This window comes from Novosphingobium sp. HR1a, assembly GCF_015594425.1.
In the GTDB taxonomy this organism is placed as follows: Bacteria; Pseudomonadota; Alphaproteobacteria; order Sphingomonadales; family Sphingomonadaceae; genus Novosphingobium; species Novosphingobium resinovorum_A.
Window position 1 is genome coordinate 1 of the sequence record NZ_JABXWS010000064.1, and the last position, 57,671, is coordinate 57,671.

Genomic DNA, 57,671 nt, shown 5'->3' on the forward strand with positions numbered 1-57,671 from the left:
GGCGCAGCAGCAGCGCGGTGCCGTCGCCCACGGGCAGTGCACCCTTGAGGCGCGGCGCAGCCTCGCAGCCCAGCGCGAACCCGCGCGCCTCCGCCGGGGGACGCCCCTGCAGCGTGGCGATACGGTAGAGCGCGTTCAGCCGCTGCGCCTCGAAAGGCGCGACCGCCGCGCGCGACGATGCCGACAACGCGGTGACTTGCGAGACTTCCAGCGGCGAGACCTCGCCTGCGGCCAACTGCTCCTTCACCAGCGCCACCGAGCGATCCTGCGCGGCGGCGACCGACTTGGCCTCGGTAATGGCGCGGGAGGCAGCACAGAATTCGACATAGGCCTGTACGGTATCGGCAACCACCGCCACCCGCACGCCGTCGAGCGCAGCGGCCTGCGCTTCGGCATCGGCGCGCGCGGCGAGTGCCCCGGAGCGCAGGCGGCCAAACAGGTCGATGTCCCAGCTGGCGGTCGCGGCGATGTCCCAGTCGCTGGCGGAGACCGAGGCGGCGCTCGGCTGGTTGCTGGGATTGTCCAGCGTCAGCGCACTTTCCACCGTGGTCGTCGGCAAGCGCGCCGCCTGCGCCTGCCGCAAGGCCGCGCGGGCGCCGTCGAGGTTGGCGTAGGCGACGCGCAAGTCGGCGTTGGCGGCAAGGCTGGCCATGACGAGCGCGTCGAGCTGCGGGTCGTCGTAGAGCCGCCACCAGTCTTCCGGCACCGGCTCTATCGAGGCGACCGGAAGCGCCGCGAAAGCGCCGCCCGCAGCGGGCGGAACCACGGTCTTCGGAGGCGTCCCCGCACCCATGCAGGCCGACAGGGCAAGCGCCAGCAGCGGCGCGGCGAGCGAAATGCGGCGCGTCATGCCAGGACCTCCTGAGCCTGAGCGGGCGGCGTGCGCTTCTCCTCGCCGTAGCGCGCATAGAGCGCGGGCATCAGGAACAGGTTGAGCACGGTGGAGGACAGCAGGCCGCCGAGGATGACGATGGCCATCGGGTGCTCGATCTCGTGCCCCGGGGCATTCCCCGCGACGATCAGCGGCACCAGCGCCAGCCCAGCGCAGGCCGCCGTCATCAGGATGGGCACCAGCCGCTCCTCCGCCCCGCGCAGGACGAGGTCGCGGCCGAACGCCATCCCCTCTTCGCGTTCGAGATGGCGGTAGTGCGAGAGCAGCATGATCCCGTTGCGCGCGGCGATGCCGATCACAGTGACGAAGCCCACCAGCGAGCCGAGCGAGAGCACCCCGCCCGTCAGCGCCACCGCAACGACCCCGCCGACCAGCGCGAACGGCAGGCTCACGCCCACCAGCGCGGTGATCCGGCGCGAGCGGAACTCGATCCACACCAGCAGCAGCACGCCCATCAGGCACAGCGCCCCGGTGGTCCAGAGCCGCTGGCGCGACTCCTTTAGCGCGGCATATTCGCCCAGCACTTCGGGGTGATAACCGCTGGCGAAGCGCACTTTGGCGACGGCCGCCTCGACCCCGCGCGCCACCGTGCCGAGATCCGCACCCGACACGTTGAGCGTCACGTCGAGCCGGCGCTGGCCGTTCTCGCGCTTCACTTCGTTGGGCGCGGGCACCACTTCGACATCGGCGATGTCGGCGAGGCGTACCGGGGCACCGGCCGGCGACTGGATCATCAGATCGCGCAGGGCGTGGATATTGCCGCGCACTGCGGGCTCGCCCCATAGCGCGACGTCGAAGGCGCGCTGGTCGCGGTAGATCTCGCCGACCTTCTGCTGGGCCACCAGCGTCTGCGCCTGACGGCGCACTTCGCCCGCCGTCAGGCCGAACCGCCCCAGATCCTCGGGACGCGGGCGGATGCGCAGCTGGGCGACCAGCACCTGGCTCTCCAGCTTGAGGTCCGCCACGCCGGGAATACCCGAAACCGCATCGCGCACGCGCTGCCCGGCGGCGCGCAGTTCCTCCTGCTCGGGGCCGTAGATGCGCACCACCACGGTGGCACCGGCGCCGGTCAACACTTCCTTGATGCGTTCGCGCAAGTACGTCAGCACATCGCGGAACAGGCCGGGGTAGCCGTCGACCACTTCCTTGATCTTCGCGACCGAGCCGTCGTAGTCGGCCTTTTCGTCGAGGCTGATCCACAGTTCGGTGAAGTTCGGGCCGACGACCTCGTCCGCCTGCTCGGCGCGGCCGATGTGCGCGCCGAAATTGCGCACGCCGGGGATCGAGCGCAGTTCCTTCGACGCGCGGATGGTTATGCGGTCCATCGCCTCGATCGAGGTGCCCGGCTTCTCGACGAAGTGCATCAGGAAATCGGTTTCGCGAAAGTCGGGCAGGAACTGGTCCTTGAAGGTCATGTAACCCAGCCCTGAAAGCAGCAGGCCGCCCGCCACCACGCCGATCGCCGCCCTGGGGCGCACCACCGCGCGGGGCAGGATGCGGGCGTAGCGGCCCTTGAGCCAGCCGACGAAGCGGGTGTCGCGCTCCTCGGTCAACGGCGCGCGGGGCAGCAGCAACAGGCACATCGCGGGGGTCACCGTCAGCGCCACCAGCAGCGAGGCCCCGATCGCCAGCACGTAAGCGATCGCCAGCGGCTGGAAGAACGTCCCCGCCAGCCCGCCGAGGAAGAAGATCGGCAGGAACACCAGCATCACGATGAGCGAGGCAAAGACCACTGCCGAGCGCACTTCCAGCGAGGCGGCGAGGACCACCTCGAAAGCCGATTTCCGATGCTCCGCCTCGCGGTTGAGGCGCAGGCGGCGAGCGATGTTCTCGACGTCGATGATGGCATCGTCCACCACTTCGCCCAGCGCGATGACGAGGCCCGCGATCACCATGACGTTGATCGTCGCCCCGCTCCACAGCAGCACCAGACCGGCACCGAGCAGCGACAGGGGAATCGCCGTCAGGCTGATGACCGCCTGCCGCCAGTCGCGCGTGAACAGGAACAGCACCGCCGCCACCAGCGCGCAGCCGATCAGCAGGGCGCGGGTCAGGTTGTCGATCGAGCGCTCGATGAAGGTGGCCGGGCGGAAGATCGTGGTATCGATCTTCACGTCGGTCAGGCCCGGCTTCAGCTCGGCGATGGCGGCCTCGACCGCGCGGGTCATCTCGAGCGTGTTGGCGGTCGGCTGCTTCTCGACGATCAGCATGATGCCGGGCACGTCGTCGATGATCGCGTTGCCGATCGGCGGCGCATGGCCGTCGATCACGCGGGCGACGTCGGACAGGCGGACGGGAGCGTTGCCGGACTGCCTGACGATCGCCTGACCCAGCTGGGCGGCGTCCTGCACCATGCCCGCCTGCTGCACGGCGATGCGCTGGTTGGGGGTATCGACGAAGCCGCCCCCGCCCACCAGCACCGCATCGCCCGTAGCGGCGCGCACTTCGGTAAGGGTCACGCCCGAGGCGCGCAGGCGGTCGGGATCGACGAGCACCTGCAACTGCCGGTCGCGCTGGCCCCAGACCGCCACGTTGGCGACGCCGGGCACGGCCATCAGCCGGGGGCGGATCGTCCAGCGCACCAGTTCGGACAGCTTCATCTGGTCGAGTTTGGTGGAGGTCAGCCCGATCTTCATCGCGCGGCTGGTCGAGGACAGCGGCGGCATCAGCACCGGCTGGCGCGCGGCCAGCGGCAGGCGCGCCTGCACTTGCGCGATGCGCTCGCCGACGATCTGCCTTGCACGCATGACGTCGGTGCCGCGATCGAACAGGATCTGGACGGAGGACAGGCCGAGCACCGACTTGGAGCGCAGCGTCATCAGGTCCGGCACTCCGTTCACCGCCGTCTCGATCGGCACGGTGACGAGGCTTTCGACTTCCTCGGTGGACAGGCCGGGCGACTCGGTCTGGATCTCGACCATCGGCGGGGCGAACTCGGGGAACACGTCGAGCGGGACATCGCGCCCGGCGCGGATGCCGAGGACCACCAGCAGCGCCGCAAGGGCGAGCACGAGGACGCGCTGGACCAGCGCGAAGCGAACGAGACCGGCCAGCATCAGTGCGCCGCCCCGAACTCGGTGCCGAAGAGCTCCGCGGTGCCGACGGTCACGACCAGCGCCCCGGCCTTGAGCCCCCGCGCGAGCAGCGCCTGGCCGCCGCTTTCCGAGGCGACCTCCACGCGCTGGCGCACGAAAGCATCGGCACCGGTCTTCCGGTAGACCCATTCGCCGCCGTAGATGTCACGCACGATGGCCGAGGACGGGACCGATAGGCCCTGCGTGCGCCCGGCCAGAGGCAGTTCGACCGCGACGCGCTGACCGACGCGCAAGGCGCGGTCGCCGTTGTTCACGGCATAATAGAGATCGACGGTGCCCGCCACGCTGTCGGCGGAGGGCGGCGCCTGGACCGGGCGTGCACTCCTGCCTTCTCCGTTCCCGCCGAGCGGGTGGATCATGGCCTCGCTCCCGCGCAGCACCGCGCCAACGTCACTGGCGAAGACCGATGCGCGAACCCAGAGCGTCGATTGGGTGCCCAGCGTCGCGACCGCCGGGCCGAGCAGCCTGCGCTGCTGGCGCGCGGCGCCGAGCGCGGCCTGCGCGGCGGCATGGGCGGCAGCGGCCTCGTCACGGGCGCGCACGCTTCCGGCTTCCTCACGCACGAGGGCCTCGGCGCGGGTCAGGGCAATGCGGGCGAGCCGGGCCTGTGCCTCGGTGCGCGCCACTTCGCCGTCGGCCACCGCCTGCTGCGATCCGACCTGCTGCAGGTTGGTGAGCGAGTTGACGGGCACGCCGCCCGCGCTCGTCGGCGGCACCACGATCTCGCCGGTCACCTGCCGCGTCTGCGCGGCCGAACCGCCGCCCACCGTCGTGGTCTTGATGCCGAGGCGCTGCTGGGCCTTGGGCGTCAGGGTGAGTTTGAGCAGTTCGGCTTCGTTCGCGATCAGCTCCGCATGGGCGGGCGGCGTGGATGGCTTGGATGCCGTTTGACCGCAGGCGGACACGGCGAGCGGCAGGATCAGGAGAGCAAGATGGCGCATGCCCAAGGCGCTAGCAGACGCACATTGGGCGATTCTGGAGGCAACCATACAAAATCCCAATGTTCGAAAGGACGATGATCAAGGCTGGTCGCCGCTCCTCAGTGCAGATGATCCTGCGCGACTGTGGGCGCGGGCGCGTTCCTGCTGCGCCACGCACGCTTTCGCCGGGTCGAGCCGCCGGGAGATATCCGCGCGACGTTGCGATATTCGAGCCTGCCGCCATATCCGGCAAGACGCTCCGCCCCGCGTGCAAGATGGCGCAGCAGTTGCGGATCGAGATCCAGCGCCAATATCGCGCGCTGGCGCTGGAGCAGCGCCAGACAGCCGAGCAACGTCGCCTCGTCATCGCCCAGATAAGGGCAGTCGAGGGCGGAGATGACCATCCCCGCCCCCTTCGCCGCACGCGCAAGCCGGACGAAATCCCGGCAGTCGTCCGACCCGAGGCGTGCCGGTCGGCAGCCCCGGATCAGGTCGATCGCCAGTTTCTCGATCGGCGACAGTTTAGCGACGTGGATCATCGATCCAGACCGATCACGCTGCGGGCTCAGAAGCGCGCGTTGAGACCGACCTTGAACGCGGTCGGCGATCCCGGCGTCACGTTCGTGTTGCTGTGCGCGTAGATGAAGTAGCGCTTGTTGAAGACGTTCTCCACGTTGAGCTGGGCGCTGACCGTCTCGCTCAGGTTGTAATAGAGCGCGGCATCGACACGGGTATAGCCGGGCATCGAGACGAGGTTGTCGGTCGAGGCATAGCGCTTGCCCTGATAGATGACGCCGACGGCGGCGCCGAGTTGCTCGATCGGATCGAAACGGGTCCACAGCGAGGCGCTATGCTTGGGCATGTTGGGCAGGATGTTGCCGGCCTTCACCGTACCCGACACGTCATCGAGGAACGTGCCGTCCGAATAAGTATAGGCGCCTACCATGCTGACCTGCTTGGTGATGCTGCCTGCGACGGCGAGTTCCACACCCTTGGTGCGCTGGCGACCGACCGGCTCCTGGATGCCGTCGCCATCGACGTCGGCGAGCACATTGGTGCGGTCCAGCTGGAACACGGCGGCCGATACGTTGAAGGTGGGCAGGATGTCCCACTTCGCGCCCAGTTCGTAGTTCTGATACTTTTCCGGAGCGAGGTTCTGGTTGGTCGGCGACAGGCCGGTGAGCTGGTCACCGCCGCGCGGCAGGTACGTGCGTGAGTAGCTGGCGTAGATCGAGGCGTTCTCCACCGGCTTGAAGATCAGGCCCGCACGCGGCGACCACAGGTCGTCGGTGACCTTGAAGTCCTGGTTGTTGCGCAGGTTCGTGACCTTGGTGGTGAAGTGCTCGTAGCGCACGCCGACAACCACGTCGAACATCGGCGAGAGCGCGATCTGGTCCTGCACGTAGCCTGCGACGACTTCGGCGGTGCCGCGGTTCTGCGGGCTCGACGCGCTTTGCGCCCAGCGGATGTCGGGGCGGCTGATCGTGGGGTCGAGCAGCGTCGCATAGATCGTCGTCACGCCGCTGGCGTTGGACGCGGTGGGGAAGAAGGCTTCCTGACGCAGGTTCTCGGTCTTCTGGTGGCCGTATTCCGCCCCGACGAGCAGGGTGTGCTCGATCGCGCCGGTGGCGAACTGGGCGTTCAGGTCGGTCTGATTGATGAAATTCTTGCGATTGGTGAAGTTGTTGTAGCCCTGGATGCCGACGATGGTTCCTGCCGCATAGGTACCGGCGGGCAGGCCGGCCGGGTTGGTCATCGGCGCCGTGTTCACCGTCGTCGGGAAGACGTTCTGGTAGAACTTGTCGTAGTCGGCATAGCGGGTGCGGTTGCGGATCGAGACGGTATCGCTGAACTTGTGCTCGACGAACAGCGTCGCCGCGTCCGTATCGGTCCAGGTCGGGCTCTGGTCGGGGTCGCCGAAGAACTGGCCGCGCGGGGTGTGCAGCGGCTTGCCGAGGTAGGTGGAGACACCGCGGTCGGCAACGCGCTCATCCTTGAAGTGCTCGTAGCCGAGGGTCACGGTGGTGTCCGCGCCGAGCTTGAAGGTCGCCGTCGGGTTGAAGCCCCAGCGGTTGTAGTCGACACCGTCGCGGTAGCTCTCGCTGTTCTGGTACACGCCGGTCATGCGCACCGAAACCACCTCGCCCAGCGGCGTACCCAGGTCGAACTGGCCGCGCACGTGGTTGAAGCTGCCGCCCTCGACGCGGAACGAGCGGATGAGGTCGCCATTCGCGACCTTGGTGACGCGATTGATGACGCCGCCGACGCCGCCGCGCCCGAAGATCATCGCGTTGGAGCCCTTGAAGACCTCGAGCCGCTCGATGTTATAGAGATCGCGGTAGGTCTGGACGTCGTCGCGCACGCCATCGACGAAGAAGTCGCCGGTGGTGGAATTGCCGCGGATCACCAGCGTTTCGCGGTTGCCCTCGCCCTGCGCCGAGAAAATGCCCGGCACATAGCGGATGGCATCGCCGATGCTGTTCGAAGCCTGATCCTCGATCTGCTTCACCGAAACGACGTTGACCGTCTGCGGCACATCGATCAGCGGGGTATCGGTGCGCGTCGCGCTGGTCGAGCGGCTGACTTTGTAGGAAGTCTGCGCTTCCTTGTCGTCGATCGACGTCGCGGTGACGGTCGCGCCGCCGAGATTGGCCGGGGCTTCCTGCGCCTGCGCGGCCGCGCCGTGGCCGACGAGCGCAGCTGCCGTGGCGGCAAGCAGGGCATGGCGGCTGCGCGCATGCAGTGACGTGAAAGCAGGCATATTTCTGAATCCCCCTGATCGATCGAGCATAATTGCTAACGATAATGCGAGCTAATCGCACTTGCTGGGGCGGATACAGACGGGCATGGTGGTTCCCAAGATGCAAAACGCAACATTGGGAAGAAGTGTATTCTTCCCAATGTAATCCCAATGTTGGGAATTTGGCGAAAGTGGTGAGTTGTTTTCCGCGATGAACGTGCTGGTTCTTGAAGATGATCCGGAGCTTTCGAAGTATCTGGGCTCCGGCCTTGGCGAACTGGGCCACCATTCCCGCCTCGTCACATCGGGGCACGAGGCGCTCGATCTGCTTGCGGACGAGCAATTCGACGTCGCCGTGCTGGACCGGATGGTTCCCGGGCTCGACGGTCTTTCGGTGATGAAGCAGGCACGGGACGGCGGATGCCAGACGCCGATCCTGATGCTGACCGCGCTGGGCGGCATCGAGGACCGCGTCGAGGCGCTGGAAGGCGGCGCCGACGATTACCTGACCAAGCCGTTCGCCTTCGCCGAGTTCGCCGCGCGGCTGATCGCCCTGGCCCGCCGCCCGGCGCCCCAGACGCTTCAGCAAAACCTCGTCGTCGGCGACATCGAGATGAACCTCGCCCGGCGCACGGTGAGGCGCGCCGGATTGCCGATCGACCTCCAGCCGCGCGAGTTCAGCCTGCTGGAGCAGCTCATGCGCAGCCCCGACCGGGTCGTCACGCGCACCCTGCTGCTGGAGCGGATCTGGAACTTCGGCTTCGATCCGCAGACCAACATCGTCGAGACTCACATGAGCCGCCTGCGCACCAAGCTGAACCAGGGGTTCGCGCATAACGCCATCCGCACCGTGCGCGGATCGGGCTACATCATGAACCCGGCGGATGACTGAGCGATCCGGCAGGCGCCGACGCCTTTCCCTGCCGCGCACCATTCCCGGGCTCGTCCTCGTCGTCGCCGCGGCATCGGCGCTGATAACCGCCGCGCTCGGCGGCCTCACGTACTGGTTCGTCCATGAGGAGATCGAACGACAGATCGACCACCGGGTCGATATCGAGACCCGTGCCCTGCTGGAATACGAACGCGAGCACGGCTTCGATGCGCTGATCGAGGCGGTCCGCATCCGCGACCTCGCCAGCAAGCCCGGCACGGTGGGCTACCTCGACGACGAGCCGGGCGACGACGAGCGATCGATGGGTTACGCCGTGGTCGATGCGGCGGGACACAGGCGAGCGGGCCGCCTCGACGCCCGGATGCCGCCGCCGGGGTGGAGCGAGTTCGTGCCGTTCGTCCGGCCCGACGGGACACCGGCGATCGCCCAGGGCATCAACGCGCGCCTGTCGAACGGCGGCCGCCTGCTGGTAGCGGCGGACCGGACCATCGTGGATCGCATGGACTTCGTGCTGCTGCGCCTGTTCATCGCTGCCGTCGCGCTGCTCATGCTGGCGAGCGTGGGCACGACGCTTGCCTTCGGCGTCACCATCCGCCGCCGGCTGCGCGCGATGGAAAGCCGCGCCAGCGCGATCATGGCCGGCGACATGACCCAGCGCATGCCTGTTCATGGCGGGGCGGACGAACTCGACGGCCTTGCCACGGTGCTCAACCGCATGCTGGACCGGATTTCCACGCTGCTGTCGAATCTTCGCGAGGTGTCCAGCGGACTGGCCCATGACCTGCGCACGCCGCTGAGCCGCGTAAGCGCCAAGCTGGAGAAGGCTGCGGCGCTGGCGACCGACCCGGCGCAGCGCGATCTGCTGGACGCCGCCAGCGACGATACCGACGAACTGATCGGCCTTTTCGCCAGCCTGCTGGCGATCACAGAGATCGACGGGAAGCTGGTGCGCAAGCGCTTCGTGCCGGTCGATGTCGCCGATGCCGTCCGGGAGATCGCCGAAGCCCACCGCCCGTCGCTGGAAGACGCGGGCCTGAGGCTGGAACTGTCGATCGAGCCCGCGACGGTCCATGGTGACAAGGCGCTGATCCAGCGCATCGTGGCGAACCTTCTGGACAACGCCCTCGTCCACGCGCACCCGGGCAGGTCCGTAAGCGTCACGAGCCTGACCGAAGGCAGGGAAACCGTGATCAGGGTTGCCGACGATGGCCCCGGCGTCCCCCTGAAGGATCAACCGCGCATCTTCGAACGGCTGGTCCGTCTCGATACGAACCGCGGGAGCCCGGGACACGGCCTGGGATTGAGCATGGTGCAGGCCATCGCCGCCGCACACGACGGCACTGCGCGCATAGTCGCCGGGCCTCCGGGGATGGTGGTCGAGATCCGGTTGCCGGCGGGCGACGACGACGACGCAGAGGTGTGATCCAGCCTCGCTACCGGTCCCAGTACGCAGGCGTGCCGATCTCCTGCCGCAGCCACTCCGTCAGCGCCGCGAGCTTGGCCGAGGCACTGCGGTTGCGCGTGTAGGCGATGTAGAGTTCCGCACCCTCCGCTTCGGCGCCGACATCGACCTGGACCAGTGCACCGCTCGCCAGTTGCTCGTACGTGAAGAACGTCGGCAACAAAGCGATGCCGAGGCCCGCCAGCGCGGCATCGCGCATGACGATGCCGTTGTTCACGCGCAGGCAGGCGCGCGGCCGCAGGATGGTCTCGCCGTCGCCGGAACGGAAGCGCCAGTCGGCCGAGCGGTTGGAGTAGAGGATCGCGCAGGCCCGATCCAGTTCCTCCAGCGACGCGGGCGCGCCGTGCTTCTCCAGATAGGACGGCGCGGCGACGAGGACCCGGCGGCTCGACGCCAGCCGCTTCGCGATCAGGCGCGTATCCTGGATCGGGCCATGGCGGATCACCGCGTCGTAGCCGTCGGCGGCCACGTCTACGAACTTGTCGTCCAGATCCATGCTGAGTTCGATGGCCGGGTGGACCGCCAGGAACGCGTTCACCATCCGGCCAAGGTGCAGCGTGCCGAACCCGATCGGTCCGGCCAGACGCAGCGGCCCGGACAGGGATCCGCGCCGCTCCGCGATCTCGGCCTGCGCCTCTATCGTCTCGCGCATGATCCGGCGCGCCCGTTCGAGGAACAGCTCGCCTTCCCCGGTCAGGGACAGCTTGCGGGTGGTGCGCTGCATCAGGCTTGCGCCGAGCAGTCTTTCCAGTTCGGCCACGCGCTCACTGACCACCGACTTGGCAAAGCCGAGGCGGCGCGCCGCCTCGCTGATCGATCCCGCTTCGGCCACCGATACGAACGCGGCCACTCCTTCCAGCTTCATCATCGTTCGGCATTCCCGAAAGCCGGTTCCGGAATTTGGCGGCTAGTGCGCACGATGGCCTGAAATCATCTTGCCGTCGACAGCCCGCGACATGCGGGATGAAGGAGGCAGACAGATGTTCACTCGAATTATTGCAGCGGCCCTCGCCCTGGCCACCCCGCTCGGCATCGCCGCGACCCCGGCAAGCGCGCAAGTCGCGCCGTTTCCCGAAGGTTTCCGGACCGAGGAGATATCGACCAACGGCACCACGATCCACACCCGCATCGGCGGCAAGGGGCCGGCCGTCGTCCTGCTTCACGGCTATGGCGAAACCGGCGACATGTGGGCGCCGCTGGCGGCCGATCTCGCGCGCGATCACGTGGTCATCGTGCCCGACCTGCGCGGCATGGGCCTCTCGGCGAAGCCCGCCGGGGGCTATGACAAGAAGACGCAGGGGCAGGACATCGCCGGGCTGCTCGACGCGCTGAAGGTCGGCAAGACCGCCCTCGTCACGCACGACATCGGCAACATGGTGGGCTACGCCTTCGCCGCCCAGAACCGCGAGCGCGTCACCAGCTTCGTGCTGATGGACGCGCCGCTGCCCGGTGTCGGTCCCTGGGAGGAGATCCTAAAGAACCCGCTGCTGTGGCACTTCCGCTTCGGCGGCCCCGACATGGAGCGCCTCGTCGCCGGACGCGAACGGATCTACCTCGACCGGTTCTGGAACGAGTTCTCCGCCCGGCCCGAGCGCTTCAGCGAAGCCTCGCGCGTCCACTATGCCGCGCTCTACGCCCGGCCGGGGGCCATGCACGCGGGCTTCGCCCAGTTCGCCGCCTTCGACCAGGACGCGATCGACAACCGCGCCTTCGTGGCAGCGGGCAAGCTGGCGATGCCGGTGCTGGCGGTCGGCGGGGAGAAATCCTTCGGCCCGATGATGGCGACGGTCATGCGCTTCGCCGCCTCCGACGTGACCGAAGCCACCATCCCCGACGCCGGGCACTGGCTGATGGAGGAGCAGCCAAAGGCCACCGTCGCAGCCGTGCGCGGCTTCCTCGACACCCACAAGTAAGCGCCCCCGCGCCTCACGCACTACCCATCACAAGCACTACAGGAGCAGTACGAATGACCGACTTTTCAGGAAAGACAGCCCTCGTCATCGGCGGCAGCCGGGGCATCGGCGCCGCGATCGTAAAGCGCCTCGCCGCAGACGGCGCGGCCGTGACATTCTCCTACGCCGGGGCGACAGACGCCGCACAGGCGCTGGCCACCGAGACGGGCGCCAGCGCAGTCCGGTCGGACGCGGCCGATCGTGACGCGGTGATCGCCCTTGTCGCCGATGCCGGACCGATCGACATTCTCGTCGTCAATGCGGGCGTTCTCGTGTTCGGCGATCCGCTGGAGCAGGACGCCGACGTCATCGACCGCATGATCGACGTCAATGTCCGCGCCCCCTACCATGCTGCCGTGGAGGCCGCCCGGCGCATGCCGGACAATGGCAGGATCATCTTCATCGGATCGACCAACGGGGACCGCATTCCATTCACGGGCGGCGCGGCCTATTCGCTCACCAAATCCGCGATACAGGGGCTGACCCGGGGCCTCGCCCGCGATTTCGGCGGCAGGGGCATCACCGTCAACACCGTCCAGCCCGGTCCGACCGATACCGACATGAACCCCGGCGACGGGCCGATGAAGGACCTCATGCACGGCTTCATGGCGATCAAGCGCCACGGCCGCCCGGACGAGATCGCCGGGATGGTCGCCTATCTCGCCGGTCCGGAGGCCGGCATCGTGACCGGCGCGCTCCATACCATCGACGGCGGGTTCGGGGCGTGATGCCCGATACCTGCAAACTCCGCATCGGCGATCAGCGGGCCGTAGCGGGTCCGCGTGTCCAGATTGGTCAAGTCGTAGCGGCGGTTTTGCGGCATTGAACTTCGGTGGAAGGGGCTTGTCCGCGCGACAGGCCCCTTCGCGATACCGCGCATTCAGGAGCCGTCAAAGCGGCCAATGCGTCCCGGCATGACGGCAAGGAGAGGTTGGATGGAGCAGGCTTTACGCGAGATGATCGACCGCGAGGCGATCCGCACTTGCGTGGCGCGGCTGGCGCGCGGCGAGGACCGGCGCAGCGCGGACCTGATCCGCGCGTGCTGGTGGCCCGATGCCCGGTTCGACTACGGCGTGCACGGCGGCACTTTCGACGCCTATCTCGCTTGGGTCGTGCCCGGCGCCGATGCGATCAAGGACACCCAGCACCTGCTTGGCCAGACGCACATCGAACTGGCGGGAGCCACCGCGCGCGCCGAGACCCACGTGTTCTCGTACCACCGTGTCGATATGGGCGAAGGCGATCGGGATACCTGCATCGGCGGACGCTATCTCGACACCTTCGAGAAGCGCGCCGGTGCCTCGGCCGAGCCGGAATGGCGGATCGCCGACCGGGTGATGCTCTACGACTGGGAACAGGACTGGGGCGCCGCAGCGGACTGGTCCAAAGGCGTGATGGGCTATCCTTTCACCGCAGACCATTTCCCCGGCCGCGCCAAGGGCGACTACAGCGAAGACTGGTTCGCAGGGAACGCGGCATGAGCGCGCCGCTTGCGGGCAAGGTCGCGCTGGTCACCGGCGCCAGCCGCGGCATCGGCAAGGGCATCGCGCTCGTCCTCGCCGAGCAGGGCGCCACGGTCTACGTCACCGGGCGCACCGTCAGGGAGGGCTACTACTACCTGCCCGGCACGGTCGGCGGCACGGCTGCCGAGTGCGACGCGCGCGGTGCGACCAGCGGTGGCAGCGGCATCGCCGTCGCCTGCGACCATGGCGACGACGAGGCCGTGGCCGCGCTGTTCGCCCGCATCGCGGCGGAGCAGGGCCGCCTCGACATCCTCGTCAACAATGCCTTTACGCTGTCGGACGACCTGCTGGAACCCAAGGGCTTCTGGGAAAAGCCGCTCTCCAACCTCGAGATGTGGGACGTCGGGGTGAAGTCCAACTACGTCGCGGCGTGGCACGCGGCCAAGATCATGGCGCCGCAGAAGTCGGGGCTCATCGTGGCGATCTCGGGCTTCGCGGCGGTGACGTATACCTACAGCGTCATCTTCGGCACGTCGAAGTCGGCGGTCGATCGCATGGCGCGCGACATGGCGATCGAACTGGAACCCCACGGCGTCGCCTCGCTGACCTTGTGGCAGGGGCTGACCCTGACCGAGAAGGCGCAGGACAACCTTGCCAAAATGGGCGACAAGATGACCACCTCGATCACCTCGATGCAGGGCAGCACGGTCGAGCATCCGGGGCGCGTCGTGGCCGCGCTCGCCGCCGATCCCGAGGTGATGAAGCGCTCGGGCGGGGAGTTCGTCACCGCCGAACTGGCGCAGGAATACGGCCTCACCGACGTGGACGGCAGCGTCATTGCATCGGCTAGGGCGACGCGCGGCTCGCCGATCTGGAAACCCGTTTCGGAGGTCGACTACCGTGGCAAATGATCGTGAGGCCCGTATCGCGGCGATGCTGGACAAGCACGAGATCCGCGAATGCCTGGAGCGTTTCTCGCGCGGGATGGACCGCTTCGACCGCGCCGTCTACCTCTCGGCCTTCTGGGACGATGCCGAGATGGCGGCCGGACCTTTCGTGGGCAGCGCCGCGGACTGCTGGGACTGGGCGGTGCCGATGCACGAGGCCGGGCAGATCGTCACGCATCACGCGCTGTTGCAGTCCAACATCGACCTCGACGGCGATACCGCCCATGCCGAGACCTATTACCAGTTCGTCGGCCGCAACCGCGACGAGAGCCTGTGGATCGCGGGCGGACGCTATGTCGACCGGCTGGAGCGGCGGGGCGACGCATGGAAGATCGCGCTGCGCACCAACCTGATCGAATGGGGCTGCCTGCCGCCGCCGATGCCGATCCCCTTTGCCGACGTGCCCGACATCGCGCTGAACGGCGTATCGGCCCGCGATCCCGGCGATCCGTCCTACCACCGCCCGCTCGTCAACCGGCGCCAATCCGCCAATCCGGGAAAGCCGTCTTGAGCGGACTTGCCGGCAAGGTCGCGCTCGTCACCGGGGCGACGCGCGGGATCGGCAAGGGCGTCGCCTGCGCGCTGGCGGATCAGGGCGCGACCGTCTACGTCACCGGTCGCACGCTCTCCGCAGGCGGCCACGTCCTGCCCGGCTCGCTTGAGGAGACGGTCGCCGAAGTGAACGCGCGCGGCGGGCGCGGTGTCGCTGTTGCGCTGGACCTGCTCGACGATGCCCGGATCGGCGCGGTGTTCGATCAGCTCGCGCGCGACGAAGGGCGGCTCGACCTGCTGGTGAACAACGCCATGGCCATTCCCGACAGCATGACCGAGCGCACCGGTTTCTGGGAAAAGCCGCTTCAGGATGAATGGCAAATCTGGGATACCGGCCTGCGCGCCGCTTACGTCGCCGCCTGGCATGCCGCGCGGATCATGGTGCCGCAGGGTTCGGGGCTGATCGCGGCGCTGTCCGGCTACGTCGGGGTGACCTACACGTACGATGTGGTATTCGGCACGACCAAGACCGCGACCGACCGCATGATGCGCGACATGGGCCGCGAACTTCAGGGCACCGGCGTCAGCGCGGTCTCGCTCTGGCAGGGCTTCACGTATACCGAGCGCGCGACCGAGAACCTCAAGTCGGTTCCCGGCATGGCCAGCCAGCTCAACAGCGCGGTCGGCTCCTCGCCGGAGTTTCCGGGTCGGGTGATCGCGGCGCTGGCGATGGACCCGGCGGTCGGGGACAGGTCCGGCGGCACCTTCATCAATGCCGAGCTGGCAATGGAATACGGCGTGACCGACAAGGACGGGCGCACGATCCCTTCGCTGCGCGAAAGCCGGGGCGCACCGCTCTGGGGCGCCGGCGACACGACATGGACGGAGCCGGCGAGCAAGGTTTCATAAGGACGGTCGCGCGGCTTCACCCGTGCGCTTTCCTACATGCCGCGCCGTCCGGTACATTGCTCCGCATGGCCCGTCCGCTTCACAAGGTTACACCGCAAGGTGACACATTGCCCTCAAGGTGACATGTTGTCCTTACAAGGTGACACTTCCGCCGCGAAATGTGTCACCTTGCGCGTGCGAGGTGACACATTTCTGCCCAAGGTGACACCTTTTCCCCCTGGACAGTGTAAACCGTGTAAACCCTGTCACCTTGCAGCGCGCCTGCGGTCACGCGTTGGCCAGCCCGGAAGGCTCTTCGCGGGCGAACGTCGGCTGTATCGCCTTGCCGTCCCGCGCGCTCAGGAACGCGCGTACCTTGCGTTCGGCCCAGGTGTACGCGTGGGCGAAGACGATGCCGAACCCGATCGCCACGGAAAGCGCCACCCACGGCTTCGGCCCGTGGAACATACGGATGATCAGCGACCGGACCTGATAGTGGCTGAGATACATGAACATCGACGAACCGGCGACTTCGGACACCATCGACTTCACGAACGACGGCACCTTGATCGACGTTCCGAAAAGCAGCAGCGCCGCTCCGCCCAGTATATAAGCGCTGGCCGAGGTGACACCGTGATGGACCAGCACGGCGACGCACACCACCGCCATCGCCACCATCCGGCTCTGCAGGTCCCGCGCGCTGGCCATCAGCATGCCCACGGCGACCGTCCACATGTACCAGATCGGCGTGCGGTGGAAGATGTAGTTGGTATCCCAGACCCTCTCCACCGTCCAGCTGACCACCGTGGCCACCGCGACCAGTACCGTGCAGAACGTCATCGGCCTTGCCTTGAGAAACTCGCGGATCGCCGGGAACGAGAACAGCGCGGCGAGCACGAGCAGAAGCTGCATGTACAGCTCCGCGAAGTAGTAATAGGCGATGTGATACTGGTGCGGATCGAACCAGTTGGAGATCAGCAGCAGCGGCTTCACTTCCATTTTTCCGGCCCACAGCTGCATCGCGATGGTGACCATCAGGGTCGGGATGGCCACGCTGACGACGGTTCCGAAGATCGTGCCGACCTTTCCGGTGCGGCTGATCTCCGGCCACTGGAAGCGCATCACGCTATAGCCGCACAGCATGAACAGGAAGTACGCCGCTCCCCAGTTCCGGCTGTAGACGAAGGTATCCAGATGCAGCGCGACGATGCAGATCATGAAGAAGGCGCGCGTCAGCATCGCGGCGTCCAGCTTGCGCCAGCTGTCGACGGCCGTGGTTCCGGCGCTCTTCTCCAGTTGCTCGACCGTCAGCGATTCCCAACCATCGGGAAGGGCGCCGAAACGGCCCTCGAAACCTAGCGAGAACTGGATGTAGCTGAGCGAATCCCCGCCCATGCTTTCGAAGCTGTCGTTCGGACCGATGCGGCGGCCGGGGAAGAACTGGCGGAAGAAGCCCTGCACGTCGCGCGGTGCAGCCTCCACCGCCCGTTCCACGACCGGCTCGGGAGGCGCGGACTTGCGTTCCTCGACGAACTCCTGGGTCAGGACGCGGCGCATGGCCTTGCCGGTCGCCGTGCGCGGAATCTTCGGCATGACCCTGACGTGCAGGGAATCTCCGGCAACCACGCCGAACGCCTTCAGCGCCTCCGCCGCTACGGCATGTAGCCGATCGACGGCAATGTCGGTCGCATCCGAGGCGACCAGTACGCCTTCGCCGCGCAGCGCGTCAGGCACCTTGGCGACGACGACTTTGCCGCTCTGGCCAAGAAGCTGGGCGATCCGCGCTTCGAGCAAGTCCGGGTTGAGCTTCACCCCGCCCGAATTGATCAGATCGTCCGCTCTGCCGTCGTAGTAGAGGTAGCCGTCCTTGATGTGTCCGAGGTCGCTGGTTTCGAGCCAGCCGTCCGCGCCGCAAAGATCGCGCATTTCGTCGCCGTCCAGCCGCCAGCGCGCGACGTGCGGACCACGGATGCGGATGCGCCCCTCTTCGGAAATCGCGACCTCGGTAGCGCCGACGGCCCTGCCGACGGAATCCAGCAGTTCGTCCGGAACCTCCGAAATCTGCAGGAACGTGCTGCGCGAAGCCTCGGTGAGACCATAGTGCTGCACGATCCGGGCATTGGGGAACAGGTCGCGGATACCGCGCTTCTCGGCGCCGGACATGTACTGCGAACCGATCTCCAGCCACAGCAGCTTCTTGCCCGCATCCCCGATCACCGTCTTCTGCTGCAGCACGATGCGCAGCAGCGTGGGGACGGCCGACAGCGCATTCACTTCGCCCGCCTTGAGCATTCGGGCAAGTTCGAGCGGATCGAACCCGCGTGGCGGCAGATAGGACCGGCCGCCCACGGCACTGACCGCACGGATACGGCCGATCCCAAAGCTGTAGGTGACCGGGACGCCGACATACTCGCGCACGTCGGAAGTGAGGCCCATCTGGTCGATGATCCGCTCCGCCGCATCGGCCAGGTTTGCGTAAGTCAGGACAATGCCCTTGGGCTTGCCCTCCGTACCCGATGTATAAGTGACCTGAGCGGGCCGATCGTCGTGGATCAGCGGGCGGCTCTCGTCGAACCAGCCGCCCCCTTCTTCCGGCACGATGCAGGAAACGACGTCCAGTCCGGTCAGCGTCGCCGCATGCGCCTCGTCAGGAACATTGACGAAGGCCTGACGGGCCTCATTCAGCGCGAATACGTTCCGGACGTAGGACAGTGAACTTCGAGTAACGAGCGCGGTGGCTGTCAACTTCTGGTTGCGCACTGTAGAGCCCCTGTGCTGATCGCCGTGAGGCGATAGTGACGAACGGCACGAATCAGTGCTTGCACGCCAAGCCCCCAGTGCAATTCAGGCAGAAGGGTAAATCCGCTCCCTGCGCCCGAAAATGCTGAGAAACACCAACCGAGAAGCGTGATCACAGGATCGGGACGCCCCTTTCGAAGCGCCCTTTCCTGGGGGTTGGCTCACTCTCCGGTCTTGTGTGCCGAACCGACCGAACTGTCGGGGCGGCCGCTGCGCAGGACTTCGGCCCGCGTGCGGATATACTGGCGCAGGGCTTCGACCTGATCTGGCGTGAATTCACCGAACCTGGGCATTCCCGCCGGGACCAGCGCACCGTTGCGGACGACTTCGGCGAAAGCCTCGGCATTGGCCGGGATCGGCGAAGTGCGCAGGTCCGGCGCGGTGCCGCCCGCGATGACCGAGGTGCCATGGCAGACCGCACAGCGACCGCCGAAGATGCCCTCTCCGCGCGCGGCCTTGCCGGCGTCCGGCTTGAAGTCGGCATCCTCGAAGGCGACGGCCTTGTAAGGTTCGCGCGGCGGCAACTGCTGCTTGCCGCCGATCGCGAAAGTCAGCACCCGGCGCGCCTGCGTGCGATAATCGATGCCGTACTGCGCGAACATCGGGCCGAACAGGCCGACGCTGGTGCCGATCCCGGCGATTACCGTAACGTACTGCTTCCCGTTTACCCGGTAAGTGATCGGCGGCGCCACCACGCCCGCGCGGGCGTCGAAGTTCCACAAGCGCTTGCCGTCCTCGGCGTTATAGGCCGAAAAGCCGCCGTCGGGCCGCCCCTGGAACACGAGATTGCCGCCCGTCGCCATGATGCCGCCATTGCCGTGTGTGGGCATCGGCAGCTTCCAGCGCGCCTTCTGCGCCACCGGGTCCCAGGCGACGAGCCAGCCGGTGACGTCCTTGCCCCCCGCGTCGATCGCGTAGCCGACGCCCGGAGACAGTCCCATGCCTTCGGCGAACTTGAAGTTTTCCCGGGTGATGCCGGTGTCGTCGAAGTGCGCCTGCAAATCGATGGCGGGAATATAGGTCAGCTTCGTCTTCGGGCTGTAAGCCATCGGCATCCAGCTATGCGCGCCGAGCGGTGTGGGGCGGAACGAAGTCCTGCCGCTTTCGTAGCGCACGCCGGGGTTCTCGACCGGACGGCCGGTGGCAAGGTCGATCTTCTTCGCCCACGTCACTTCCACGAAAGGCTCGGCCGAGATCAGCTTTCCATCCTTCCGGTCGATCACGTAGTAGAAGCCGTTCTTCGGCGCCGTCATCACCACCTGACGCGGCTTGCCGTCGATGGTCAGGTCGGCCAGTTCCATATCCATCGCGGCGTTGAAGTCCCAGCTTTCGCCGGGGTTGATCTGGTAGTGCCACTTGTACTTGCCCGTCTTCGCATCGAGCGCGACGATCGAGCAGACGAACAGGTTGTCGCCCTTGCCCAGAGAACGGATCTTGTGGTTCCAGGGCGCGCCGTTGCCGGTGCCGAGCAGGATCTGGTCGTTGGCCTTGTCGTAAGTGATGGCGTTCCACACCGAACCGCCGCCGCCGTACTTCCACCAGTCGCCGCTCCAGGTCTTCGCGGCCATCTTCTGCGTCTCGTCCTCGAAGCCCTTCGCCGGGTCGCCGGGGACGGTGTAGAACTTCCACAGCTGCCTGCCGCTGTCCGCATCGAAGGCGGTGACGAAGCCGCGCACCGCGCTTTCGTCGGACCCGGCATTGCCGATGATCACCTTGCCATCGAACACGCGCGGCGGTCCGGAGATGAACATCGGCGCGCCCTCCTCCAGCGTCTGCACGGTCCAGACGGGCTTACCGGTCTTCTCGTCGAGCGCGATCAGGCGGCCGTCCTGCGTGGCGGTGATGACCTTGTGGTTCCAGTAGGCGATGCCGCGACTGCCCCAGCCCTGCCTGAGGCGGATGCCGGAGGCTTCGGGGGCCTTGGGATCGTGTTCCCATTTCACCTTGCCGGAAGCGACGTCGATCGCGCGGACCACCGAATAGCCGCTGGCGAGATAGACCGTGCCGCCCACCTCGATCGGCCCGGTCGCGGGGTTGCCCGCCGGAAGGTCCACCGCCCAGACGAGGCCGAGATCCTTGACGTTCCCGGCGTTGACCTGATCAAGCGGGCTGTAGTGCTGCTCGCCATAGGTGCGGCCGAAGGCGGGCCAGTCGTCGCCGTCACTGGCATCGTCCAGCTGGCGCTCCCACCCTTCGGAAGCGCCCTTGCCCGCCAGCGCCTGCTGATCCGCCGATCCGCAGGCCGCGAGCGACCATGTCAGCGCGACGGCAATCCCGCCGCGCAGCACCTTTGCCTCAAACATCAAGCACCTCTCAAAGATGGTCGCCGAACGACAGCCCGAGTTCGACACCGAAGTAGCGCGGCGCCCCGTATTGCGAGTTGAGCCACAGCCCCGCGACGTTCTGCACCGCCACGCGGTAGCGCTTGTCGGTCAGGTTCTTGCCGATCAGGCGAACGTAGTAGCGGTCATCCGCCTGCGCGAGCGTGATCGAGCCGTTCACCAGCGTCCTCGCATTGAGGAACGTGTTGCCCAGCGGATCGTCGATCGCCTGCGTATTGAGGTTGCGCCCGGTATACGCGACGTTGCCGTTCACCGTCAGCTTGTAGTCGCTGCCCAGCGGCAGCGCATAGGAGCCGTCCAGCGTCCACTGCCACTTCGGCGCGCGGTCCAGCGGGGCGGAGGCCAGGTCATAGCCTGCGTTCTCGGCGGTATAGGTCTTGTACTTACCGTCCTGGTAGCCGAGCACGCCGCGCAGGGTCAGGCCCTCGACCGGAGTGGCGGAGAGTTCCGCCTCGATACCCTTCACGTCGGCGCTGGCGGCGTTGACGAACAACGTAACCTGATTGGGCTGGCCGTTGACCACGATCGGCACGTTGAGCTGCTTCTGCAGATCCTTGTACTTCACGTAGAAGCCGGTGAGGTTGAAGCGCAGCCGGTTGTCGAGGAACTGCGACTTGAAGCCCAGTTCGAAGCTGTCGGCCTTTTCCGGATCGGTCGGCCGCGCGGCGGCGCGGAAGGCGTCGAGGTCGGTGCCGAAGGCCGCGAAGCCGCCGATCTGGTCGTTGAAGCCGCCGCCCTTGTAACCATGCGAATAGCCGCCGAAGACGAAGATATCGTCGGTCGCCTGATAGCTGATGCTGGCGCGGTACGTCGGCTCGCGCCACTTGCCCTTCACGCTGACGACGCCCGCCGGGTAGTTGTAGACGCTGGCGTCGAGCGCCTCGTTGATGGTGATGGTCGGGTCGAAGCCGCCGTTCAGTGCCGGAATGAAGGTCTGCTGGCGGCCGAGCCAGGTCTTGTCGTCCCAGGTATAGCGCCCGCCCGCCGCGATCGTCAGCTTCTCGCCCAGCTTCAGCGTGCCTTCGAGGAACACCGCGCGCGACTTGGCCCGCTGCGCATTACACAGCACGTAGGGCGTGTCGTTCCAGTTGCCGAACGGCAGCGGGCCGGAGGTGAGGTCGAGGAACCCGAGGATCTGCGCCACGCAGAAGTCGATCTTGTCGCGCTGATAGAACCCGCCCGCGACGAAGTTGAACGGCCCCTGCAAGTCGGAGGCGAAGCGCAGTTCCTGCTGCCAGGTCTTGCGGTTGTCATCGCGGGTCGCGTCGAAGAACGACAGGTACTGGCCGTCTTCCGCCACGGCCGTCGCACCCGCGTAGGAGTTGGGAATGCGCGAGCGCTGGTTGCGATAGCCCGAGACCGAGGTGACGGTGCCGATGCCAGTGTCATATTCGAGGTTGGCGTAGAACCCGTCGACCGAAATGCGCTGGCCCTTGTCCATGAACAGCAGGCCGTCGTGCCGTCCGGTGTAGGCCGCCCGCTTGAGCGGATCGGTGCCTTGCGCATTCGGATCGGTCAGCCCGAGCAGGTCGGTGACGAAGGGGTTGGTCCCCGTATAAAGATAGTTCTCGTTCACCGACGGCACCGAGTCCGAACGATCGCGAATCCATTCGTACTGGAACAGCGCGCTAAAATTGGGCGATGGCTCGACCAGCAGCTTGGCCCGGGCCTGCCACACGTCCTTGCCGCCGATCGTCTCGCCGCCAAGGCAGCCGCTGCGCCCCTGGAACTTGTTGTCGACGAAGCCGGTGACCGGGCCGTAACAGGCCCCGTTCTTGTAGAACCCGTCAGACTTCTCGTAACCGCCGACGAGGCGGAAGGCGGCGATATCGCCGATCGGCACGTTGAGCGCGGCCTGCACCTTCTTCTGGCCGAAGTCGCCGTACTCGGCGCGCGCATCGACGCCCACGTATTCCATCTGCGGGCGCTTGGTGCGCACTGTAACGACGCCGCCGGTGGTGTTCTTGCCGAATAGCGTGCCTTGCGGCCCGCGCAGCACCTCGACCTGCGCGATGTCGAAAGTATCGAGCAACTGCGTCTGGACGGAAGGCACCACGAAGTCGTCCACCAGCACGGCCACCGGCGGCTCGAAGTAGACGATGATGGAGGTTTGCCCCACGCCGCGCATGGCGAAGCTGGCGGCGTTGAAGTTGGCGATCGTCGCCGCCGAGAAGTTCGGTACGAAAGCCGCTATGTCACCGAGATCGCGCGGGGCGGCCTGTGCGATCAGCGTGCTGTCGACCGCCGAGACCGAGACCGGCGTGGACTGAAGGTCGGTGGCGCGGCGAGTTGCGGTGACGACGATCTCGGCCAGGCCACCCGACGCTTGCGGCCCCGATTGCTGCTGGGCTGCGTCGGTGGTTGAATTGTCCTGTGCGAAGGCTGGCGTGCTTGCGATTCCGGCGACGAGCGCGAACGCGCAAGACGAGCAGTAAAGCTGCCTGGTGAACATGCCTCTCTCTCCTAATGCCCCGCCATTTGTTTGCGGGTTGCATTAAGGATTATCACGAAGACTGCATTTGGCAATCATTCATGTATGTTTTTTTGACGACTATTTTCGTCATATGCCTCGGGCTCATGCGATGGTTGTGGGCAAACTTCTCAGGGGGCGGGAAAACGCGATATAGCATGCATTCATGATTGTTTTTATTTTGCGATCGCCTATCCTCGATTCCACGGAACACGCGCCGGGATAGGCGCGGCATCGGAGAGAACCTGCGGATGTGCGAGCGAATCGCCCCCGTACTGAAAGGAGAGATTGCCTCATGGCCTTCAGTTTCCTGTCCCGCTTCCGCGTCCGCGACGACCGGCAGGACGATTTCATCGCCCTCGCCCTCCAGATGGAGGATTTGTCGAAGCAGGAACCGGGCACGCTTGCCTACAAGTTCTTCCGCCTTGCCGAACCTGGCATGTTTGCCGTCCACGAGAGCTTCGTGGACGAAGCCGCGGACGAGGCGCACATGGCCTACGATCATAACAAGCCGCTGATCGAAAAGATCGTCGGCTGCATGGAAGGCACGTACGAACGCGAGTTGCTGTTCGACCTCGCGCCTCACGGAAGGGCCTGACCCGATGCCCGCCAAGAGCTTCATCGCCCAGCTGCGCACCCGTCCGGAAAAGCGCGGCGACATGATTGCCCTGCAGTCGGAACTGAAGGGCCTCGTCTTCCAGAACGAGCCCGACGCACTCGTCTACGAGCTGTTCCAGTCGGAAGCCGATCCCGACCTTTTCCAGGTCGTCGCCACCTTCCGCGACGAGGCCGCCTACGAAAAGCACATGCATATAGACTTCCATGACCGGCTGGTCCCGCCGATCCTCGAATGCGTGGCCGAGGACATGAAGCTGGAGTTCTACCGCTCGCTGCCGTGATCGAGGCTGCGAGGGCACTTTCGCCCCTCGCAAGCGGCGCTTATACGGCGGGGATGCAAACCGATGCCGCCCCTCTCTCCACCGACGCCGCGCTTTCGGCTGTCGCGATCAGCGCTCTCGACATCTTCTCTATCGGCATCGGCCCGTCCAGTTCGCACACGGTCGGGCCGATGCGCGCGGCGCTGGCGTTCATGGAGAGCCTGCCGCAGGCGCCCTCGCGCGTCGCCTGCGACCTCTACGGCTCGCTGGCGCTGACCGGGCGGGGCCATGCGACCGACGCGGCGGTGCTGCTCGGCCTCTCGGGGCTGCGCCCGGAGTCGGTCGATCCCGATGCCGTGCCCGCGACCATCGCCGACATTCGCGAACACGGCCGCCTTGTCAGCCGGACCTTCGACACGGAGATCGCTTTCGACGACAGCACCGACCTCGTCTTCCATTTCGGCGAGTTCCTGCCCGCTCACGCCAACGGCATGCGCTTCACCGCCTGGTTCGCGGAAGGGACCGAACCGGTCGAGCAGCATTGGTACTCCGTCGGCGGCGGCGCGGTGGTGCGCGGCGATGCGACGTCCCTTGCACCCCTGACGCCCGAGAGCGGGCACAACCTGCGCCAGCCTTTCCCGTTCTCCTCGGGCGCGGAACTGCTGGCGCTGGGCGAGGAAACCGGCCTCTGCTTCGCCACGCTGGTCCTGTGCAACGAAGGCGTCTGGCGGCCCGAAGCCGAGACGCTGGCGGGGCTCGACCGCATCATCGACGCCATGGACGCCTGCGTCCAGCGAGGGCTCAAACAGGAAGGGCTGCTGCCCGGCGGCCTCAAGGTGCGTCGCCGCGCCCGGACCATTCACACCCGCCTGCGCGCCCAGAAGGACAGCTTCGGCCCGGCGCAAACATTCGAATGGGTCAGCCTCTTCGCGCTGGCCGTGAACGAGGAGAACGCAGCGGGCGGCCGCGTCGTCACCGCCCCCACCAACGGCGCCGCCGGGGTCATCCCCGCAACCCTGCTCTACTACCGCAAGTTCGTACCAGGGGCCGACCGCGAGGGAGAGCGCACCCTGCTGCTGACGGCCGCGGCGATCGGCTTCCTCTACAAGAAACGCGCCTCGATCTCGGCTGCCGAGATGGGGTGCCAGGGCGAAGTCGGCGTCGCCTGCTCGATGGCGGCGGCGGGTCTGGTCGCGGCGCTGGGCGGCACCAACCAGCAGATCGAGAACGCCGCCGAGATCGGCATGGAGCACAACCTGGGCCTCACGTGCGACCCCATCGGCGGCCTCGTCCAGATCCCCTGCATCGAACGCAACACCATGGGCGTGGTCAAGGCGATCAACGCCGCCTACCTCGCCCTGCAGGGCGACGGGCGCCACATCGTCAGCCTCGACGCCGTGATCGAGACGATGCGCCAGACCGGCGTGGACATGGCGAGCAAGTACAAGGAAACCAGCCTCGGCGGTCTCGCCGCCAACGTCGTGGAATGCTGACCGCGCGCCGGAACGCCGGGCGATCCAGAGCGTTTGCCTCGCATCGGGGCCTCGCTTAAGCACCGATTCTGGAGATGGTTCGGGACAGGCATGGCAGCTGGAAACGAAAACGGCCTGACGGCTACCCCCGTGACGATTCCGGCGGCGTTGGAGGCGCTTTCGGTGGAGGAACTGAGGCGCCGCCTCCACGAAGCGGAAGAAGCCCTGCGTGCCATCCGCGAGGGGGATGCCGACGCCATGCGCAGTGCGGACGATAGGCGCCAGACCCTGCTGATGCATGAACTGGATCACCGCGTGAAGAACACGCTGTCGATGGTTCTGTCCATCTGTAGTCGGACTTTGTCGAATTCTCACGGGCTCGACGACTTCCGCGTGCGCTTCACGCGCCGCATCCAGGCGCTGGCAGCCACCCACAACCTGCTCGCCGATGTCTCCTGGACCGGGGTTGACCTCTCCGCGATGATCCGCTCCGAACTCGCGCCCTACCTTTCTTCTCCCGGACCACGCATGGAACTCGCCGCACTGGATCGTCTGGTCGCACCCGACGTCGCGATCGCCTTCGGCCTCGTCGTGCACGAACTTACGACCAACGCAGTCAAGTACGGCGCGTTATCGGCCGAAACCGGCTGCGTGACCGTCAGGGGACGCGCGCTCGACGGCGATCTCTACGAAATCATGTGGACGGAAAGCGGAGGCCCGCGCGTGGAATCACCCAGGCGCCACGGTTTCGGCCAGACCTTGATCACCCGCAGCCTCGCCCGCGGAGAAGGCACCGGAGCGACGGTGAACTTCACGGCCGACGGGGTCGTGTGCTGCATGGTCCTGCCTGTCGAGGCCCACGCATGACCGACGCTTTCGGCCGGTCCAGCCATGAGGAACTGCGTAAATGGCAGGCATTCCAGCTGCGTCTGCTCGACCGCATGCGCCGCAGCGAAGACGCCGAGGACATCCTCGCCACGGCAGCGCAACTGCTGGGCGAGCACCTCTCGGCTGGCCGCTGCGGCTTCGCCACGATAAGCGACGACGGTGTGAGGGCGCATCTGGACGCGGACTGGTCGAGCACCCTGCCAAGCCTCGCCGGAGAGACGCGCGTGCTCGACAGCTTTGGCCCCGCGATCATCGCAGAACTGCGCCTTGGCCACACGCTGGTAGTCGCCGACAGCGATACCGACCCGCGCATCGCCGCCTTCGCTGAAGGCTGGCGAAGCATCGGCTCGCATGCGCTGGTGGTCTGTCCGATCTTCCGCGAAGGCAGGTTCGACAGCGTACTCTATGTCCACCACGCAACCCCGCGCATCTGGACGGAAAGCGAGACCCGGCAAGTGGAAGACGTCGCCCTGCGCACCCGCGATGCCGTCGATCGCGCCCGCAGCGAAGTCGCCTTGCGCGCCAGTGAGCAGCGCTATCGCTCCCTTTTCAATTCCATCGATTCCGGTTTCTGCGTCGTCGAAGTCGTATTCGACGATGATGGCAAGGCCAGCGACTATCGCTTCATAGAGGTCAACGATTCCTTCGAGGCCTACACCGGCATCGCCAATGCCCAGGGCCGATGGATGCGCGAGATCGCACCCGCCCATGAGCAGCACTGGTTCGATCTCTACGGCCGTGTCGCCAGGACTGGCCGCCCCGAACGGATCGAACTTCCCGCCCGCCAGTTGGACGACCGCTGGTACGCCGTACAGGCCTATCGCGTCGATGACCCCGCCCGGCACCACGTCGCCGTCCTGTTCACCGACCTGACCGCACGCCGCCGCACCGAGCGCGCGCTGGAGCGCAGCCGCGAGGAACTGGAACTGGCCGTGCGCGCCGCCGAACTGGGCCGCTTCGACTATCGCCCGCGCGAAGGCACGCTGACCTGGGACGACCGCTGCCGCGCCTTGTTCGGCCTCTCCCCGGGTGTGAGCGTCAGCTACGAGACGGCCTTCCTTGCAGGGCTTCACCCTGAAGATCGCGACCGCGCCGACCGCGCCGTGGCGGCATCGCTAGACCCTGATGGATCGCATCATTTCGAGGTCGGGTACCGAACCATCGGGATCGAGGACGGCGAACTGCGCCACATCAGCGCCCATGGCCTCGCCTTCTTCGAAGGTCGCGCGCCGGTACGCCTGATCGGCACCGTGCAGGACGTCACCAGCGACCGGGAAGCCAATGCGGCCCTGCGCGAAGTGGGCGAGCGGCTGCGCCTTGCCGGGCGGGCCACCAACGACGCGGTGTGGGACTGGGACTTGCGCGCCGACCACGTCACCTGGAACGAGGCCCTGGCCCATGCCTACGGTCACGTGCCCGAGGCAGTGGCTCCGACCGGTGAATGGTGGCTGTCGCAAATCCACCCTGACGACGCTCGCCGCATCCATGAAAGCATCTTCCGCGTCATTGACGGACAGGGCACCGACTGGACGGACGAATACCGCTTCCGCCGCGCCGACGGCAGCTACGCCGACGTTCTCGACCGCGGCTACGTCATCCGCGACGAGGCCGGACGGCCGCAGCGCATGGTCGGCGCCATGCAGGACGTGTCCGCTCGCAAGGCGGTGGAGCGCCAACTCGAGGAAGAACGCCGCCGCCTTCACGAGGAAGTCCTCGAAACCGCCGCCGAGCGCGACCGCGCCGAGGATGCGCTGCGCCAGTCGCAGAAGATGGAGGCGGTCGGCCAACTCACCGGCGGCCTCGCGCACGATTTCAACAACCTGCTGGCCGGCATCTCGGGCGCGCTGGAGATAATACACACACGCATTGGGCAAGGCCGCACTGGCGAACTGGAGAAATACTCGACCGCCGCGCAAGGCGCGGTGCGCCGGGCGGCAGCGCTGACGCATCGGCTGCTTGCCTTTTCCCGCCGCCAGACGCTGGCACCGACGCCTACCGATGTCGCAGCCCTCGTGGTCGGCATCGAGGATCTGGTGCGCCGCACGGTCGGGCCGCAGGTCGAAGTGCGAACCTCGTCTTCCTCCGGGCTGTGGTCCACCCTGGTCGATCCCAACCAGCTTGAGAACGCATTGCTCAACTTGTGCATCAATGCGCGCGATGCCATGCCCGGCGGCGGCATCATTCGGATTTCTAGCGCCAATGTCACCCTGTCGGACCGACAGGCGCGTGAGCAGGACCTGGAGCCGGGAGAATACGTCGAAATCAGTGTATCGGACACCGGCACCGGCATGACACCGGCCGTCGTCGAACGCGCCTTCGACCCGTTCTTCACCACCAAGCCGATCGGAGAGGGCACCGGGCTCGGCCTGTCCATGATCTATGGTTTCGCGCGTCAGTCCGGTGGACAGATCGGTATCGCGACGCAGCCCGGGCAAGGCACCATCATGCGCCTCTACCTGCCGCGACACGAGGGGACGGAGGCGCTCGCCGCCGTTGCAGCGCCCGCTCCCGAACAGGAACCGGCCGCCGAACGATCGCGGCGAACCGGCCGGATCCTCGTCGTGGACGACGAACCGACGGTGCGGATGCTCGTGGTCGAAGTCGTGGAGGAGTTGGGCTATCGGGTCATGAAGGCTCACGACGGACCCAGCGCCATGCGGATCATCGAAAGCGGACAGCCGATCGACCTGCTGATAACCGACGTCGGCTTGCCCGGAGGCATGAACGGGCGGCAGATAGCCGATGCCGCACTGGCCCGCCTGCCCGCGCTCAAGGTGCTGTTCATCACCGGCTATGCAGAGCAGACCGTGATGAGCAACAACCAGCTGGCGCCGAACATGGCGATCATGACCAAGCCGTTCGCAATGGAGGCGCTGGCGAACCGAATCCGTGAAATAGCCGATTAGAGAGGGATGGCTTCAAGGGGAACCATCCTTCGCTCGTACTGAAGATGCCCGGTGCGGTGATCGCCCTCAGGCCACGCTTCCGGGCCGGCCTTCAAATCATAATTATCATATGAAACGTTCTTGTCCGGCCTGCCACGCGCACTACGATGGCATTGCGCGACGGCGCAACGAAAAGGACAAGGACGGTTTCGTGGCAGGGTCTTCCCATCTCACAGTCGATGAACCGGCGACCCAGCTGGGCCGGAACCTGACATACGGGCTGCTCGACAATATCGGCCGCGCCATCGTCACCGGCCGGTTCGAGAACCAGGTCTTCCCGACCGAGGCGGAACTCGCCAAGCAGCACGGTGTCAGCCGGTCGGTGACGCGCGAAGCGGTGAAGATGCTGACCGCCAAGGGGCTCCTCAGCGCTCGCCCGCGTCAGGGCACGACGGTTCAGCCGACATCGTCGTGGAATCTGTTCGATACCGATGTGCTGCGCTGGATGCTGGAACGCCGGCTTTCGCTAGACCTGCTGCGCCAGTTCAACGAACTGCGCGTGGCAGTGGAGCCCGAGGCCGCAGCCCTCGCCGCCCGCGTCGCGGGTGAGGACGATATCACGCGCATCGACGACGGCCTGCGCCGCATGCAAGCGGCCGAGCGGGGCCTGGATGACCCACTGGAGGCCGACATAGCCTTCCACGTCGCAGTGCTGCGGGCCTCGAAGAACCCGTTCTACATCCAGTTACGCGACGTGGTCGGCACCGCGCTGCGCACCTCGATCCGCTTCACCAATCGGATCAAGGGACGCACGGCGGACGTTGCCGAACACGCCAAGGTACGCGATGCCATCGCCTCTCGGGATGCGAGCGCCGCACGGGTCGCGATGCGCACGATCATCGGCGACGTGCTGGTACTGGTCGAGGACCGCCTGCCCTCCATCGACCGAGCAGCCGAGCCCCCACGCACCGCCGGAGATTAATGGCCGTAGGATGGAACTACAGTTCCAGTTCACATGTCAAACAGGAACATCGCCAAGTATCTGCACGCGAAAACCGGACCGGACTTGGGGGAAATAGTCCCAGGTCGCCGAGTGTTGCGTGCAGCGGTTGTCCCAGAACGCGATCGAATGCTGCGCCCAGGAGAAGCGGCACTGGAACAGCGGATGCTTCACGTGATCGAACAGGTAGCCGAGCAGCGCGTCGCTTTCGGCGCGCGGCAGACCTTCGATATACGTGGTGTATCCCTTGTTGACATAGATGGCCTTGCGGCCCGTAGCCGGATGCGTGCGGATCACAGGATGCGTGCTGCGCGGCAGCTTCATGCCCTCCGGCGTGATGCCGCCGAAGCCGACCACCGCGTCATGAACCGCCGTCAACCCGTTAAGATGCGCCTTCATCCGGTCTGAAAGCGCATCGTAGGCGGCATACATGTTGGAAAACGCGGTATCCCCGCCCACCGGCGGCACCGTGTGGAGGTAGAGCACCGAACCCAGCGGAGGCTCGGCATCGCAGCTCATGTCCGAATGCCAGTCCTCGCCCGCGACGAAAGTGGAATCCCCGTCGGCGTGCATGACCGTGATTTCGGGGTGTCCCGGCTGCTGCCAGGGCTTGGTGCTGGGCGCGATGTGGATGCCGCCGAAGTAATTGGCGAAGCGCTTGTGCGCCGTATGGTCGATGGGCTGATCGCGAAAGAAGATCACTAGCCGATCCTCCAGCGCGCGGTGCAGTTCCTCCACCTCCAGATTGGAGAGCGGCTGCGTGAGGTCCACACCCGAGACCACCCCGCCCATGCCGGGGGTGAGCGGGGTCACCGTAATCGCCGAATATTCCACCTTGTGCGTCCCTTCCTTCATCAGATGATCGGCCATTCGCTGACCAGCGGCAATCCCGAACGCCCGAGCACCGCTTCCGCCATCGCCTGCCCCTCGGTCCAGAGCGCGTCCTCGTCGATGAGAGTGCAGCGATGATCGGCCACCACACGCACGCCATCGACCCAGACCGAATCGACGCCCCGCCCATCGGCGGAGGCGACCAGCTGCTCGACCGGATTGTTGAGCGGCACCCATTCCGGGCGCCGGATGTCATGCGCGACGATGTCCGCCTTCATGCCGACCGCCAGAGCGCCGATGCTGTCCGACAGCCCGAGCACTTTCGCGCCGTTCAGCGTCGCCATCTCCAGCGCTGCGTGCGCGGGGAACAGCGAACGGTCCTCGCGCGCGTCGCGGAACAACGAGGCCATCAGCGCCATGACGCGCATCATGTCGTGGTTGTCCGCGCCGTCGGTTCCAAGCGCGATATTGACGCCCGCCGCCGCCATTTCCGGAAACAGCCCGCGCCGCGTCACGCCGTAGCCGCCGCGCAGGGCCGAATCGGGGCAGTGTGTGACATTGGCTCCGCTCGTCGCGACCAGTTCGGCTTCGCGCGCATCGATGTGGACCATGTGGACGAGGTTGAGATGCGGCCCCAGCACGCCAAGGTCGGACAGATGCTCGACCGCGCGCTTTCCGGTCTGGGCAAGATACCATGCGGAATCGCCGGCGACAGGGCTCATGTGCGCGGAGACCCCGGTGCCGGTTCGCCGGGCGAGATCGGTCACGCACCGCCACAAGGCGTCGGTCGCGGTCATGTGGCCGATGAGGTTGGGCCAGGCGGCAATGCGGCGACCATCCTGCGGGTATGCCTCCAGATCGCGCTCCAGCGCCGCGAAAGCGTTCCGGGTGAGCGCCTCTGCATTGGCGGCCGGGTCCCAGGCGCGATCCTCGGTCCAGCGGCCGACCCGCCCCCGAATGCCGGTTTCTGCGATTGCGGCCATGACCTCGTCGAAGGCGATGACCGTGCCCGCCTCCAGGAAGGTCGTCGTGCCGGTACGCAGCATCGCCGCGATGGCCAGTTTCGCCGCAACCGCCTGTTCGGCGGGCGCGTGGTCCTTGTAAAGGGGGATCACCCAGCGGCCGAGCGTCTCGTCGAACGGCAGGTCGCCGGGAATGAAGCCCCGGATGAGCGTCTCGGTGAGGTGGACATGGGCATTGACGAAGCCCGGCGTCAGCAGGAACCGGGAGCCATCCACCACTTCGCGCGCCTCGATCCCGGCCAGATCGGCGGCCTTCCCCACGGCGACGATGCAGTCACCCGAAAAGGCGATGCCACCGTTACGGATGACGCGGCGCTCGGCGTCCATCGTGATGACGGTCGCGCCGGTGATGATGGTGTCTGCCTGCATGCGTCCCCGCCGTGGTGATGGCTGCGACTATAGCTCAGGTGCCGGGCGGCACTTGAGCGAGCGCGGCAGTTTTGTTGATCGCCCCCGTAATCGTCAGATCCGCAATCTTCAGCCAGGCAATGTCGAAGTCTGCCGCAACCCTTCGCCAAGGGCCAGCGCCGCCGAAGTCGCGAGATTCATCGAGCGAACCTGCGGACGCATGGGAATACGCACGCGGGCATGGCATGCATCGGCGACCGATGGGGGAACGCCTGCGCTTTCCTTTCCAAACAACAGCACGTCGTCAGGCAGGAAGCTGAACTCGTAGGCGGATTCGCTGCTCTTGGTCGTGAACAGCACCAGCCTGCTTTCGCCGACCGTGCCTCTGAACGCCTCGAAATCGGCATGGCGCGTCACGCTGACGTGATCGATGTAGTCCATCGCCGTGCGGCGCACGCGGCGGTCGTCCCACTCGAAGCCCATCGGCTCGATGAGGTCCACACCGACACCGAAACAGGCGCACAGGCGAAGGACGGCGCCGACGTTGCCGGCGATTTCCGGTTCGAATAGAGCAATGCGCATCGGCCGCTAATAGGCACCGCTGCATGTTTCGCGCAAGCCTGCGCTCAGCGCTCAGCGCCAGGCGAAGCCCAGCGCTTTCTGGATGGCGACGTAATCCCCTGTCAGGGCGGCACGCGCTGAGACGAGGTCCTGCTCGGCGCGGTTGAGGTCGTTGCGAGCGCTGAGCGCGGCGATTCTCGTTGCTGTCCCAGCCTGATAGCGGCTCTGCGCCAGCCGTTCGGTCAGAGCCGCCTTGTCCCGCACGCGCGCCAGCGAGGCGACGGTCACGCGGGCTTCGCGGAACCGTGCAAGGGCGTCTTCCGCGTCCTGCAGGGCCGACAGGACGGTGCCGTCGTAGCGGGCCTCCGCCTCGTCACGGGTCGCCCTGGCCTGCCCGACTTTCGCCTTGGTGCGGCCGAAATCGAGGAAACTCCAGCTCAGCTGCGGCGCGCCGACCGCCACGAAATCATCGAGATTGCCGAGATCGCTGATCTTGGTGCCGCCGATGCCGATGAGGCCCATGAACGACAGGCGCGGGAAGCGGGCGGCCTCCGCCTGGCCGATTTTCGCGGTATCGGCGGCCAGCGTACGCTCGGCAGCGCGAATGTCGGGACGGTGCGCAAGCAGCACCGCAGGGTCACCCACCGGCACCAAGGCGGGGGGTAAGGGTATCTCACCGGCCGCCGACAGGTCCGCATCGACCGCGCCGGGCTGCTGACCGGTCAGCACCGCCAGGGCATTGAAATAGGCGTCCCGCTCGGCCGCCAGAGGGGAAATCCGTGCCCGCGTCGCATCCAGCTGGCTCTCGGCCTGCGCGACGTCCGCCGCTGTCGCCGTGCCGCGATCGAAGCGCTGGCGGGTGAGCGCCAGCATGTCCGTCTGCATCGCCACCGACTGCTCGCCCAGCGCGATGCGCTGCTGGCGGTCACGCAAGTTCAGGTAGTTCTGCGCGACGTTGGCGGAGATGCTGACCTGCACGTCGGCAAGGCTCGCCTCGGTGCCTTCCATCTGTGCGCGCGCGGCTTCGACGGTGCGGCGCTGGCCGCCAAACAGGTCGATCTCCCAGCTCGCGTCGAAGCCGAGGTTGTAAAGGTTGAGGTCGCTGCTGGAACTGCCGCTGCTGTCGCTGGACCCCAGGCTCGCCCCGGGAATGTGCGCGTGGGCATAGAGGGCGGAGGCGCTCGCCTTGGGTGCGCTGTTCGCGCGCTGCTCGCCCAGCGCCGCGCGGGCCTGCCGCAACCGGGCTTCGGCAGCGCGAATGTCGGTGTTACTGGCAAGAGCGCGGGTGATCAGGGCGTCGAGCTGTGGATCGCCGAGGGTCTTCCACCAGTCGGCGACCGGCGGCGCGCTGGTCGTGCCCGCATCGGCGCGCACGAAGGCCGCGCCAGCGGCATCCGATGCCGTCTTTGGCGGCCCGGCATAGTCGGGGCCGACGGTGCAACCGGCCAGCAAGCCGGTGGCGAGGGAAAGCAGCAGAATCTGGGAACGCATGGTCTTCCTCAATGTCCGGACGCCAGCGGCGCGTTCTTGGGCAGCGGGCGCAGGAAAAGCACGAGCGGGATCACGAACACGATCCCCACCGACATGATCCAGAACATGTCGCTGTACGTCATCGTCAGCGCCTGGGTCTGGATCGTCGCCGCGATCGAGCGCAAGGCGCCGCTCCCCTGCCCGGCAACGTAGTCCTGCACCGCCAGCGAGTTGGCGTTGAGGCTCTCCTCGAGCCTGCGGCTATGCAGCCACAGCCGCTGGTCCTGGATGATGGCGATCCCGGCCAGAGCGAACGAACCGCCCAGGTTGCGCGCGGAATTGTAGAGCCCCGAGGCGTCGCCCGCCTGCTCCGGCGGCACCGATCGGATCGCCGCCTGATTCAGGAACATCATGCAGAACACGGTGCCCATGCCGCGCAGCAGCTGGGAATCGGTGAAATCCGAACTGTCGGACGTGGCAGTCAGCCCGGTCTCCAGCCAGGCGCTGAGCGCCAGGATGCACAGCCCGAGGCAGACGGAAATGCGGATGTCCACGTTGCGCAGCAGCCAGGGCGTGATCGGCATCATCAGCATCACCGGAATGCCCGAGAGCATCACCACCTGCCCCGCCTGCAGCGAATTGTACCCGGCGATGGTCGCAAGGAACTGCGGGATCGCATAGGACGTGCCGTAAATCACCATGCCGACCACGGTGACCATGGCGACGACGCTGCCGAACTGCCGGTTGAGCAGGAGGCTCAGCCGGATGACGGGCTTGCGAGCCGCCACCTGCCCAAGCCCCAGCAAGGCGAAGCCCAGCAGCGAGATCAGCGTCAGGGTGATGATCAGCGAGGATTCGAACCACTGTTCGCGCTCTCCCTCTTCCAGCACGACCGTCAGCGCGCCCAGCCCCAGCGCAAGGCCGAGGATGCCGAGCCAGTCCGCCTCGCGGATCAGGTGCAGCTTGGCCGGCTGGTGCGGGATCGCGAGGAGCAGCAGCGTCACCAGCGCGATGCCGACCGGCAGGTTCAGGAAGAAGGCGTAGTGCCAGCTCACGTTCTCGGTCAGCCAGCCGCCGAGCACAGGGCCGACCACCGGCCCCAGCAGCGCGGTCGCACCGAACAGGGCGTTGCCTACCGGTTGCTGCGCGCGAGGCAATCGTGTCGCCACGATCGTCATCGCCGTCGGGATCAGCGCTCCGCCGGTGAAGCCCTGCCCGATGCGGCCGGCGATCATCATCGGCAGCGTCGTCGAAAGACCGCAGACGATCGAAAACAGGGTGAACAGGATCGAGGCGACCAGCAGCAGCGTGCGCAGGCCGAGCAGCCGCTCAAGCCAGCCGGAGAGGGGAATGACGATGATCTCCGCCACCAGATAGGCCGTCGCGATCCACGTGCCCTCGGTGCCGCTGGCGCCGATTTCGCCCTGGATCGTCGGCAGTGAACTGTTGACGATCGACACGTCGAGCGTCGCCATGAGCGCACCGAGCGTGCCCGCCGCCACAGCCAGCCAGGCCGCCGCATCGGCGCGCTGTTCAGGTTGAGGCGCGGAAACCGCGTCGTTCACGGCTTGGCGTCCCGGCGTGCCTCTTCCTGAGCGGCGATGCTGCGCTGCGCGCCCTTGGCCGAGATCGTGTCGACAGTGACGACCACCGACAGGCCCGGCACCAACACGCGCCGCGCCTCGGTGCCCGCGTCGATGGCGATGCGCACCGGCACGCGCTGGACGATCTTGGTGAAGTTGCCCGTGGCATTCTGCGGCGGCAGCAGCGAGAACTGCGCGCCCGTACCCGGCGAGATGCTTTCGACGTGCCCGGCGATCTTCGTGCCATCCAGCGCGTCGATCTCGATCGTCGCGGGCTGGCCCGGACGCATCAGGCCGATCTGGGTTTCCTTGAAATTGGCGGTGACGTAGAGCTTGGACAGCGGCACCACCGACATCAGCCGCGTACCCGCCTGCACGAACTGCCCGGCACGCACCGTGCGGTCGCCGATCCGGCCCGCAACGCTGCTCTTCAGCACGGTCGACCCTACGTTGACGTGCGCGGCGGCCAGTTGCGCACGCGCCGCCTCGCCCTGCGCGTCGGCCTGACGGACCTGCGCATTGAGCGAAGCGATCCGGCGCTCGGCCGAAAGCAGCGTGGCGCGCTGTGCATCCGCGACGGCGCGGGCTTTCGCCGCCTGATTGCGCAAGCTGGACAGACGCTCGGCGGTCTCCGCTCCGCTGGCGGCGAGCGGCGCGTAGCGGGCCGCCTCACCGGCAGCGAAGCGTGCATCCTGCTCGGCCGAGGCAAGCTGGGCGCGGGCCTGTGCGATGGCGGCTTCCTGCTCGCTGATCGTGGCGCGCACATTGTCGGCATTGGCCTTGGCGACGTCGATCTGGGCCTGATACTGCTGCGCCTGCGCATCGTAGTCGCGCGGGTCGATGCGGACGAGCGGCTGGCCCACCTTCACATCCTGGTTGTCACCGACGAGGACTTGCTCGACATAGCCGGAAATCTTGGGAGAGATCGTGACGGCGTCAGCCTGGATATAGGCGTCGTTGGTGTTCTGCTCGAATTTGCCGTAGATCTGGTACTGGGCCAGCCACAACCCGCCCGCCACCAGCACCAGAACACCCGCCGCCAGCAGACCACGACGCACACCCGGGCGCTTGAGCGGTGGCACCCGTTCCGGTCCCTGATTCGCGGCAGACTGCCCCTGCGATTCGCTCAAATCCGTTGCCATCAATCGAAATCCATACCGTTATTGCTGCATCGCAGCGGCGATCGCGCTCGCACTTGCACCTAAGCGCGATGTATGGCAACACCATTTTATATGGTCCCACACTATTTCTCGTCATGAGCATCGAGCAAGAAATCCTCGAAGAGATGCGCGATCTGCACCAGCGGATGCATCGCCTGTTCAACGATCGCGTGCGCGAGCGGGGCACGTCGCTTGCGCAGCTCAAGCTGCTGATGCTGCTGGATCGCGCCGGGCCGATCCGCTCGACCGACATCGCCGACACCCTCAATCAGGCGCCGCGCACGGTGACCGAGGCTGTGGATGCGCTGGAACGCGATGGCCTGGCGATGCGCACGCCCGATCCGAACGATCGCCGCGCGAAGCGGATCAGCCTTACGCCGGCCGGGGCGGTGGTGGTGCAGGAAGTCGCGCCTTACCGAGATGCGTTCGCCGCCGAGTTCTTCGAGACTCTTCCGGCAGCGGACATGGCAGAGTTCCTGCGCATCCTGAAAACGCTGAACGACCGGATCATCGAGATGGGCGCGCCGGTCGGCCTGATCCCGGGTGCAGCCTCAGGTCAGTAAGGCAACCGTCAGAGCCGCGATCGTGCCGGTGCACATCACCGCAATGCACAAGATGCGGAATTCGCAGGCGCAAAATACGGATTCCAAACCGTCCATAGCCTCTCTCCATGCCGCCTCATTCTTGAGTGCGTCAGGGAGAATACCACGGACGATAATGGCCCGCCAGCGGCGGCTGACGGGCCATGAATGCATCGCGGCGGCGTTGGCCTACGCCTGTGCGGCGCTCTTGCGCGCGAAGAGGCCGAAGCCCGCGATGACCGCGTAGCATAGCGCCGGAAGCACCAGCGCCACGCCGAGATTACCCCCGGCCGCGTCGGCGATCGCGCCGGTCGCCAGCGGCACGATCGCACCGCCGCAGATCGCGACGTTGATGATGCCCGACCCGTCCGCCGCACGCATGCCCAGCTTATCGCAGGCGAGGCTGAAGATGGTCGGGAACATGATCGAGTTCATCAGTCCCACCGCCAGCAGGGCATAGCCCGAGACATGGCCGCTGGACGTCACCGAAAGCGCGATCAGCGCTATCGCCGCGCAGGCATTGAAAGCCAGCACGATGCCGGGGTTCAACACGCGCAGCACCGCCGAACCGATGAAGCGGCCGACCATCGCTCCGCCCCAGTAGAGGCCGATCAGCTTGCCCGCCGACTGCTCGGGCAGCGCCATCACATGGTCCTGCATCAGGTAGCTGACGATGAGCGAGCCGATCGAGACTTCCGCACCGACGTACAGGAAGATGCAAAGCGCGCCGTAGCCGAAGCGCGGGCGCTTCAGCAGGTCGAAGCCCGCAAAGCCGCCGGTGTCCCCGTGCTTCTCGACCGGGAGACGATTGCGGAACATCCACACGGCTCCCGCGACGATCGCCAGGGCGACCGCGATGCCCAGATAGCCGTGCACGATCGCGGCGCTTTCCGCGCGGCGATAGGCGTCGAGCGCCTCTCCGGTCAGGTCATGGGCGGACACCTTGGCCAGACTGCCGAGGATCAGCACCGACCCCGCGATCGGGAAGATCGTGGTCCCCAGCGAGTTGAACGCCTGCGCGAACGTCAGGCGCGAACTGGTGGTTTCCGGCTTGCCGAGCAGGCTGATCAGCGGGTTCGCCACCACCTGCACGATCACGACCCCCGCCGCGAGCACGAAGTACGCGGCCAGGAACAGCCAGTAGCTCGCGGTCTGCGAGGCCGGGATGAAGGCCAGGCAGCCCGCAATCATGATCACCAGGCCGGCGGCCGCGCCGCGCATGTAGCCGACCTTGCGCACCAGCATCGCGCCCGGAATGCCGATCACCGCATAAGCCGTGAAGAAGCAGAACTGCACCAGCATCGCCTGCGTGTAGCTGAGCGTGAACAGTTCCTTGAGCTTGGGGATGATCACGTCGTTCAGGCTGGTGATGCCGCCGAAGATGAAGAACAGCGCCATCACGAAATAGCGCAGCTCGGCCGCATCGACGTGGCCTCCGGGCACTTCCTCGGCGAATTGCGGATCACTGCTGGTGGACGGCGCCATCGCCATGACTGGGGATTCCTTGTGCTGCGTGTCGGGAGCGGTCGTAGATCAAGCGGGGGTTTCTGCAAGGCCGGTCGCGGAGGAGGGTGCGACCGGCCTTGCTGGGAGGATCAACCCTCCCAAAGCTCTCCGCCCGGCCGCGCCGCCACGGGTTCGCCCGGCTTTTGCGCCGAAGCGACTGCAAGGAATTCGCTCACTGTCCCCTCCCGCTCTGCCGGCGCGCTTGAAGATTGCGCCTGACGTTTGATCTGCTGCATATGTATTTCCAAAAAACAGCGCTGTCATTAAAAAAGATGCTTGCGATTTCAGGTAGAACGTGACCGCTAACAGGATTGCTTGATACAACGCTGTCTTCATACTGAACCCGCTTCCCGCGTGATGGCGATTGCCTTGCATTCGGGCGGGCTTGGTGAAACAGAGGCCATGCACAAAGCCAATCTGAGGACGCACCGGGGGAAATGAAAAAGGTCACCATCATGGACGTTGCCCGTCAGGCGGGCGTCTCGATGAAAAGCGTCTCCCGGGTTATCAACAACGAAGCGAGCGTCCGCCCCGACCTCAAGGCCAAGGTCGACAAGGCCGTCGCCGAACTGGGTTACCGCCCCAACTTCGCCGCGCGTGCGCTGGCGGCCGGGCGCTCGTTCTTCCTCGGCATCCTGTTCGACAACCCGAGTCCGGGCTACACGCTCCAGATTCTCAACGGCGCTTATGCCGCCTGCCGCGCGGCAGGCTTTCAACTGGTCATCGAGAGCGTCGACACCTCGGCCAGCGACATCCGTGAGACCATGGACGGCCTGCTCGCCAGCGCCCGCCTGGACGGCATGGTCGTCACCCCGCCCGCCTGCGACAACGCGGCCGTGATCGCCGCCCTCGACGCGCGCAAGCTGCCCTACGTCCTGCTCGCCCCGATCCGCGACAATCCCGAAGTCGCCAGCGTCCGCTCGAACGACGCAGCGGCGGTGCACGATCTCGTCCGCCACCTCTGGGGCCTCGGCCACCGCAGGTTCGGCCTGATCGACGGCCCGGCGACGCATGGCGCGAGCCAATGGCGGCGCGAAGCTTTCGTCGCCGCGCTGGAGGAACGTGGCCACGCCCCGTCCGACATCGTCACCGCCACCGGCGAGTTCACGTTTTCCTCCGGGATCGGCGCTGGCCTGCAGATCATGCGCGCGCCCCAGCCGCCGACCGCGATCTTCGCGGAGAACGACGACATGGCCGCCGGTGTCTTCGCTGCCGCCGCGCAGCTGGGTGTCAAGATCCCCGACGACCTCTCCGTCGTCGGCTTCGACGACAGCTGGATCGCCCGCAGCGTCTGGCCGGAACTGACAACGATGCGCCAGCCTATCTTCGAAATGGCCGAGGAAGCCGTGCGGCTGCTCCTCGACTTCAGGAAGACCAGTGAAGTCGGCAAGAAGACCTTCGACTGCACCTTGGTGACGAGGGGATCGACCGCGCCCCCTCGCCGCTGAAGGCGCTCAGTCCTCCAGGAAAAGTTCGGCGGCGGCGTCGATGATGGCGTCGGCGTCGAGACGGTAAGTCCGGTAGAGATCGTAGAGGTCCCCCGTCTGCCCGAAGCGGTCGGTGCCGAGCGGGCTGACGCGCATGCCCTTGACCCCGCCCAGCCACGACAGCGCCCCCGGCGAGCCGTCCAGCACCGTCACCAGCCCCGCCCCCGGCGCCAGCGCGCCCAGCAAGGTCTCCGCATGGCTCGGCGCCTGCTTCTGCCCGTTCCAGCGCGCCGCCCGCCGCGCCGACCAGCCCCGATGGAGCAGGTCCGGCGAGGTCACGTTGAGCAGGCCGATACCCGGCAGATCCTCCGCCAGTTGCTCCCACGCCGCCAGCGCTTCGGGTGCCACGACGCCGGAGAAGGCGATCGCCGCCTGCGCGTCCGGACCCGGCTTCTTCAGCCAGTATCCGCCCTTCAAGGCATCGGCCTGCCAGTCGTCGTTCTCGCGCGACACCTGCGGGATCGCGCGGGTGGAGAGGCGCAAGTAGACCGAGCCGCCGTCCTCGCGCTGCATGTGGTCGAACGACCAGCCCATGATCAGCGCCAGTTCGTCGGCAAAGGCCGGGTCGAAGGCCGTCAGCCCCGGCTGGCCCATGCCGATCAGCGGCGTGTTGATCGACTGGTGCGCGCCGCCCTCCGCCGCCAGCGTCAGGCCCGAGGGCGTGCCCACCAGCAGGAAGCGCGAGTCCTGATAACAGCCATAGTTGAGCGCATCGAGCCCGCGCGAAATGAACGGATCGTAGACCGTCCCCACCGGCAGCAGCCGCGTGCCGAAGTGCGGTGCAGCCAGCCCCAGCGAGGCGAGCATGATGAAGAAGTTGTTCTCGGCGATGCCCAGTTCGATGTGCTGGCCCGCCCCGTGCGCCGACCACTTCTGCGCCGAGGGGATCTTCGCCTTCTGGAACACGTCGGCCAGTTCCTGCCGCCGAAACAGCCCGCGCTGGTTGACGAAGCCGCCGAGGTTGGTGGTCTGCGTGACGTCGGGCGCGGTGGTGACGATGCGGTCGGCCAGTTCCTCGCCCGACTTGGCGATGTCGAGCAGGATGCGTCCGAAGGCGGCCTGAGTCGATTGCTCCGCGCCTTCGGGCGCCGGCAGCGCGGGCACGGCGACGGCAGGCGCCAGCGGCTCGGCGGGCTTGCGGGCGATCGGGCTGGCCTTGACGAAGGCGTCGAGTGCGGCTGCGGCATTGTCGCCAAGGCCGCCCCAGGGTTCCCACTCCTGCCCTTCCGGCACGCCCATCAGGCTGCGGAACTGCTCCATCTGGGGCGGGTTCATCATGCCCGAATGGTTGTCCTTGTGCCCCGCCAGCGGCAGCCCGTGGCCCTTCACCGTGTAAGCGATGAACAGCGTCGGCCGGTCGTCGTCGCAGGCATCGAAGGCGTCGATCAGGCTTTCGATGCAGTGGCCGCCAAGGTTGGTCATCAGGGCTGCCAGCGCATCGTCGTCGTAGCTGTCCAGCAGCTTGCGAACTTGCGCCTTGCCGCCGATGTCGGCCATCAGGCGCGCGCGCCACGCCGCGCCGCCCTGATAGGTCAGCACCGCGAAGTCGGCATTGGGGCACTGGTCGATCCATTCCTCGATCGCCTTGCCGCCGGGCTTTGCGAAAGCCTCGCGCTGCAGCTTGCCGTACTTGAGCGTGACGACGCGCCAGCCGCAGGTCTCGAAGATGTCGTCGAAGCGGCGGAACATGCGATCGGCCGTCGTGCTGTCGAGCGACTGGCGGTTGTAGTCCACCACCCACCAGCAGTTGCGCAAGTCGTGCTTGTAGCCTTCGATGAGGCATTCGTAGATGTTGCCTTCGTCGAGTTCGGCATCGCCCATCAGCGCGATCATCCGCCCCGCGTCTTCCTCGCGCACTTGACCATGCGCGACGAGATAGTCCTGCACCAGACTCGAGAACGCCGTCACCGCGACGCCGAGGCCGACCGAGCCGGTCGAAAAATCGACGGGGATCGTGTCCTTGGTGCGCGAGGGATAGCTCTGCACGCCGCCGAGGCCGCGAAAGCGCTCCAGCTTCTCGCGCGTCTGCTCGCCCAGCAGATAGTGGATCGCGTGGAGCACCGGCCCGGCGTGGGGCTTCACCGCCACCTTGTCCTGCGGGCGCAGCGCATGGAAATAGAGCGCGGACATGATCGCCGTCATCGAGGCGCAGCTGGCCTGATGCCCGCCGACCTTCAGGCCATCGCGCTTGGGGCGCAGGTGGTTGGCGTTGTGGATCGTCCATGCCGAAAGCCACAGCAGCCGCTTCTCCAGTGCCTCCAGCGTCGCGACAAGGTCGGCGCGGGTCTGGGTGATCGTGTCGGCCATCTGCTCATGCTCCCTGAATGGCGCTCGAGCGCCATCGCGGCAGGATACGCTCGGCGGGCTGCGCATGTCCTTGCGTGTTCGGCCTCTCGGCGCGTATCCATTGGCAGAACCTGCCGATAATTCCGCAATGGACGCCATAATCATGCCATCACCACTGGACTCGATTGACCGCCGGATTCTCGACGAACTGCAGTCCGACGGACGCATCACCAATCAGGAACTGTCGGAGCGGGTCGGCCTGTCCCCCTCCCCCTGCCTGCGCCGCCTCAAACAGCTGGAAGGCGAAGGCGTGATCACCCGCTACGTCGCGCTGGTCGACCCCGAGACGGTGGGCCTTGGCGTCACCGCCTTCGTCCGCGTGCGACTGGACCAGCAGGACGATCGCCACCTCGAAGCCTTCGAGACCGCGATCATGCAGTTTCCCGAGGTCATGGAATGCTACCTGATGACCGGGGAGGCGGACTATCAGCTGCGGCTGCTGGTGCCTTCGCTGGGCACTTTCGAGGACTTCCTGCGCAACAGGCTGACGCGGATCGAGGGTGTCTCGCAAGTCACCACCAGCTTTGCACTAAGGCCGGTGGTGTACCGAACGAAGATTCCGGTGTGATGGCGGCAGGGACGTCGTCCCGGACTTGATCCAGGACCGCTGGCCGTGACCAGCCCACTTACGGCGGCAGTGCCTTGCCGACCGGACCTGCCTAAAGACAGCCACCGGTCCCGGATTAAGTCCGGGACGACGAACTGTCACGGCGCGCCCGAAGGACTCGGCGCGACCGATGATCTCGGTGCGGGTGAGGCGCTGCCGCTCGGCTCGATGCGCAGGCCCTGCCCGTCCAGCGTCACGTCGAGCGGCACCCCTTCGACCTTGGTGCTCAACACCGCCTGTCCGTTCTCGATGCGGATGTGGTTGTCGTCGCCTACCGGAATGTCGCCGAGGTCCGGCACGTCGAGCGGCTGGACCGGGCCGTCCGGATCGGCAGCCTTGCGCGGCGGCGGCGCGGCCTTCTCGCCCAATGCCTCGCGCATGAAGTCACGCCAGATGCGCGCCGGGACGGTGCCGCCGGAGACCCCGTTCAGCGGCGAATTGTCGTCCTTGCCGACCCAGACGCCGACGACGAGATCACCCGAATAGCCCACGAAGAGCGCATCGCGGTTCTCCTGACTGGTGCCGGTCTTGCCGAAGTTCGGTGCCTGCAGCATGGCCGCACGGCCCGTGCCGCGATTGACGGTGGCGCGCAGCATGCCCTCGATCGCCTCGTGATCATGCTTCGAGAGCGAGCGCTTGCCATCGAGCAACCAGTCGAACCAGCCCGCCTCCGGCACCGGGAAAGCGCGCGGCTCGACCGGGAAGCTGTTGGCGGCGACGCCCGCATAGGCGGAGGTCAGTTCCAGCAGCGTCATCGTCGCGGTGCCGAGCGCCAGGCTGGGATCGCCCATCGGCAGCGGTGAAGACACGCCGAGCCGCCGCGCCATGTCGATCACCGACTCGTCCCCGACCCGGTTGAACAGCCGCACCGCTGCGACGTTGCTGGACCGCGCGAAGGCGTCCTCCAGCGTGATCGTCGGCGAATAGGCCCCGCCGGCGTTCTGCGGTCGGTAGGAGCCGGTCTCGATCGGCGTGTTGGGGATCGTATCTTCGGGGCTCATCCCGGACTTGATCGCGGCGAGGTAGACGAACAGCTTGAAGGTCGAGCCCGGCTGGCGGCGCGCCTGCGTGACGCGGTTGAACGGGCTTTGCGAATAGTCCCGCCCGCCGACCATGGCGACGACCTCTCCGTTGCGGCGCATGGCCACGAGCGCGACTTGCGTGCCTGCAGGAACCTGCCGGGTGGCGCGGTGCGCGGCGGCTTGCAGGCGCGAATCCAGCGTGGTGCGATAGGACTCGGCGTGGCCCGCCGCTTCGAGCTGGCGCGCCTGCGGCAGCGCCCAGTCGGCGAAGTAGGTGCCGGTCGGAAGCTCGGCCCGGTTGCGCACGTCGAGACGGGGCGTGGATACGGCCTTCGCGTGCTGCGGGGTCATGTATCCCGCATCGGCCATGGCTTGCAGGACCACCCGCATGCGCTTCTCGGACGCGGCGAAGTTGTTGGTCGGCGCCAGGCGCGAGGGAGCCTTCATCAGCCCTGCCAGCAGCGCCGCCTGCCCCTCGGTCAGCTTCTCGGGCTGGCGGTGGAAGTAGTGCAGCGAGGCCGCGCGGATGCCGTAGGTATTGTCGCCGAAGTAGGCGTTGGAAAGGTAGCGCTCGAGGATCTCGTCCTTGGTCAGCCATGCCTCCAGCCAGAACGCGATCAGCATCTCGCGCCCCTTGCGCGTGAGGCTGCGCTCCGAACTCAGGAACGTGAACTTGGCCAGCTGCTGCGTGATGGTGGAGCCGCCCTGCGTATTCCCGCCGGTCACGTTGCTGAGCGCGGCGCGGGCGATGCCGCGCGGGTCGATGCCCCAGTGCGAATAGAACCGCCGGTCCTCGATCGCCAGGAACGCCTGCACGACGTGCGGCGGCAGGTCCTTTACCTTGACCGGATCGTCGGTGACCGCGCCGTTGCGGGCGATCGGCGTACCGTCGGCGGCGAGCAGGGTGATCTCGGGCGGCGCGATCGGCTGGAGCGACTTGGACAGCGGCGCGGTGACCGCGAGATAGCCCACGGTCAGCACGAACAGCGCCAGAACCCCCGCGAAAGTGCGGACGATGCGCTGCTTCCACGTCCAGCGGTGCCACGGCAGAAGCCGCCACAGCCATGCCAACAGTCGGCGCGGCCAAGTGCGCCACCCCCTGCCTTCGGGCAAGGGGGTCTCGACGAGCACGTTGTCCAGTTCGGGCTCGCGGGGGTCGGCGGCTATATGGCGGGAAAGCTCCATTGCCGCCTGCGTTTAGCTGATTCTCCCGGCAAACGCATCCGGGGTTTCGACGAAAGGCGTACAGCGTCCTGCCATCGTCGTCAGGTCGCCTTTTCGGGATAGGGCATGATGATCGTGCCGTCGGGCGCGGCGGTGAAGGTCGTCTGCGTGGGATAGGGGATCGCAATGCCCTCCTGCGCGAACCGCTCGACGATCGCCACCATCAAGCGGTCGCGCAAGGGGTGGGCGATGCCCCAGTCCTTGCCGGGCACGTCCACCAGCAGGCTGAAATCGAGCGAACTGGCGCCGAAGCTCTCGAAACCGGCGCGCGATGCCTTGCCGCCTTCCGCCTCGACAAGTTCGGTCAGGATGCCCGGAATGCGCGCCAGCGTCTCCGGAGGGGTCTCGTAGGCGACGCCGATGGTGAACGGCAGGCGGATGTGGTCGCGCCCGCTGACGTTCAGGATCTCCTTGTCGAGCAGGTTCTTGTTGGCGATGATCCGCAGTTCGCCGGTATAGGCGCGGATGCGGGTGGACTTGAGGCCGATCGCCTCGATAACGCCCGAACTGGTGCCGAAGCTGATCTGGTCGCCCTTGCTGAAGGGGCGGTCGAAGATGATCGCCAGCGCCGCGAAAAGATCGGCGAAGATGCCTTGCGCTGCCAGACCGATGGCGATGCCGCCCACACCCAGACCCGCGACGAGGCCGGTGACGTTGACGCCGATGTTGTCGAGCAGAACCACCGTCGCCACCGCGAAGACGACCACGCTCACCAGCAGGCGGATGAGGCCCATGGCGTTGATGATCGCCTCGCCCTTGAAGTGCTCGGCCGAAGTCTTGTGCTCGATCGCGCCGAGGATGAACTCGCGCGCCCAGATCGCGCCTTGCAGGACGGCGGCGAGGGTGAAGAAGAAGGTCACCATCCGGTCGATCATCGGCGGCGTCTGCGCGTAGCCGTCGACCGCGCGGATCGCGACCATGATGATGAAATAGTTGGTCGTCTTGGTGACCACCCGGCCGACGATGGTGAGCCAGTCGCCCCGCCCGCGTTCTTCGCGGCACAACCGCGCGCCGAGGCGGCGTAGCGCGTAAAGCGCCGAGACGATGGCGACGGCGATGGCCACCGCGATGATGATCTGCAGCCAGTAGGTCTGGAACCACGCGAAGGTCGAATTCGACAAGTCGCGGACCTGCACGGAAACGTCGGGAATGGGGGACTTTGCGGGAGCCGGAGTGGCGGCGGGGGCGGCTGCCGCTGCGGCGATAGTGGTGATTACGCTCATCGCGTGCTCGTGATCCTGCGTCTGTGGCGCCGGCTGCGGATGGCGACCCGAACCGGCGGATGGGCGACGCTCGCGAAGCGAAACGGAGCGTCGGCGCGGGCTTTTGAAATGAACGGCCCTCGACTTTGTTCCCGTATCGGGACCGCCCGGGCGGGTCAAACCTTGCGGCTTCTCCGCTTATACCCTAAGGGGGTATAGGTATGGCACATCTCGGCAAGGACAATCAGGCGCTCATCATGCGGATACGTCGCATGGTCGGGCAGTTGCAGGCGGTCGAGCGCTCGCTCGTCGAAGGGGAGGACTGCGCGAAAGTGCTGCTGCAGAGCGCGGCGGTCCGCGGCGCGGTCAACGGTTTCATCGACGAACTGATCGAGGACCACCTGCGCACCCACGTCTCCGCGCCCGACCTCTCCGATGCCGAGCGCGAGGACGGCGTACAGGCCGTGATCGCCGCCATCCGCCGTTACGCGAAGTAGAAAGACCGCATCTCCCATGGCTTCCCTGCCTCACCCAACCATTCACGATCATGACTTCCTCGGCGCCTCGCACGACGCCAACGCCCGCCGCACGCAGTGGGTCGTCGTGCTCACCGCCGTCATGATGGTGGGCGAGATCGTCGCCGGATATGCCACCGGATCGATGGCGCTGCTCGCCGACGGGTTCCACATGGCGACCCATGCCGGAGCGCTCGGCGTCGCCGCGCTGGCCTATCGCTATGCTCGCAGGCACCGCCGAAATCCGGCCTTCAGCTTCGGGACCGGCAAGGTCGGTGACCTCGCCGGCTTCGCCTCGGCTCTGGTTCTGGCGCTGTTCGCGGTGGGGATCGGGGCGGAATCAGTGGAACGCCTGCTCAACCCCGGTCCGGTGGCGTTCGGGGACGCCACCATCGTCGCGGTGATCGGCCTGATCGTGAACATCGTCAGCGCCCTGCTGCTCTCCGGCGACCATCACCACCATGGGCACGGGCATGGGCACCATCATGATCACGGGCATCGTCACGGCCACGCGCACAACGACAACAACTTGCGCTCGGCCTACCTGCACGTGCTGGCCGATGCGCTCACCTCGGTCATGGCGATCGTCGCGTTGTTGGCCGGGCGCTATCTGGGCTGGACCTTCCTCGACCCGCTGATGGGCGTGGTCGGCGCGGTCGTCATTGCGCGCTGGTCATGGTCGCTGATGAAGGACACCGCCGCCATCCTGCTCGACCGCACCGACGACCACGTCGCGGAAGAAGTGCGCGAGGCCATCGAAGGCCCCGGCGACGCGCGCATCACCGACCTTCACGTCTGGCGCATCGGCCCCGACGCCCATGCCGCGATCATATCGGCCAGTTCGGCACGCGACCATGGCGAACTGCGCCGCCGCCTCGCGCCGGTGCATGAACTGCGCCACGTCTCGATCGAGCGACATTGAGGGCCTGCGTCGTCCCGGCGCAGGCCGGGACCGGTGGCTGTCTTTAGGCACGGCCTTGCTCACCGGGGGCTTCGACAAGCTCAGCCCGAGCGGGATTTGGGGGCTGGTCCTCCACACCGCCTATCCAAAGAGAATGTGAAGACCCGTTTTCGACACCGCTCAGGTTGAGCTTGTCGAAGCCCCCGCGAACCAAGCCGTATCCTCGCCCGTGGCGGTCGCGTAGCGCTCCAGCTGGCTGTCGAGGCCGGAGAACTCCCAGGTCAGGCGCAGGAACACCGCATCCTCGCCGTGCACCCACAGCCGCGCTGGCGGCCAGTGCGGTTGCCAGCGCAGTTCGTAGACGTCGGCCGTGAACGTGCCCGCCGGGACGGTCACCTCCTCCTTGCCGACATAGGTAACGCCGATCGTGATCGGCAGCGCGACAAGCGAGCTTTCGCCGTTGATGTCGTAGGAACAGGTGACGCTCGGGATCATCCGCTCCGCACCCGGCTCGTCGATCCCGCGCGCAAGCGCGATGGCACCGTCGCCCACGAGCGGATGCAGGCCGAGATAATCGACCCGTCCGGGCAAGGTCTGGCTGGTGCGACCGAGGTTCGCGGTCAGCGACTCGCAGTGCGTGGCGTCGGGCGTGAAATAGTACCACGAACTGCCGGTCAGCTTGCCGTGCTGGACGACGCGCACCTGACCCTCGACCGGGCGCAGATCGGCATCGAGGCTCCACGAGGCGTCGCGGGTCAGGGCGCCGTCGCCCATCTCGCAATAGGCGCGGACCGTGCGGCCATCGGCGCGCACGTCGATGCCAAAGTCCTCGATCCCCTGCGGACCATCGGCGTGATGATAGACGATGCGGCCCGCATGACGGCGAAGATAAGTCACTGCACTTTCCATCACAGGGCCACGGTCACGGCCTTGGTCTCCAGATAGAGGTCCAGCCCCTCCCGCCCGAACTCACGCCCCCAGCCCGACTGCTTGAAGCCGCCGAACGGGATGTTGGCGCCGACCGCACCGTGAGTGTTGACCGAGACATGGCCCGACCGCACCCGCGCCGCCATCTTGTGCGCGGTGGACAGGTCCTGCGTCCAGACGCTGCCCGAAAGGCCGAAGTCGCTGTCGTTCGCCATCGCGGCGATGGCGTCGAGGTCGTCGCCCTCGAAGCGCTGGACGGCCATGACCGGGCCGAAGATCTCCTCGCGCACCACGCGCATGTCGGGGGTGGTGTCGGCAACGATGGTGGGTTCGACGAAGTGGCCGGGGCCTTCGGGCGCCTTGCCCCCCGCGACGACGCGCGCCGGGCCTGCCTTCGCCTCCTCGACGAAGCTCATGACGCGGGCCTTCTGCTTGGCGGAGATCAGCGGACCGATCATCGTGTCCGCATGCAGGCCATGGCCGATCTTCATAGACCCGGCGAACGCGGCCATCCCTTCGAGCAGTTCGTCGTAGATATCGGCGTGGACGAAGATGCGCGTGCCCGCCATGCAGTTCTGGCCCTGCAGGAAGAAGGTCGCCATCGCAACGCCCGGCACGGCCTTGGCCATGTCCGCATCCGGGAAGACGATCACCGGCGACTTGCCGCCCAGTTCGAGGCTGACTTTCTTGAGATCGTCGGCGCATTCGCGCACGATCAGCTTGCCCACTTCGGTCGACCCGGTGAACGAGATCTTGGACACCAGCGGATGCTTGACCAGCGCCGCGCCCGCCGTCGCGCCATCGCCGTTGACGATGTTGACGACGCCTTCAGGGAAGCCCGCCTCCATGATCAGACGGCCGAGCACGACGGCGCTGAGCGGCGTCTCCTCGGCGGGCTTGAGGACCACGGTGCAGCCCGCCGCCAGCGCCGGAGCCAGCTTGAGACACGCCATCGAGAGCGGGACGTTCCACGGCACGATCTGGCCGACGACGCCGACCGGCTCGCGCAGGGTGTAGGTCAGCGCCTCTCCCGCCGCGAGGACATGCGCGGGCGGGGTCGTGGTGGTGCCCTCGATCCGCTCCGCCCAGCCCGCGTAGTAATGGAACAGTTCGGCATTGTTGCGGGCGGTCAGGCCAGCGAGCCACATCGGCATGCCGTTGTCGATGACCTCGAGTTCGGCCAGCACTTGCGTGTTGGCCTCGAACAGGTCGGCCAGCTTGCGCAGCAGCCTTGCGCGCTCGAAGTGCGAGAGCTTCGACCACGGGCCGCCGAAGGCCTTGTGGGCCGCGCGGACCGCAAGGTCCACGTCCACCGCATCGCCGAGCGCGAAGTCCGCCAGCGCGGCGCCGGTCGCGGGATCGTGGGTTACGCCCGCCGCGCCGCTTGCGGAAGATACGAACTTGCCGTCGATCAGGAGCGGGAAGTCGCCGCGCAGGACGTCCCAGGTGCCGGGCGAGAGTTCGACGGGGAAATCGGCTGCAGTCAGGGTCATCTTATACTTCCACCTTGCCGGCATCGTAGGCGAACAGGCCCAGCGTTTCCTCGTTGCGGACTTCCTTCTTGCCGAAGTTGTCCGCGTCCTTGCTCTGCAGGCGTTCGGCGTTGGCGTTCGATTCCGCCTGGATGAACGTCGCATGCTCGATGCGCGCGCGTTCGTAGCGTTCGATCGCCTCGGCCACCGTGTCGCTCCCCTCCATCGCACGGGAGAGCACGACCGCGTCCTCGATGGCGCAGGAAGCGCCCTGCCCCAGGAACGGCGTCATCGCGTGCGCCGCATCGCCGAGCAGGGTGATGCAGCCGCCCTGGTTCCACGTCGACAGCGCCGAGCGGGCGTTGATCGCCCATTTGAACAGGCGGTCTTCCTCCAGATGCGCGATCATGTACTGGATCGGCTCGCACCAGCCGGCGAAGACCTGCTGCAGTTCGGCGCGCCTGGCCGGAATCGTCCAACCGTCATCGGTCCAGCCTTCCTCGCGGGCGAAGAAGACGAGGTTGATCTGCGTGCCGCCGCGTAGCGGATACCACACCGCCATGCGCTCCGGCCCGATGAAGTTGCCGGGGTTCTCGGCAAGCTCGCGCAGTTCGGCATCCACCGGCACTACCCCGCGCCATGCGACGTGGCCGGTGAAATGGGCCGAGATCGGCTCGAAAATCCTGCGCACCACCGACTTGAGGCCGTCCGCGCCGACCAGCAGGTCGCCGCGATGCTCGGTGCCGTCCTCCAGCTTCAGCCAGGCTTCTGCGCCGTCATGCCCGGCTTCGGACACGCGGGCCGAGAGATGCAGCTTGCCGCCCAGCTCCCGCGCCGTCTCGACGAGGATCGCGTGAAGGTCGGCGCGGTGCATGTAGAGGTACGGAACGCCGTACTTCTCGCGCATCTGGTTGCCGCGCTCCAGCGTCTTGAGGACACGCCCGTCCTCCCAGTGCCGCACCACCTGCCGCATCGGCTCGCTGCCCGCAGCCTCGATCCTTGGGCCGAGGCCGAGGTACTGCAGCCCCGCCATCGCGTTGGGAGCGAGCGTGACACCCGCCCCCACTTCCCCGAAGCTCTGCGCGCCTTCGAAGACCTCGACCTCGAACCCCTTGCGCAGGAGCCCGATGGCCGCGGCCAGCCCGCCAATGCCGCCGCCGGCGACGAGAACCCTAGCCTTGTCCATCAGCCGACCCGACCCTGGCCAAGTTGACCCTGCCCAAGCTGACCCGGAATATGGCTCTCGTGGTTCTGGAGATACCACTCAGCGATTTCCTCGCGGGTGGCCCACCAGACGCCGTCGAGCGACTTCGCGTGCTCGATGAACTCGCGCACCGCGCGGACGCGGTGGGCGCGGCCGGCGACGTGCGGGTGCAGGCCGATGTTCATGATCCGGCCGCTCTTGGCGCCTTCGGCATAGAGCACGTCGAGTTCCTCGATCAGCGCATCGCGGAACTGGTCGGTGGTAAAGTTCTTGCGGGTGATGAAAGTGAAGTCGTTGATCTCGTTGGAGTACGGGACCGAGACGATGGGGCCGTTCGGCGTGCGCAGCAGGTACGGCTGGTCGTCGTTCATGATGTCGCAGTAGAAGGTGCAGCCCTCCCCTGCGAGGATGTCCGCCGTCTGCATCGTGCCGCGCAGCGACGACGAGAGCCAGCCCTTCGACTTGCGGCCGGTGTACTTCTCGAACTGCTCGAGCGAGCGCATGATGATGTCGCGCTCCTTCTCCGGCTCGTGCGCGAAGGTGGTGAGCAGTTCGCCCTGCTCCCAGTTGTGGGTGAGCAGTTCCCAGCCGCGCTCCAGCACCGCATCGGTCATCGCCTTGCGACGCTCGAAGGTGACGGCGTTGGTGGTGCAGCTGGCCTTGACGCCCAGTTCGTCGAACAGGTCGAACAGGCGCCAGATGCCCACGCGCTGGCCATATTCGCGCCAAGTGTAGTTCGGGAAGTCCGGCGTGTTGCCGGGCAGGATGTCCGGCAGGATCGCCGGGCCGCCCGCGTAGTAGGGCTTGTCGGTATCCTTGGTGAGATCCCAGGTCTCGAGATTGAAGGTGATCAGCAGCGCCACGCGCTTGCCGTCCGGCCACTGGAGCGGCTGGCGCTGCGGCATCGGGACGTAATCGTATTCCATTGTGAACTCCGTATTCTAATCTCTCGACCCTGAGGTCAGCTTAGAGCGCCGATGCCGTATCGCCAGTGCTTGCTTTGCAAGTGGCGGATCAGAAATCCGCAAGCAGGCGGCCGAAACCTTCCTTCTGGTCCGTGAAGCCCATCGTGCGCAGGGCGTGCCAGTAGGTGGCGGTGTTGATCGCGATCACCGGCTTTTCCAGCCAGAACTCGGCCATGGCGGCGACTTCGGCGAAGGCCAGGTTGGTGCCCGCCTGGATCACCGCGTCGACGCCCTCGCTTACCTTGATGGCGGCGCGCTTGAGGGTCTGCTTGCTCTCGTGCGCGATAAGCATCGGCGACTGGCACTTGAGGCCCTCGACGTGGACGACCTCGTAGCCCTGGTCCTCGAAGAACTTCTTGACGTTGGCGTCGCCCACCGGCGCATAAGGGGTGAGGATGCCGATCTTGCGGATTTTCTTGCCGTCGGCCTCCTCATAGGCCCGGATCGCGGCGTCCACGGCGGTGGAGCCCATGATCACCGGCACGCCGCCGGTCCGCTCCAGCATGCGCTGGTGCAGGCGCTCGGCGCCCTCGGCACCGTCCCAGAAGGTCTCGGCCGACATGCCCATGACGACGCAGCCCGGGTCCATCGACATCGACACGTCGACCGCATCGAACGTGGCGCTGCGGATGTTCTCCAGCATCTCCACGAACGTCGCGTCGTCCACGACCTTGGTGTCGGGAATCGCGATGCGCGAGAAGTGGTTGGTCACGCCGCGCGGGCGCATGTCCGCGTACTCGGGCTCGACGCTGGTGTTGGTCGAGGGGGCGACCACCGCGAACTTCATGCGGTAACCGAGAGAATCCGTCATTTTCTATATCCCACGCAGCTGGAGAGCGGACTCTCCGAAAGAGTTGCAGACGGGCCGGCAGAACCCTGGCCGGAAGATCGTGTCGCCCTTGCGGATCGGGGGCTGCTGATGCTCCCGGTCATGACCGTTCATCGCGCCCCGGGCCGACCTTCCGCAAGGCGGCACCCGTCCCGTTGTCCACCTGACGACCATTGGCGGCCGCGCGCTCGCGGCGGCGCGGCAGGACGGGAACTATCGGGGCGAACCAGCAAAGGCAGACCGATGACCGAGCATCCCTCCTCCGCCCTCGTGCGTGCGACGATCTTCGTGCGCGATCTCGACAAGGCGACGCAGTTCTACCGCGCCATCGGCCTCACCGAGACCTACTTCGAGGGCAAGCTGAGCCATCCTTCGGCGACCGAGATCCTGGGCTTCGACGACCCGCGCCCATTCGAGATCCGCATCGTCAAGCGCCCCGGCCCCAACTACGGCATGGTCGGCCTGTTCAAGCTGGCGGACGGCACCACGGACGACGCCATCCCCCCCGCAACCGGCCCGGCGCGCATCGGCGAGGTGGCGCTGGTCTTCTACGTGACCGACATGGCCGGAACGATGGAAACGCTGCGCGCCCTCGGCGCAACGTGGGCGCCGGAGCCACAGGTCTTCGCGATGGAACACCGCGCGCAGCTGGAAGTCTGCATCCGCGACTGCGATGGGGTATTCATCAACCTCGTTGAAACCGACCCCGCGCAGCAGGAGCGCACCCGCCCGGAACTGGATTATTCCTGATCCACGTCGTCCCGGACTTGATCCGGGACGACGCCAGAAACTCTTCCACCGCGCGCGCGACGCCTTGCGGGTCCGCGGTGGCCTGGAAGTTCGCCCCGCCGGTGACGGCAAGGCTCGCGCCGGGGAAAGCGGCCTTCGCGCGGTCCAGCTCGGCGTGGAAATAGTCGTCGGGTGAGGTCAGCAGCAGCACTGGCGCGGTGACGCGCGCTGCCAGTGCAGGCGTGTCGGACTTTGCCACCGCCATGTAGGCTTGTGGTCGGGCCTTCCATGCGCGCAGCATGGCGACGACTTCGTCATGGATGATCTCCACGTCGATGCCCTCGTTGTAGCCGGCGGCGTAGTCCCAGTTGGTCTGGAGGTGCGATCCGTCGCGCTTGAGGCCGATCGGCTCGCCATGCGTCTGCTCGAAGTGCGCGCGCTCATCCGGCGTCATCAGCTCGGCGCCCGCCAGTATGATTGACGCCACCCGCTCGGGATGGTTCGCGGCGAAGTACACCGCAAGGCTGGAGCCGGTGTGATGCCCGAAGACATGGAAACGCCCGATCCCGAGCGCGTCGATCCCTTCCAGAATCCACGCCGCATAGTCCGCGAGCGAAGGCCAGCCGACCGGATCGAAGCTGCCCCCGAAGCCCGGCGTGTCGATCGCGACGAGCCGGTTGGGCAGATCGAGTTCGGCCAGCAGCGGGTCGTAGCTCTGCGCCGAGCACGCGGTCTGGTGCAGGAAGACGATGGCGGGCTCCCCGCCCGGCGCTTCAAGGCCCGCCACCTCGCGCACGTGCAGCTGCCCGTCCGCAAGGTCCACGTAGGACTTGCGGACGGTGTTACGGGTCACAGGCCCAGCACGCCCGGACCAATGAGGCCCTGCGGATCGAGCGCCGACTTGATCGCGCTGACCAGCGCCTTGGGCTCTGCTCCGAGGCGCGCGGCGTAGGGATAGGCACGGCCGAGCTGGAAGTGCAGCGCGCCGTGGGCGTCGTAGAGATCGACAAGCTCACCCTTGAGCCGATGGACGTACTCACGCGCGGCCGGGTTCGCCGGGAATTTCGGCAGGCTGGCGAGGTAGTCGCCGGGCACCGATTCCGCGTGGTAGGCGGTCTGCTCGTCCGGCCAGTAGAGCGCGATTTCGTAAAGGAAACCGCTCGACCCAACGGTGGAATACATGCCGCCGCCCCACACGCCGTGCTGCTTCATGTCGGCGGCGCGGTCCGCGTAGAAGCGCTGGAGCGCTTCGTGGAAATCACGCACGCGGTCGTGCGCCATGACGCCGTGCAGCGGCACCCAGCGCTCGCCGCCCGGGCCGAGCGTGTTGTAGAGCGGTGCGAAAGGCATGCCGCGCACCACCGAAGGCACCGTCGCGACGATTTCGCGGCCGAGGTCGGCGGTCAGGTCGCGCAGGCGCTGCAGCTTGGCGCGGCACTCGGCATCGTCGAAACCCTCGACGATGTAGTGCGTCATGAAGTTCGAGGCCGAAATCTGCTTGCGGGCGAGAATGCCCGCCGCCGCGACCTGCTTGAGCCCGGCGAAGACCGAGGGCGAACTCTTGACGATGGACATCGCCATCGCCAGCTGCCCGCCCGCGCGCTCCTGCTTGGCGATCTGGCCCTGCGACAGCGCAGCGTCGAGCGCGAAGTGCGAATCCTCGACCCGCTCCATGGCGATGCGGCGCATCGATTCGTGCATCTGCGCGAATTCAGCGAAGGCGAAGGACAGCACGCGATGCGCGGGCTTGTGGCGCAGCAGCGGCAGCGTAACGCGGGCCTTGAGGCCGAAAACGCCGCAGTCGCCGGTGAACAGGCCGGTGAGGTCAGGTCCCGCATGACGGCCGAACGGCTTCTCGCCCAGCGCGCCTGTGCCGGTGCGCAGCAGGCTGCCGTCGGCGAGTACCACGTCGAAGGCCAGCGCCGATTCCGCCGAAATGCCCCATGCGCCCGAGCCGTGGCTGATCGAGTTTTGCGACATCGATCCGCCGATGGTCGCCGCGATCCCCGAGAACGGCCCACGGAACGGCGTGCGCAGGCCCTTGGCCTCCAGCGCGTCGGACAACTGGAGCCAGGTAACGCCCGCCTCGACGGTGACGTAGCCGTTGAACTCGTCGATCTCGACGATGCGGTTCAGGCGGCTCATGTCGATGAGCAGGTGCGAGCCGTCCACCGCATTGTAGCCATCGGTGTAGGACGCGCCGCCGCCGCGCACGGTGAACGGCAGCTTGGCGGCCGCCGCCTCGCGCACCACGGCCTGCAGTTCCTCGATCGTGCCAGGACGCGCGACCGCGCCCGGCATGACCTGTGCGCGGTAGACGTCGGTGGCAAAGTAGGCGACCTTGGCCGGGTCGGTCAGCAGGTTGTCCGCACCGACGATGTTCGCCAGCGCGCTCGCATTCATGCTCATTGTATCGCTTACCCTTCCGCGATCGCGTCGAGGGTGGCGATGTAGCCTTCGGTTGTTTCCTTGCCTGCCGCCTCGGAAGCTTCCTTGCGGACGAGATAGAACATGCGTTCCAGCATCTGCTGGCGGCGCGCCTCGCGGGCTTCCAGCGCCGCGTCGTCGAGGACGAGCGCATCGACTTCGGCGCGCGCGTCGATGTTGTGGTTGGCCAGCACGCGCTGGGTGGAATCGAGCTGGTCGGCCAGCACCGAAACCTCACCCGCGAGGACCATGATCATGCCCATCATCTGGTCGAG

Annotated in this window: 47 protein-coding genes (1 of these 47 running past the window's edge); 20 read left to right on the top strand and 27 right to left on the bottom strand. The window is 66.7% G+C overall.

Features of this window, described 5'->3' with window-relative positions; all coding sequences use genetic code 11:
* The 5 genes from HWN72_RS18120 to HWN72_RS18140 form a co-directional block, all read right to left on the bottom strand.
* Positions 1-850, bottom strand: an 850-nt coding sequence (locus HWN72_RS18120; RefSeq protein WP_211150925.1) for a TolC family protein, incomplete at its 3' end; no start/stop codon positions are given.
* On the bottom strand, positions 847-3,948 hold the full coding sequence (locus tag HWN72_RS18125) for an efflux RND transporter permease subunit (protein WP_036530351.1): 3,102 nt from the start codon (positions 3,946-3,948) through the stop codon (positions 847-849). The genes HWN72_RS18120 and HWN72_RS18125, both read right to left, overlap by 4 nt.
* Positions 3,948-4,928, bottom strand: a complete 981-nt coding sequence (locus tag HWN72_RS18130; protein ID WP_036530349.1) for an efflux RND transporter periplasmic adaptor subunit — start codon at positions 4,926-4,928, stop codon at positions 3,948-3,950. Before HWN72_RS18130 ends, HWN72_RS18125 begins: the two co-directional genes overlap by 1 nt.
* Positions 4,929-5,026: 98 nt before the next feature.
* Complete coding sequence (locus HWN72_RS18135; protein ID WP_036530345.1) at positions 5,027-5,446, bottom strand: hypothetical protein; 420 nt, start codon at positions 5,444-5,446, stop codon at positions 5,027-5,029.
* Between the two features lie 26 nt (positions 5,447-5,472).
* On the bottom strand, positions 5,473-7,668 hold the full coding sequence (locus HWN72_RS18140) for a TonB-dependent siderophore receptor (protein WP_036530341.1): 2,196 nt from the start codon (positions 7,666-7,668) through the stop codon (positions 5,473-5,475).
* Positions 7,669-7,858: 190 nt separating this feature from the next.
* Here HWN72_RS18140 and HWN72_RS18145 point away from each other — a divergent pair, with 190 nt between their 5' ends.
* Both HWN72_RS18145 and HWN72_RS18150 read left to right on the top strand, forming a co-directional pair.
* The gene (locus HWN72_RS18145; RefSeq protein WP_008830046.1) at positions 7,859-8,539 is read left to right on the top strand and encodes a response regulator transcription factor; all 681 of its coding nucleotides are present in this window, start codon (positions 7,859-7,861) and stop codon (positions 8,537-8,539) included.
* The gene (locus HWN72_RS18150) at positions 8,532-9,962 is read left to right on the top strand and encodes a HAMP domain-containing sensor histidine kinase (protein ID WP_036530338.1); all 1,431 of its coding nucleotides are present in this window, start codon (positions 8,532-8,534) and stop codon (positions 9,960-9,962) included. The genes HWN72_RS18145 and HWN72_RS18150 overlap by 8 nt, the downstream gene beginning before the upstream one ends.
* 10 nt (positions 9,963-9,972) lie before the next feature.
* On the opposite strand, the gene HWN72_RS18155 is transcribed toward HWN72_RS18150, so the two are convergent.
* Positions 9,973-10,866 (bottom strand): LysR family transcriptional regulator, encoded by an 894-nt coding sequence (locus HWN72_RS18155; RefSeq protein WP_248006103.1) that lies wholly within the window; start codon positions 10,864-10,866, stop codon positions 9,973-9,975.
* Between the two features lie 115 nt (positions 10,867-10,981).
* On the opposite strand from HWN72_RS18155, the gene HWN72_RS18160 reads away from it, so the two are divergent.
* The 6 genes from HWN72_RS18160 to HWN72_RS18185 all read left to right on the top strand — a co-directional run bounded on the left by HWN72_RS18160 (position 10,982) and on the right by HWN72_RS18185 (position 15,764).
* Positions 10,982-11,914 (top strand): alpha/beta fold hydrolase, encoded by a 933-nt coding sequence (locus tag HWN72_RS18160; protein WP_036530332.1) that lies wholly within the window; start codon positions 10,982-10,984, stop codon positions 11,912-11,914.
* A 53-nt stretch (positions 11,915-11,967) separates the two neighbouring features.
* Positions 11,968-12,681 (top strand): SDR family oxidoreductase, encoded by a 714-nt coding sequence (gene bdcA / locus HWN72_RS18165; protein ID WP_036530329.1) that lies wholly within the window; start codon positions 11,968-11,970, stop codon positions 12,679-12,681.
* 207 nt (positions 12,682-12,888) lie between these two features.
* A complete protein-coding gene (locus HWN72_RS18170) occupies positions 12,889-13,434 on the top strand; it encodes a nuclear transport factor 2 family protein (RefSeq protein ID WP_036530326.1) in 546 nt (181 codons plus the stop codon).
* Positions 13,431-14,327 carry an SDR family NAD(P)-dependent oxidoreductase gene (locus HWN72_RS18175; RefSeq protein ID WP_036530324.1) on the top strand — a complete coding sequence of 299 codons (897 nt, stop codon included), beginning with the start codon at positions 13,431-13,433 and terminating at the stop codon, positions 14,325-14,327. Before HWN72_RS18170 ends, HWN72_RS18175 begins: the two co-directional genes overlap by 4 nt.
* The gene (locus tag HWN72_RS18180; RefSeq protein ID WP_036530323.1) at positions 14,317-14,874 is read left to right on the top strand and encodes a nuclear transport factor 2 family protein; all 558 of its coding nucleotides are present in this window, start codon (positions 14,317-14,319) and stop codon (positions 14,872-14,874) included. The genes HWN72_RS18175 and HWN72_RS18180 overlap by 11 nt, the downstream gene beginning before the upstream one ends.
* Entirely contained in the window at positions 14,871-15,764 is an 894-nt protein-coding gene (locus HWN72_RS18185; RefSeq protein ID WP_008830379.1) for an SDR family NAD(P)-dependent oxidoreductase, read from the top strand. The genes HWN72_RS18180 and HWN72_RS18185 overlap by 4 nt, the downstream gene beginning before the upstream one ends.
* Positions 15,765-16,031: 267 nt before the next feature.
* Here the strand turns inward: HWN72_RS18185 and HWN72_RS18190 are convergent, their stop codons facing one another.
* The 3 genes from HWN72_RS18190 to HWN72_RS18200 all read right to left on the bottom strand — a co-directional run bounded on the left by HWN72_RS18190 (position 16,032) and on the right by HWN72_RS18200 (position 23,336).
* Positions 16,032-18,503, bottom strand: coding sequence for an AMP-binding protein (locus tag HWN72_RS18190; RefSeq protein WP_211150926.1), 2,472 nt, complete (start codon positions 18,501-18,503; stop codon positions 16,032-16,034).
* Positions 18,504-18,703: 200 nt separating this feature from the next.
* On the bottom strand, positions 18,704-20,845 hold the full coding sequence (locus HWN72_RS18195) for a PQQ-dependent dehydrogenase, methanol/ethanol family (protein WP_211150927.1): 2,142 nt from the start codon (positions 20,843-20,845) through the stop codon (positions 18,704-18,706).
* Positions 20,846-20,855: 10 nt separating this feature from the next.
* On the bottom strand, positions 20,856-23,336 hold the full coding sequence (locus HWN72_RS18200; protein ID WP_211150928.1) for a TonB-dependent receptor: 2,481 nt from the start codon (positions 23,334-23,336) through the stop codon (positions 20,856-20,858).
* Positions 23,337-23,649: 313 nt separating this feature from the next.
* On the opposite strand from HWN72_RS18200, the gene HWN72_RS18205 reads away from it, so the two are divergent.
* The 6 genes from HWN72_RS18205 (at position 23,650) to HWN72_RS18230 (ending at position 30,459) form a co-directional block, all read left to right on the top strand.
* A complete protein-coding gene (locus HWN72_RS18205) occupies positions 23,650-23,952 on the top strand; it encodes a putative quinol monooxygenase (protein ID WP_036530317.1) in 303 nt (100 codons plus the stop codon).
* A 4-nt stretch (positions 23,953-23,956) separates the two neighbouring features.
* Complete coding sequence (locus HWN72_RS18210; protein WP_008830374.1) at positions 23,957-24,253, top strand: putative quinol monooxygenase; 297 nt, start codon at positions 23,957-23,959, stop codon at positions 24,251-24,253.
* A 53-nt stretch (positions 24,254-24,306) separates the two neighbouring features.
* The gene (locus HWN72_RS18215; RefSeq protein ID WP_211150929.1) at positions 24,307-25,725 is read left to right on the top strand and encodes an L-serine ammonia-lyase; all 1,419 of its coding nucleotides are present in this window, start codon (positions 24,307-24,309) and stop codon (positions 25,723-25,725) included.
* A 90-nt stretch (positions 25,726-25,815) separates the two neighbouring features.
* The gene (locus HWN72_RS18220) at positions 25,816-26,571 is read left to right on the top strand and encodes a sensor histidine kinase (protein WP_211150930.1); all 756 of its coding nucleotides are present in this window, start codon (positions 25,816-25,818) and stop codon (positions 26,569-26,571) included.
* Positions 26,568-29,498 (top strand): PAS domain-containing protein, encoded by a 2,931-nt coding sequence (locus HWN72_RS18225; protein WP_211150931.1) that lies wholly within the window; start codon positions 26,568-26,570, stop codon positions 29,496-29,498. The genes HWN72_RS18220 and HWN72_RS18225 overlap by 4 nt, the downstream gene beginning before the upstream one ends.
* Before the next feature lie 190 nt (positions 29,499-29,688).
* On the top strand, positions 29,689-30,459 hold the full coding sequence (locus HWN72_RS18230) for a FadR/GntR family transcriptional regulator (protein WP_211150932.1): 771 nt from the start codon (positions 29,689-29,691) through the stop codon (positions 30,457-30,459).
* 36 nt (positions 30,460-30,495) lie between these two features.
* Here the strand turns inward: HWN72_RS18230 and HWN72_RS18235 are convergent, their stop codons facing one another.
* From HWN72_RS18235 to HWN72_RS18260, 6 genes are all read right to left on the bottom strand, one after another.
* Entirely contained in the window at positions 30,496-31,347 is an 852-nt protein-coding gene (locus HWN72_RS18235; RefSeq protein ID WP_211150933.1) for a TauD/TfdA family dioxygenase, read from the bottom strand.
* Positions 31,332-32,699 (bottom strand): amidohydrolase family protein, encoded by a 1,368-nt coding sequence (locus HWN72_RS18240; protein WP_211150934.1) that lies wholly within the window; start codon positions 32,697-32,699, stop codon positions 31,332-31,334. Before HWN72_RS18240 ends, HWN72_RS18235 begins: the two co-directional genes overlap by 16 nt.
* 108 nt (positions 32,700-32,807) lie before the next feature.
* Positions 32,808-33,260: a tRNA (cytidine(34)-2'-O)-methyltransferase gene (locus HWN72_RS18245; protein WP_008830367.1), complete on the bottom strand. Its 453-nt coding sequence runs from the start codon at positions 33,258-33,260 to the stop codon at positions 32,808-32,810.
* Between the two features lie 51 nt (positions 33,261-33,311).
* Positions 33,312-34,730, bottom strand: coding sequence for an efflux transporter outer membrane subunit (locus tag HWN72_RS18250; protein ID WP_211150935.1), 1,419 nt, complete (start codon positions 34,728-34,730; stop codon positions 33,312-33,314).
* An 8-nt stretch (positions 34,731-34,738) separates the two neighbouring features.
* Positions 34,739-36,274 carry an MDR family MFS transporter gene (locus tag HWN72_RS18255; RefSeq protein ID WP_211150936.1) on the bottom strand — a complete coding sequence of 512 codons (1,536 nt, stop codon included), beginning with the start codon at positions 36,272-36,274 and terminating at the stop codon, positions 34,739-34,741.
* Entirely contained in the window at positions 36,271-37,434 is a 1,164-nt protein-coding gene (locus HWN72_RS18260; protein WP_211150937.1) for an HlyD family secretion protein, read from the bottom strand. Before HWN72_RS18260 ends, HWN72_RS18255 begins: the two co-directional genes overlap by 4 nt.
* Before the next feature lie 113 nt (positions 37,435-37,547).
* Here HWN72_RS18260 and HWN72_RS18265 point away from each other — a divergent pair, with 113 nt between their 5' ends.
* The gene (locus tag HWN72_RS18265) at positions 37,548-38,015 is read left to right on the top strand and encodes a MarR family winged helix-turn-helix transcriptional regulator (protein WP_008830363.1); all 468 of its coding nucleotides are present in this window, start codon (positions 37,548-37,550) and stop codon (positions 38,013-38,015) included.
* A 207-nt stretch (positions 38,016-38,222) separates the two neighbouring features.
* Here the strand turns inward: HWN72_RS18265 and HWN72_RS18270 are convergent, their stop codons facing one another.
* Complete coding sequence (locus HWN72_RS18270; RefSeq protein WP_036529039.1) at positions 38,223-39,524, bottom strand: sugar MFS transporter; 1,302 nt, start codon at positions 39,522-39,524, stop codon at positions 38,223-38,225.
* 452 nt (positions 39,525-39,976) lie between these two features.
* On the opposite strand from HWN72_RS18270, the gene HWN72_RS18275 reads away from it, so the two are divergent.
* The gene (locus tag HWN72_RS18275; protein WP_036529037.1) at positions 39,977-40,987 is read left to right on the top strand and encodes a LacI family DNA-binding transcriptional regulator; all 1,011 of its coding nucleotides are present in this window, start codon (positions 39,977-39,979) and stop codon (positions 40,985-40,987) included.
* A 6-nt stretch (positions 40,988-40,993) separates the two neighbouring features.
* Here HWN72_RS18275 and HWN72_RS18280 read toward each other — a convergent pair whose 3' ends face one another.
* A complete protein-coding gene (locus HWN72_RS18280; protein ID WP_211150938.1) occupies positions 40,994-43,333 on the bottom strand; it encodes a transketolase in 2,340 nt (779 codons plus the stop codon).
* Positions 43,334-43,460: 127 nt separating this feature from the next.
* On the opposite strand from HWN72_RS18280, the gene HWN72_RS18285 reads away from it, so the two are divergent.
* Positions 43,461-43,940, top strand: coding sequence for an Lrp/AsnC family transcriptional regulator (locus HWN72_RS18285; RefSeq protein WP_008832660.1), 480 nt, complete (start codon positions 43,461-43,463; stop codon positions 43,938-43,940).
* A 137-nt stretch (positions 43,941-44,077) separates the two neighbouring features.
* On the opposite strand, the gene HWN72_RS18290 is transcribed toward HWN72_RS18285, so the two are convergent.
* Positions 44,078-46,186, bottom strand: a complete 2,109-nt coding sequence (locus tag HWN72_RS18290; protein ID WP_211150939.1) for a transglycosylase domain-containing protein — start codon at positions 46,184-46,186, stop codon at positions 44,078-44,080.
* An 80-nt stretch (positions 46,187-46,266) separates the two neighbouring features.
* Positions 46,267-47,448, bottom strand: coding sequence for a mechanosensitive ion channel family protein (locus HWN72_RS18295; protein WP_155986429.1), 1,182 nt, complete (start codon positions 47,446-47,448; stop codon positions 46,267-46,269).
* Positions 47,449-47,648: 200 nt separating this feature from the next.
* Here HWN72_RS18295 and HWN72_RS18300 point away from each other — a divergent pair, with 200 nt between their 5' ends.
* A complete protein-coding gene (locus HWN72_RS18300; RefSeq protein ID WP_008832657.1) occupies positions 47,649-47,924 on the top strand; it encodes a metal/formaldehyde-sensitive transcriptional repressor in 276 nt (91 codons plus the stop codon).
* Between the two features lie 16 nt (positions 47,925-47,940).
* A complete protein-coding gene (gene dmeF / locus HWN72_RS18305; protein WP_036529029.1) occupies positions 47,941-48,864 on the top strand; it encodes a CDF family Co(II)/Ni(II) efflux transporter DmeF in 924 nt (307 codons plus the stop codon).
* A gap of 159 nt (positions 48,865-49,023) precedes the next feature.
* Here the strand turns inward: dmeF and HWN72_RS18310 are convergent, their stop codons facing one another.
* From HWN72_RS18310 to HWN72_RS18330, 5 genes are all read right to left on the bottom strand, one after another.
* Complete coding sequence (locus tag HWN72_RS18310; RefSeq protein WP_155986428.1) at positions 49,024-49,740, bottom strand: hypothetical protein; 717 nt, start codon at positions 49,738-49,740, stop codon at positions 49,024-49,026.
* An 11-nt stretch (positions 49,741-49,751) separates the two neighbouring features.
* Positions 49,752-51,263, bottom strand: coding sequence for an aldehyde dehydrogenase (locus HWN72_RS18315; protein ID WP_036529025.1), 1,512 nt, complete (start codon positions 51,261-51,263; stop codon positions 49,752-49,754).
* A gap of 1 nt (position 51,264) precedes the next feature.
* The gene (locus tag HWN72_RS18320; protein ID WP_036529023.1) at positions 51,265-52,428 is read right to left on the bottom strand and encodes an FAD-dependent monooxygenase; all 1,164 of its coding nucleotides are present in this window, start codon (positions 52,426-52,428) and stop codon (positions 51,265-51,267) included.
* A complete protein-coding gene (locus HWN72_RS18325; protein WP_036529021.1) occupies positions 52,428-53,372 on the bottom strand; it encodes a polysaccharide deacetylase in 945 nt (314 codons plus the stop codon). The genes HWN72_RS18320 and HWN72_RS18325 overlap by 1 nt, the downstream gene beginning before the upstream one ends.
* Before the next feature lie 88 nt (positions 53,373-53,460).
* Positions 53,461-54,222 carry an arylmalonate decarboxylase gene (locus HWN72_RS18330; RefSeq protein WP_211150940.1) on the bottom strand — a complete coding sequence of 254 codons (762 nt, stop codon included), beginning with the start codon at positions 54,220-54,222 and terminating at the stop codon, positions 53,461-53,463.
* A gap of 261 nt (positions 54,223-54,483) precedes the next feature.
* Between HWN72_RS18330 and HWN72_RS18335 the strand changes: the two genes are divergently transcribed.
* Entirely contained in the window at positions 54,484-54,990 is a 507-nt protein-coding gene (locus tag HWN72_RS18335) for a VOC family protein (protein WP_036529017.1), read from the top strand.
* Here the strand turns inward: HWN72_RS18335 and HWN72_RS18340 are convergent.
* The 3 genes in view from HWN72_RS18340 to HWN72_RS18350 are tightly spaced (at most 8 nt apart) and all read right to left on the bottom strand, a layout consistent with a single transcriptional unit that may run on beyond the window.
* On the bottom strand, positions 54,926-55,822 hold the full coding sequence (locus HWN72_RS18340) for an alpha/beta fold hydrolase (protein WP_051587113.1): 897 nt from the start codon (positions 55,820-55,822) through the stop codon (positions 54,926-54,928). The genes HWN72_RS18335 and HWN72_RS18340 overlap by 65 nt on opposite strands.
* Positions 55,819-57,378: an FAD-binding oxidoreductase gene (locus HWN72_RS18345; protein WP_069709463.1), complete on the bottom strand. Its 1,560-nt coding sequence runs from the start codon at positions 57,376-57,378 to the stop codon at positions 55,819-55,821. The genes HWN72_RS18340 and HWN72_RS18345 overlap by 4 nt, the downstream gene beginning before the upstream one ends.
* Positions 57,379-57,386: 8 nt before the next feature.
* A protein-coding gene (locus HWN72_RS18350) for a hypothetical protein (RefSeq protein ID WP_036529014.1) crosses the window boundary here: on the bottom strand, positions 57,387-57,671 show its 3' portion. 51 nt of this gene lie beyond the right edge of the window; the window shows 285 of its 336 coding nt (coding positions 52-336); the start codon falls outside the window, past its right edge; it ends in the stop codon at positions 57,387-57,389.

Bases quoted from the DNA above. Each gene is read 5' to 3' on its own strand.
- HWN72_RS18125 (WP_036530351.1), bottom strand. From the start codon at position 3,948: ATGCTGGCCGGTCTCGTTCGCTTCGCGCTGGTCCAGCGCGTCCTCGTG.
- HWN72_RS18130 (WP_036530349.1), bottom strand. From the start codon at position 4,928: ATGCGCCATCTTGCTCTCCTGATCCTGCCGCTCGCCGTGTCCGCCTGC.
- HWN72_RS18135 (WP_036530345.1), bottom strand. From the start codon at position 5,446: ATGATCCACGTCGCTAAACTGTCGCCGATCGAGAAACTGGCGATCGAC.
- HWN72_RS18140 (WP_036530341.1), bottom strand. From the start codon at position 7,668: ATGCCTGCTTTCACGTCACTGCATGCGCGCAGCCGCCATGCCCTGCTT.
- HWN72_RS18145 (WP_008830046.1), top strand. From the start codon at position 7,859: ATGAACGTGCTGGTTCTTGAAGATGATCCGGAGCTTTCGAAGTATCTG.
- HWN72_RS18150 (WP_036530338.1), top strand. From the start codon at position 8,532: ATGACTGAGCGATCCGGCAGGCGCCGACGCCTTTCCCTGCCGCGCACC.
- HWN72_RS18155 (WP_248006103.1), bottom strand. From the start codon at position 10,866: ATGAAGCTGGAAGGAGTGGCCGCGTTCGTATCGGTGGCCGAAGCGGGA.
- HWN72_RS18160 (WP_036530332.1), top strand. From the start codon at position 10,982: ATGTTCACTCGAATTATTGCAGCGGCCCTCGCCCTGGCCACCCCGCTC.
- bdcA (WP_036530329.1), top strand. From the start codon at position 11,968: ATGACCGACTTTTCAGGAAAGACAGCCCTCGTCATCGGCGGCAGCCGG.
- HWN72_RS18170 (WP_036530326.1), top strand. From the start codon at position 12,889: ATGGAGCAGGCTTTACGCGAGATGATCGACCGCGAGGCGATCCGCACT.
- HWN72_RS18175 (WP_036530324.1), top strand. From the start codon at position 13,431: ATGAGCGCGCCGCTTGCGGGCAAGGTCGCGCTGGTCACCGGCGCCAGC.
- HWN72_RS18195 (WP_211150927.1), bottom strand. From the start codon at position 20,845: ATGTTTGAGGCAAAGGTGCTGCGCGGCGGGATTGCCGTCGCGCTGACA.
- HWN72_RS18200 (WP_211150928.1), bottom strand. From the start codon at position 23,336: ATGTTCACCAGGCAGCTTTACTGCTCGTCTTGCGCGTTCGCGCTCGTC.
- HWN72_RS18205 (WP_036530317.1), top strand. From the start codon at position 23,650: ATGGCCTTCAGTTTCCTGTCCCGCTTCCGCGTCCGCGACGACCGGCAG.
- HWN72_RS18210 (WP_008830374.1), top strand. From the start codon at position 23,957: ATGCCCGCCAAGAGCTTCATCGCCCAGCTGCGCACCCGTCCGGAAAAG.
- HWN72_RS18215 (WP_211150929.1), top strand. From the start codon at position 24,307: ATGCAAACCGATGCCGCCCCTCTCTCCACCGACGCCGCGCTTTCGGCT.
- HWN72_RS18220 (WP_211150930.1), top strand. From the start codon at position 25,816: ATGGCAGCTGGAAACGAAAACGGCCTGACGGCTACCCCCGTGACGATT.
- HWN72_RS18225 (WP_211150931.1), top strand. From the start codon at position 26,568: ATGACCGACGCTTTCGGCCGGTCCAGCCATGAGGAACTGCGTAAATGG.
- HWN72_RS18235 (WP_211150933.1), bottom strand. From the start codon at position 31,347: ATGGCCGATCATCTGATGAAGGAAGGGACGCACAAGGTGGAATATTCG.
- HWN72_RS18240 (WP_211150934.1), bottom strand. From the start codon at position 32,699: ATGCAGGCAGACACCATCATCACCGGCGCGACCGTCATCACGATGGAC.
- HWN72_RS18245 (WP_008830367.1), bottom strand. From the start codon at position 33,260: ATGCGCATTGCTCTATTCGAACCGGAAATCGCCGGCAACGTCGGCGCC.
- HWN72_RS18250 (WP_211150935.1), bottom strand. From the start codon at position 34,730: ATGCGTTCCCAGATTCTGCTGCTTTCCCTCGCCACCGGCTTGCTGGCC.
- HWN72_RS18260 (WP_211150937.1), bottom strand. From the start codon at position 37,434: ATGGCAACGGATTTGAGCGAATCGCAGGGGCAGTCTGCCGCGAATCAG.
- HWN72_RS18265 (WP_008830363.1), top strand. From the start codon at position 37,548: ATGAGCATCGAGCAAGAAATCCTCGAAGAGATGCGCGATCTGCACCAG.
- HWN72_RS18270 (WP_036529039.1), bottom strand. From the start codon at position 39,524: ATGGCGATGGCGCCGTCCACCAGCAGTGATCCGCAATTCGCCGAGGAA.
- HWN72_RS18275 (WP_036529037.1), top strand. From the start codon at position 39,977: ATGAAAAAGGTCACCATCATGGACGTTGCCCGTCAGGCGGGCGTCTCG.
- HWN72_RS18280 (WP_211150938.1), bottom strand. From the start codon at position 43,333: ATGGCCGACACGATCACCCAGACCCGCGCCGACCTTGTCGCGACGCTG.
- HWN72_RS18285 (WP_008832660.1), top strand. From the start codon at position 43,461: ATGGACGCCATAATCATGCCATCACCACTGGACTCGATTGACCGCCGG.
- HWN72_RS18290 (WP_211150939.1), bottom strand. From the start codon at position 46,186: ATGGAGCTTTCCCGCCATATAGCCGCCGACCCCCGCGAGCCCGAACTG.
- HWN72_RS18295 (WP_155986429.1), bottom strand. From the start codon at position 47,448: ATGAGCGTAATCACCACTATCGCCGCAGCGGCAGCCGCCCCCGCCGCC.
- HWN72_RS18300 (WP_008832657.1), top strand. From the start codon at position 47,649: ATGGCACATCTCGGCAAGGACAATCAGGCGCTCATCATGCGGATACGT.
- dmeF (WP_036529029.1), top strand. From the start codon at position 47,941: ATGGCTTCCCTGCCTCACCCAACCATTCACGATCATGACTTCCTCGGC.
- HWN72_RS18315 (WP_036529025.1), bottom strand. From the start codon at position 51,263: ATGACCCTGACTGCAGCCGATTTCCCCGTCGAACTCTCGCCCGGCACC.
- HWN72_RS18320 (WP_036529023.1), bottom strand. From the start codon at position 52,428: ATGGACAAGGCTAGGGTTCTCGTCGCCGGCGGCGGCATTGGCGGGCTG.
- HWN72_RS18325 (WP_036529021.1), bottom strand. From the start codon at position 53,372: ATGGAATACGATTACGTCCCGATGCCGCAGCGCCAGCCGCTCCAGTGG.
- HWN72_RS18330 (WP_211150940.1), bottom strand. From the start codon at position 54,222: ATGACGGATTCTCTCGGTTACCGCATGAAGTTCGCGGTGGTCGCCCCC.
- HWN72_RS18335 (WP_036529017.1), top strand. From the start codon at position 54,484: ATGACCGAGCATCCCTCCTCCGCCCTCGTGCGTGCGACGATCTTCGTG.
- HWN72_RS18345 (WP_069709463.1), bottom strand. From the start codon at position 57,378: ATGAGCATGAATGCGAGCGCGCTGGCGAACATCGTCGGTGCGGACAAC.